This window comes from Alphaproteobacteria bacterium (assembly GCA_017308135.1).
In the GTDB taxonomy this organism is placed as follows: Bacteria; Pseudomonadota; Alphaproteobacteria; order CACIAM-22H2; family CACIAM-22H2; genus Tagaea.
Window position 1 is genome coordinate 57392 of sequence record JAFKFM010000015.1, and the last position, 56158, is coordinate 113549.

General features: G+C 65.7%; 59 protein-coding genes (2 of these 59 cut by a window edge). 31 read left to right on the forward strand and 28 right to left on the reverse strand.

Going from position 1 to position 56158, the window contains the following annotated elements:
• A protein-coding gene (locus tag J0H39_24495) for a glutathione S-transferase family protein (GenBank protein ID MBN9499921.1) crosses the window boundary here: on the forward strand, positions 1 to 334 show its 3' portion. 287 nt of this gene lie to the left of the window's left edge; 334 of the gene's 621 nt are visible here — the last part of the coding sequence; its start codon lies beyond the left edge, outside the window; the stop codon is at positions 332 to 334.
• A 149-nt stretch (positions 335 to 483) separates the two neighbouring features.
• Complete coding sequence (locus J0H39_24500) at positions 484 to 1680, forward strand: pentapeptide repeat-containing protein (protein ID MBN9499922.1); 1197 nt, start codon at positions 484 to 486, stop codon at positions 1678 to 1680.
• On the opposite strand, the gene J0H39_24505 is transcribed toward J0H39_24500, so the two are convergent.
• The 4 genes from J0H39_24505 to J0H39_24520 are packed head-to-tail and all read right to left on the reverse strand — an operon-like array spanning position 1677 to position 4389.
• Positions 1677 to 2774, reverse strand: coding sequence for a hypothetical protein (locus tag J0H39_24505; protein MBN9499923.1), 1098 nt, complete (start codon positions 2772 to 2774; stop codon positions 1677 to 1679). The genes J0H39_24500 and J0H39_24505 overlap by 4 nt on opposite strands.
• A 51-nt stretch (positions 2775 to 2825) precedes the next feature.
• Positions 2826 to 3158, reverse strand: a complete 333-nt coding sequence (locus tag J0H39_24510) for a YnfA family protein (GenBank protein MBN9499924.1) — start codon at positions 3156 to 3158, stop codon at positions 2826 to 2828.
• On the reverse strand, positions 3155 to 3859 hold the full coding sequence (locus tag J0H39_24515; GenBank protein ID MBN9499925.1) for an alpha/beta fold hydrolase: 705 nt from the start codon (positions 3857 to 3859) through the stop codon (positions 3155 to 3157). The genes J0H39_24510 and J0H39_24515 overlap by 4 nt, the downstream gene beginning before the upstream one ends.
• Complete coding sequence (locus tag J0H39_24520; GenBank protein MBN9499926.1) at positions 3856 to 4389, reverse strand: hydrolase; 534 nt, start codon at positions 4387 to 4389, stop codon at positions 3856 to 3858. Before J0H39_24520 ends, J0H39_24515 begins: the two co-directional genes overlap by 4 nt.
• A 208-nt stretch (positions 4390 to 4597) precedes the next feature.
• Between J0H39_24520 and J0H39_24525 the strand changes: the two genes are divergently transcribed.
• The 11 genes from J0H39_24525 to J0H39_24575 all read left to right on the forward strand — a co-directional run bounded on the left by J0H39_24525 (position 4598) and on the right by J0H39_24575 (position 15419).
• Positions 4598 to 6157 (forward strand): DEAD/DEAH box helicase, encoded by a 1560-nt coding sequence (locus J0H39_24525; protein ID MBN9499927.1) that lies wholly within the window; start codon positions 4598 to 4600, stop codon positions 6155 to 6157.
• Positions 6158 to 6183: 26 nt separating this feature from the next.
• Positions 6184 to 6417 (forward strand): Lrp/AsnC ligand binding domain-containing protein, encoded by a 234-nt coding sequence (locus tag J0H39_24530; protein ID MBN9499928.1) that lies wholly within the window; start codon positions 6184 to 6186, stop codon positions 6415 to 6417.
• Between the two features lie 88 nt (positions 6418 to 6505).
• Positions 6506 to 7594 carry a PQQ-dependent sugar dehydrogenase gene (locus J0H39_24535; protein MBN9499929.1) on the forward strand — a complete coding sequence of 363 codons (1089 nt, stop codon included), beginning with the start codon at positions 6506 to 6508 and terminating at the stop codon, positions 7592 to 7594.
• Positions 7595 to 7663: 69 nt separating this feature from the next.
• Positions 7664 to 8446 (forward strand): SDR family oxidoreductase, encoded by a 783-nt coding sequence (locus J0H39_24540; protein MBN9499930.1) that lies wholly within the window; start codon positions 7664 to 7666, stop codon positions 8444 to 8446.
• Positions 8446 to 8934, forward strand: a complete 489-nt coding sequence (locus tag J0H39_24545) for a MarR family transcriptional regulator (GenBank protein ID MBN9499931.1) — start codon at positions 8446 to 8448, stop codon at positions 8932 to 8934. Before J0H39_24540 ends, J0H39_24545 begins: the two co-directional genes overlap by 1 nt.
• Positions 8934 to 9755, forward strand: coding sequence for an enoyl-CoA hydratase family protein (locus tag J0H39_24550; protein ID MBN9499932.1), 822 nt, complete (start codon positions 8934 to 8936; stop codon positions 9753 to 9755). The genes J0H39_24545 and J0H39_24550 overlap by 1 nt, the downstream gene beginning before the upstream one ends.
• Positions 9755 to 10909, forward strand: a complete 1155-nt coding sequence (locus tag J0H39_24555; GenBank protein ID MBN9499933.1) for an acyl-CoA dehydrogenase family protein — start codon at positions 9755 to 9757, stop codon at positions 10907 to 10909. Before J0H39_24550 ends, J0H39_24555 begins: the two co-directional genes overlap by 1 nt.
• On the forward strand, positions 10906 to 12351 hold the full coding sequence (locus tag J0H39_24560; GenBank protein ID MBN9499934.1) for an NADH:flavin oxidoreductase: 1446 nt from the start codon (positions 10906 to 10908) through the stop codon (positions 12349 to 12351). Before J0H39_24555 ends, J0H39_24560 begins: the two co-directional genes overlap by 4 nt.
• A gap of 7 nt (positions 12352 to 12358) precedes the next feature.
• Positions 12359 to 13987 (forward strand): AMP-binding protein, encoded by a 1629-nt coding sequence (locus tag J0H39_24565; GenBank protein ID MBN9499935.1) that lies wholly within the window; start codon positions 12359 to 12361, stop codon positions 13985 to 13987.
• Positions 13988 to 14402: 415 nt separating this feature from the next.
• A complete protein-coding gene (locus J0H39_24570; protein ID MBN9499936.1) occupies positions 14403 to 15173 on the forward strand; it encodes an enoyl-CoA hydratase/isomerase family protein in 771 nt (256 codons plus the stop codon).
• A 21-nt stretch (positions 15174 to 15194) separates the two neighbouring features.
• Complete coding sequence (locus J0H39_24575) at positions 15195 to 15419, forward strand: hypothetical protein (GenBank protein ID MBN9499937.1); 225 nt, start codon at positions 15195 to 15197, stop codon at positions 15417 to 15419.
• A 16-nt stretch (positions 15420 to 15435) separates the two neighbouring features.
• Here the strand turns inward: J0H39_24575 and J0H39_24580 are convergent, their stop codons facing one another.
• The 6 genes from J0H39_24580 to uraH form a co-directional block, all read right to left on the reverse strand.
• Positions 15436 to 15936, reverse strand: coding sequence for a sel1 repeat family protein (locus J0H39_24580; protein MBN9499938.1), 501 nt, complete (start codon positions 15934 to 15936; stop codon positions 15436 to 15438).
• Positions 15933 to 16841 (reverse strand): DMT family transporter, encoded by a 909-nt coding sequence (locus J0H39_24585; GenBank protein ID MBN9499939.1) that lies wholly within the window; start codon positions 16839 to 16841, stop codon positions 15933 to 15935. Before J0H39_24585 ends, J0H39_24580 begins: the two co-directional genes overlap by 4 nt.
• A 42-nt stretch (positions 16842 to 16883) precedes the next feature.
• Positions 16884 to 17513: a GTP cyclohydrolase I FolE gene (gene folE, locus J0H39_24590; GenBank protein ID MBN9499940.1), complete on the reverse strand. Its 630-nt coding sequence runs from the start codon at positions 17511 to 17513 to the stop codon at positions 16884 to 16886.
• A gap of 189 nt (positions 17514 to 17702) precedes the next feature.
• On the reverse strand, positions 17703 to 19736 hold the full coding sequence (locus J0H39_24595; GenBank protein ID MBN9499941.1) for a PhoX family phosphatase: 2034 nt from the start codon (positions 19734 to 19736) through the stop codon (positions 17703 to 17705).
• A 106-nt stretch (positions 19737 to 19842) separates the two neighbouring features.
• Positions 19843 to 20751: a urate hydroxylase PuuD gene (locus J0H39_24600; GenBank protein MBN9499942.1), complete on the reverse strand. Its 909-nt coding sequence runs from the start codon at positions 20749 to 20751 to the stop codon at positions 19843 to 19845.
• Between the two features lie 8 nt (positions 20752 to 20759).
• Complete coding sequence (uraH, locus tag J0H39_24605) at positions 20760 to 21113, reverse strand: hydroxyisourate hydrolase (GenBank protein MBN9499943.1); 354 nt, start codon at positions 21111 to 21113, stop codon at positions 20760 to 20762.
• Positions 21114 to 21337: 224 nt separating this feature from the next.
• Between uraH and J0H39_24610 the strand changes: the two genes are divergently transcribed.
• From J0H39_24610 to J0H39_24620, 3 genes are read left to right on the forward strand one after another with little or no spacing between them, the layout of a single operon-like run.
• Positions 21338 to 22138, forward strand: coding sequence for an ABC transporter ATP-binding protein (locus J0H39_24610; protein MBN9499944.1), 801 nt, complete (start codon positions 21338 to 21340; stop codon positions 22136 to 22138).
• The gene (locus J0H39_24615) at positions 22135 to 23130 is read left to right on the forward strand and encodes a methyltransferase domain-containing protein (GenBank protein ID MBN9499945.1); all 996 of its coding nucleotides are present in this window, start codon (positions 22135 to 22137) and stop codon (positions 23128 to 23130) included. Before J0H39_24610 ends, J0H39_24615 begins: the two co-directional genes overlap by 4 nt.
• Positions 23127 to 24179, forward strand: coding sequence for a PAS domain-containing sensor histidine kinase (locus J0H39_24620; protein ID MBN9499946.1), 1053 nt, complete (start codon positions 23127 to 23129; stop codon positions 24177 to 24179). The genes J0H39_24615 and J0H39_24620 overlap by 4 nt, the downstream gene beginning before the upstream one ends.
• Before the next feature lie 2 nt (positions 24180 to 24181).
• Here J0H39_24620 and J0H39_24625 read toward each other — a convergent pair whose 3' ends face one another.
• Genes J0H39_24625 through J0H39_24660 form a run of 8 tightly spaced genes read right to left on the reverse strand, consistent with a single transcriptional unit; the run spans position 24182 to position 30434 of the window.
• Positions 24182 to 25423, reverse strand: a complete 1242-nt coding sequence (locus J0H39_24625; protein ID MBN9499947.1) for a Zn-dependent hydrolase — start codon at positions 25421 to 25423, stop codon at positions 24182 to 24184.
• A 50-nt stretch (positions 25424 to 25473) separates the two neighbouring features.
• On the reverse strand, positions 25474 to 26100 hold the full coding sequence (gene ureG, locus J0H39_24630; protein MBN9499948.1) for an urease accessory protein UreG: 627 nt from the start codon (positions 26098 to 26100) through the stop codon (positions 25474 to 25476).
• Positions 26097 to 26753 (reverse strand): urease accessory protein UreF, encoded by a 657-nt coding sequence (locus J0H39_24635; GenBank protein ID MBN9499949.1) that lies wholly within the window; start codon positions 26751 to 26753, stop codon positions 26097 to 26099. The genes ureG and J0H39_24635 overlap by 4 nt, the downstream gene beginning before the upstream one ends.
• Positions 26743 to 27177, reverse strand: coding sequence for a Urease accessory protein UreE (locus J0H39_24640; GenBank protein ID MBN9499950.1), 435 nt, complete (start codon positions 27175 to 27177; stop codon positions 26743 to 26745). Before J0H39_24640 ends, J0H39_24635 begins: the two co-directional genes overlap by 11 nt.
• Position 27178: 1 nt before the next feature.
• Positions 27179 to 28888: an urease subunit alpha gene (gene ureC, locus J0H39_24645; protein ID MBN9499951.1), complete on the reverse strand. Its 1710-nt coding sequence runs from the start codon at positions 28886 to 28888 to the stop codon at positions 27179 to 27181.
• A gap of 1 nt (position 28889) precedes the next feature.
• Complete coding sequence (locus J0H39_24650; GenBank protein ID MBN9499952.1) at positions 28890 to 29234, reverse strand: urease subunit beta; 345 nt, start codon at positions 29232 to 29234, stop codon at positions 28890 to 28892.
• A gap of 11 nt (positions 29235 to 29245) precedes the next feature.
• On the reverse strand, positions 29246 to 29548 hold the full coding sequence (locus J0H39_24655) for an urease subunit gamma (GenBank protein ID MBN9499953.1): 303 nt from the start codon (positions 29546 to 29548) through the stop codon (positions 29246 to 29248).
• 28 nt (positions 29549 to 29576) lie between these two features.
• Positions 29577 to 30434, reverse strand: coding sequence for an urease accessory protein UreD (locus J0H39_24660; protein MBN9499954.1), 858 nt, complete (start codon positions 30432 to 30434; stop codon positions 29577 to 29579).
• Between the two features lie 38 nt (positions 30435 to 30472).
• On the opposite strand from J0H39_24660, the gene J0H39_24665 reads away from it, so the two are divergent.
• On the forward strand, positions 30473 to 31243 hold the full coding sequence (locus tag J0H39_24665; GenBank protein ID MBN9499955.1) for an SDR family oxidoreductase: 771 nt from the start codon (positions 30473 to 30475) through the stop codon (positions 31241 to 31243).
• Positions 31244 to 31255: 12 nt separating this feature from the next.
• On the opposite strand, the gene J0H39_24670 is transcribed toward J0H39_24665, so the two are convergent.
• The 7 genes from J0H39_24670 to J0H39_24700 form a co-directional block, all read right to left on the reverse strand.
• Positions 31256 to 31762 carry a GNAT family N-acetyltransferase gene (locus tag J0H39_24670; GenBank protein ID MBN9499956.1) on the reverse strand — a complete coding sequence of 169 codons (507 nt, stop codon included), beginning with the start codon at positions 31760 to 31762 and terminating at the stop codon, positions 31256 to 31258.
• Positions 31763 to 31774: 12 nt separating this feature from the next.
• Positions 31775 to 32218 carry a polymer-forming cytoskeletal protein gene (locus tag J0H39_24675; protein MBN9499957.1) on the reverse strand — a complete coding sequence of 148 codons (444 nt, stop codon included), beginning with the start codon at positions 32216 to 32218 and terminating at the stop codon, positions 31775 to 31777.
• Complete coding sequence (locus J0H39_24680; GenBank protein MBN9499958.1) at positions 32199 to 33512, reverse strand: peptidoglycan DD-metalloendopeptidase family protein; 1314 nt, start codon at positions 33510 to 33512, stop codon at positions 32199 to 32201. Before J0H39_24680 ends, J0H39_24675 begins: the two co-directional genes overlap by 20 nt.
• Positions 33513 to 33755: 243 nt before the next feature.
• Positions 33756 to 34562, reverse strand: coding sequence for an ABC transporter permease subunit (locus tag J0H39_24685; GenBank protein ID MBN9499959.1), 807 nt, complete (start codon positions 34560 to 34562; stop codon positions 33756 to 33758).
• Positions 34563 to 34567: 5 nt separating this feature from the next.
• The gene (locus J0H39_24690; GenBank protein ID MBN9499960.1) at positions 34568 to 35419 is read right to left on the reverse strand and encodes an ABC transporter permease; all 852 of its coding nucleotides are present in this window, start codon (positions 35417 to 35419) and stop codon (positions 34568 to 34570) included.
• On the reverse strand, positions 35416 to 36366 hold the full coding sequence (locus tag J0H39_24695; GenBank protein MBN9499961.1) for an ABC transporter ATP-binding protein: 951 nt from the start codon (positions 36364 to 36366) through the stop codon (positions 35416 to 35418). Before J0H39_24695 ends, J0H39_24690 begins: the two co-directional genes overlap by 4 nt.
• A 7-nt stretch (positions 36367 to 36373) precedes the next feature.
• The gene (locus J0H39_24700) at positions 36374 to 37477 is read right to left on the reverse strand and encodes a polyamine ABC transporter substrate-binding protein (protein ID MBN9499962.1); all 1104 of its coding nucleotides are present in this window, start codon (positions 37475 to 37477) and stop codon (positions 36374 to 36376) included.
• A gap of 173 nt (positions 37478 to 37650) precedes the next feature.
• On the opposite strand from J0H39_24700, the gene atzF reads away from it, so the two are divergent.
• Genes atzF through J0H39_24740 form a run of 8 tightly spaced genes read left to right on the forward strand, consistent with a single transcriptional unit; the run spans position 37651 to position 45556 of the window.
• Complete coding sequence (atzF, locus tag J0H39_24705; protein ID MBN9499963.1) at positions 37651 to 39441, forward strand: allophanate hydrolase; 1791 nt, start codon at positions 37651 to 37653, stop codon at positions 39439 to 39441.
• Positions 39438 to 40628, forward strand: a complete 1191-nt coding sequence (locus J0H39_24710; GenBank protein ID MBN9499964.1) for an amidase — start codon at positions 39438 to 39440, stop codon at positions 40626 to 40628. The genes atzF and J0H39_24710 overlap by 4 nt, the downstream gene beginning before the upstream one ends.
• Positions 40621 to 41562 (forward strand): allantoinase PuuE, encoded by a 942-nt coding sequence (gene puuE, locus J0H39_24715; GenBank protein MBN9499965.1) that lies wholly within the window; start codon positions 40621 to 40623, stop codon positions 41560 to 41562. The genes J0H39_24710 and puuE overlap by 8 nt, the downstream gene beginning before the upstream one ends.
• A 21-nt stretch (positions 41563 to 41583) precedes the next feature.
• Entirely contained in the window at positions 41584 to 42219 is a 636-nt protein-coding gene (locus J0H39_24720) for an NAAT family transporter (protein MBN9499966.1), read from the forward strand.
• Between the two features lie 15 nt (positions 42220 to 42234).
• Positions 42235 to 43794 (forward strand): gamma-glutamyltransferase, encoded by a 1560-nt coding sequence (locus J0H39_24725; protein ID MBN9499967.1) that lies wholly within the window; start codon positions 42235 to 42237, stop codon positions 43792 to 43794.
• A 12-nt stretch (positions 43795 to 43806) separates the two neighbouring features.
• Entirely contained in the window at positions 43807 to 44355 is a 549-nt protein-coding gene (locus tag J0H39_24730; protein ID MBN9499968.1) for an NUDIX hydrolase, read from the forward strand.
• Positions 44352 to 45116, forward strand: a complete 765-nt coding sequence (locus J0H39_24735; protein ID MBN9499969.1) for a cysteine hydrolase family protein — start codon at positions 44352 to 44354, stop codon at positions 45114 to 45116. The genes J0H39_24730 and J0H39_24735 overlap by 4 nt, the downstream gene beginning before the upstream one ends.
• Positions 45113 to 45556: a cupin domain-containing protein gene (locus J0H39_24740; GenBank protein ID MBN9499970.1), complete on the forward strand. Its 444-nt coding sequence runs from the start codon at positions 45113 to 45115 to the stop codon at positions 45554 to 45556. Before J0H39_24735 ends, J0H39_24740 begins: the two co-directional genes overlap by 4 nt.
• On the opposite strand, the gene J0H39_24745 is transcribed toward J0H39_24740, so the two are convergent.
• Positions 45553 to 46689 carry an MFS transporter gene (locus J0H39_24745; protein MBN9499971.1) on the reverse strand — a complete coding sequence of 379 codons (1137 nt, stop codon included), beginning with the start codon at positions 46687 to 46689 and terminating at the stop codon, positions 45553 to 45555. The genes J0H39_24740 and J0H39_24745 overlap by 4 nt on opposite strands.
• Positions 46690 to 46733: 44 nt before the next feature.
• Positions 46734 to 48131 (reverse strand): amidase, encoded by a 1398-nt coding sequence (locus tag J0H39_24750; protein MBN9499972.1) that lies wholly within the window; start codon positions 48129 to 48131, stop codon positions 46734 to 46736.
• An 80-nt stretch (positions 48132 to 48211) separates the two neighbouring features.
• Between J0H39_24750 and J0H39_24755 the strand changes: the two genes are divergently transcribed.
• From J0H39_24755 to J0H39_24780, 6 genes are all read left to right on the forward strand, one after another.
• The gene (locus J0H39_24755) at positions 48212 to 49711 is read left to right on the forward strand and encodes a M81 family metallopeptidase (GenBank protein MBN9499973.1); all 1500 of its coding nucleotides are present in this window, start codon (positions 48212 to 48214) and stop codon (positions 49709 to 49711) included.
• 124 nt (positions 49712 to 49835) lie between these two features.
• The gene (locus J0H39_24760) at positions 49836 to 51422 is read left to right on the forward strand and encodes an ABC transporter substrate-binding protein (protein ID MBN9499974.1); all 1587 of its coding nucleotides are present in this window, start codon (positions 49836 to 49838) and stop codon (positions 51420 to 51422) included.
• A 28-nt stretch (positions 51423 to 51450) separates the two neighbouring features.
• Positions 51451 to 52392, forward strand: coding sequence for an ABC transporter permease (locus J0H39_24765; protein MBN9499975.1), 942 nt, complete (start codon positions 51451 to 51453; stop codon positions 52390 to 52392).
• A gap of 4 nt (positions 52393 to 52396) precedes the next feature.
• Positions 52397 to 53272 carry an ABC transporter permease gene (locus tag J0H39_24770; GenBank protein ID MBN9499976.1) on the forward strand — a complete coding sequence of 292 codons (876 nt, stop codon included), beginning with the start codon at positions 52397 to 52399 and terminating at the stop codon, positions 53270 to 53272.
• Positions 53269 to 54249, forward strand: a complete 981-nt coding sequence (locus J0H39_24775) for an ABC transporter ATP-binding protein (GenBank protein ID MBN9499977.1) — start codon at positions 53269 to 53271, stop codon at positions 54247 to 54249. Before J0H39_24770 ends, J0H39_24775 begins: the two co-directional genes overlap by 4 nt.
• On the forward strand, positions 54246 to 55214 hold the full coding sequence (locus tag J0H39_24780) for a dipeptide ABC transporter ATP-binding protein (protein ID MBN9499978.1): 969 nt from the start codon (positions 54246 to 54248) through the stop codon (positions 55212 to 55214). The genes J0H39_24775 and J0H39_24780 overlap by 4 nt, the downstream gene beginning before the upstream one ends.
• On the opposite strand, the gene J0H39_24785 is transcribed toward J0H39_24780, so the two are convergent.
• Positions 55211 to 56158, reverse strand: the 3' portion of a protein-coding gene (locus tag J0H39_24785) for an amidase (GenBank protein MBN9499979.1). It continues 357 nt past the right edge of the window; only the last 948 of its 1305 coding nucleotides appear in the window; its start codon lies off the right edge, out of view — the gene reads right to left on this strand; its stop codon occupies positions 55211 to 55213. The genes J0H39_24780 and J0H39_24785 overlap by 4 nt on opposite strands.

The following is a 56158-nucleotide window of genomic DNA, read 5'->3' on the forward strand; positions in this document are numbered from 1 at the left end:
GATGGATTGGCAGGCTTGCACGGTGGCCCCTGCCGCGACCACCGTGCTCTATCAAACCCTGCGCGCGAAGCCGGAGGAAAAGAACCCGGCCGCCCTCGCCGCCGCGTCCCAAGCGTCGCGTGATGCCGCCGGGTTGCTCGACACCCAGTTGGCCGGCAAGGCCTATGTCGTCGGCGATGCGTTCACGCTCGCCGATATCGCGCTCGGCCAATGGGTGTGGCGCTATGTCAACCTGGTCGAGCAGCGCCCCAACCAGCCGCATCTAATGGCGTGGTACGCGCGGCTGCAGGACCGGGCGGCGTATCATAGGATTGTCATGACGAAGCTGGTTTGACGGCCGGTCTAGCGATACGAACCAAATTATTGATTTATAATGATTTTTATCATTTTCGGCTTCGCGTCACTGTGACGGCCGTTACAGCAGAAATTTTCCCGTTGCGCTGCAAATAGAGTGAAAATTGCCCGAACACGCCGCGGGTATTCATGTCGAACGAAAACGAACGCGATCTCGAAGATATCCGCCAATTCCTGACGTCCGCGAAAAACATCCAGCGCGGCGCACCGCTGGATTTGACCCGCAAAGATCTGTCCGGCGCCAATCTGGTCGGCCGCGAATTGACCGGGGCCCGCATGGCGGGCGTCAAGCTCGTCAACGCAAGGCTCGCCCGCGCGTCGCTGCTCGAGGCCGATCTGTTCGGCGCCGATCTCGCTGGGGCCGATCTGCAAGCCGCCGATATGCGCCGCGCGACCTTGCGCGGCGTCACGCTGAAAGGCGCCAATCTCAACGGCGCCAATCTGGCGGGGGCCGATTTTCGCGGCGGCGTGATGATGGATGCCAGCGGCAATGGCGGCGGCTTCGGGCTGGAGGTCAGCGATCTTTCCGATTGCCTGATGGAATACGCGAACGCGGAACGCGCGCAGCTCGCGGGTGTCGATCTGTCGGGGGCGAGCCTTGCGGGCGCCAATCTCGAAGGTGCCTTCCTGTTCGGCGCCAATCTCGGCGGGGCCAATCTCGCCCATGCCAAACTGCGCGGCGCGGATCTGGGCGACGCGAAGCTTGCCGGTGCCACGCTGGTCGGGGCCGATCTCGCCGGAGCCAATCTCGCCAACGCGCGTGTCGGCAACACCAATCTCGCCGGCGCCAATATGGAAGGCGCCAAGCTCGACGGCGTCGATCCGGCGGGGCTGATGCTCGACGCGAGCGGCGCCTTGGTCGCGCGTAGCAAATTCGCGCCCGCCATCGCGCGCGAGATCGAAGCGCATGCGGAATGGCTCGACAGCCGGGGCCGTGCCGGCCGTGCGGCGAATTTCGACGGCGCCAATCTGGCACTCTACGATCTGGCGAAACTCGATCTGTCGGGCGCCAGTTTCCGGGGCGCCAAGCTCGCGGGCGCATCGCTCGAAGGGGCAACGCTGCTGCTGGCGAATTTCGCGGGGGCCGATCTGTTCCGCGCGAATCTCACGCGCGCCACGCTGCATGGCGCGCGCTTCCAGGAAGCGCATCTGCGCGACGCGCGGCTGACCGGCGCCCATGTCGGCGAAGTGCCGATCAACGACGCCAGCGGCAAACCGACGGGCCGCAAGCTGCGCACGAGTTTCGCCCGCGCGCGGGTGCGCGGCGCCGATTTCAAAGGCGTCGACATCCGCCAATGCGACACCGAAGAACTGGTGAAGGATTAACCGCGCTGGGCGACGAAATCGGCGTGCTGCAAGCCGCCATAGAACGGCTCGCCCGCCTCCAGGAAGGCGTTGACCTTCGCGTTGAAACAGAAATGCGACATGCCGTGCTTGTCGACGACTTTCAGCTTCTGGCGGCGGAACTTGCCGTCTTGCCCTTGCGGACCTGTTAGATACATCGTCGCGCGCGCGACTTTCGTGCCAAGCACGTCGAGCCCGGTTAGCTTGGCGAGGTGATTGTCGACCAGCTTCACGAAGGCTTCGGTGTCGAGCGGCGGCACCCCTTCCCCGCCGGTGCGCGTGAAGTCGCCGACCAGGATTTGCCCGGCGCGGCAATTCTGGATCAGGCGCGCCACCGCGATCGTCACGTCGCCGACGATGTATTCGGCGAAGCCCAATTCGTCGCGCGACGGGCGATAATAGGTGTAGTGGCTCCCCACGCTCAGGCTGCCGCGCAGTTCCGGCACCGCGTCGGCGACCTTCGTCGTGCGCTTGATCGCGAGGTAATAGATCGACAGCAGCACGTTGAAGGCGAACAACGCCGCGTCGGCCTCCACGCCCTTGCGCGCATTCCAGACGTAATATCCGTCGCCGGTGGTCGAGCGTTCCATCGTGAACGGAAAGCCGAGCTTCGCCGCCGCCTCGCCCGCCAAATTGATCGCGAAATCGAGCGTGGCGAGCTGGGCCGCCTGAATCTCCGGCCGGTTCTTCGAGAAAGCGACGATATCGAGCAGCAGCACGGCGCGCGCCTCGCTGTGCTGCACGCAAAGCGGCATGAATTCTCGGTCGATCAAGGCGGGCGCGATCTCGCCCGTCATGTCGCCGACCGGGCGCGGCAAACGCAATTCGATCGGCTGCACGGCGAGGAACCGTGCGACCTCGTCGAACGCGCCGTCGCCCATATGCCGCTCGCCCGAGAACACGCGGCGCGGCGGATCCTCCAGCGTAAACAGCCGAATTTTCGGCACGGTTAGGATTTCCAGGCCGCGCGGCGTTTCGCGCCAGCCGACCAGCGCGTGACTGCCCAGCCGCCAGAGCGAGCGGAAAGCGCGGCGGATTTGCTGGGCGATTTCGTCGTCGGATGCGGGCGAAGACAAGGCGGGCCTCGAAAGTTCCGCCCCAGCAATGCCCATATCGGGCGCGTTATTTCAAGCCCCGGCGCGTGGGCCGAACAAAATCAGCGCCGCGCCGACGAAACACAGCGCCGCCCCGATCAAATCCCAGCGGTCGGGCATACGGCCTTCGACACCCCACAGCCAGAGCAGCGACGCGCCGATATAGACGCCGCCATAGGCCGCGTAGGCGCGCCCCGCCGCTTCGGCGGGGCTCAATGTCAGCAGCCAAGCGAAGGCCGCGAGCGACACGGCACCGCCGATCAGCCAAAGCGGCGACGCCCCGCCGCGCATCCAAATCCAGAAGGCGAAACAGCCGGCGATCTCCGCCAGTGCGGCACCGGCATAGATGGCAAGCGTTGCGATCATTCCGCCAGCAGCCAGCGGCGCATCGCGGCGGAAGTTTCCTCGGGCTTTTCCATCGTCGCGAGATGGCCGCAATCCTCCAGCACGACCAGCTGCGCCGCCGGAATATCGGCCGCCATCTCGCGGCTCATCTCCAACGGCGTGGCCTGATCCTCGCGCCCGCACAGCACCAGCGCATGGCATTGGATCAGCGGCAATTGGGGGCGCGAGTCCGGCCGCTCCATGATCGCCGCTTGCTGGCGGCAGAACGCGTCCGAGCCCACGCGCAGAGTCATCGCCTGCACCGCATCGATGATGCCGGGATCGCGCGCCGAAGATTTGGGGCTGACCCAATTATGGATCAGCTGCGGCGTCACCCCTTTGAACTTGCCGCGCTTGGCGTGCGACACGAACATCTTGCGGTTCCGGTTCTGCGCGGGCGTATCGGCGCGCGCGGAAGTATCGAGCAACGCCACACGCAGCACGCGCTCGCTGGCGCGGCGCAAAATCTCGAACGTCAGATAGCCGCCCATCGACAAACCGGCGAGCGCGAATTTCGCGGGCGCGTTGGCCAACACGTGATCCGCCATGCCGGCGAGCGTGTCGTGCCGCGTGAGATCGGCGACGTGGCAATCGGCGATATCCGACAGCGCGTCGATCTGTTTTTGCCAGAGCGCTTGATCGCACAGCAGACCGGGCAGAAGAACGAGGGGGATCTTGTTCATTTGATCAACGCCGAAAGTTCTTTGAATTGCGGCGTGCCCGCCGCGTGCAGCCATTCGAAGATCGTCATCTCGACATTGACGATCGACACGCCTTCGGCGCGCAGGCGAAGCGCCGCGAGTTCCTTGTCCGCGAGCTTGCGCGACGAAATCGCGTCCCACACGACCGCGACGTCGTAGCCTTTGGCTTTGAAGCCGAGGGCCGATTGCAGGACGCAGACATGCGCCTCGATTCCGCAAATCACGAGTTGGCGGCGATTTTGGGCCTCGATCGCGCGGGCAATGCCTTCGTCATCCGCGCACGAGAACGTCATCTTGGCGCATACCGGGCCTGCGTCCTTCAACGCCGCCACGGTCGGCCCCAGACCCTTCGGATATTGTTCCGAAACCAGCACGGGAACCGCCAAGCGCTTGGCGGCGGTCACCAATTTGGCGCATCCGCCGGTCACGCGGTCGGGTTCGGCCATCGCCGGCAGCAGGCGTTCCTGCACGTCGACGACCAGCAATTGGGCTTTGGCAGCGTCCATAATCATGCGTAACCCTTAGCCGGAACCTTGACTTTTCGCCATAAATCCATAGTTTCCTACCGTTCTGCGGGGTTTTACCGCGACTGCGAAAAGGCGCCGTACCTTGCGCCTTCCCTCTGGGGTCCCGATCGGCGGGACCCGCCGCCCGGGATGCCACCGGGAGGTCGCGCTGCCAAAGACGAATGCGGCGCCAACCGAAACGAAGACCGGAGTAATGACTTTCGAAGATTTGGGGCTCTCCGAGCCCGTTCTGAACGCGATCAAAGATGCGGGGTATACGACCCCGACACCCATCCAAGAAAAAGCGATTCCCTACGTCCAGATGGGCCGCGACGTTCTGGGCTGCGCCCAGACCGGCACGGGAAAAACGGCAAGCTTCGTGCTGCCGATGATCGACGCGCTGAGCCAAGGCCGCGCCAAGGCGCGCATGCCGCGCTCGCTGATCCTGGAACCGACGCGCGAACTCGCCGCGCAGGTCGCCGAGAATTTCGACAAATACGGCAAGTATCTGAAGCTGACGAAGGCGCTGCTGATCGGCGGCGTGTCGATGGACGAACAGCAGAAGGCGCTGGAACGCGGCGTCGACGTGCTGATCGCCACGCCGGGCCGCTTGCTCGACCTGTTCGATCGCGGCCGCATCCTGATGCACGACACCAAGCTGCTGGTGATCGACGAAGCCGACCGCATGCTCGACATGGGTTTCATCCCCGACGTCGAGCGCATCGTGTCGCTGCTGCCCCCCTTGCGCCAGACGCTGTTCTTCTCCGCGACCATGGCGCCGGAAATCAAGCGCCTGGCCGACAAGTTCCTCAACAATCCGAAGGAAGTCGCGGTCTCGGCCCCGGCCGCCACGGCCGATACGGTGACGCAAGGCATCGTCACGGTCGCCGAACGCGAGAAGCGCGAAACGCTGCGCCGCTTGATCGGCGCGCAGCAGATCAAGAACGCGCTCGTGTTCTGCAACCGCAAGCGCGACGTCGACATCCTGTGGAAATCACTCAAGCGCCACGGCTTCAACGTGGGCGCGTTGCACGGCGACATGGACCAGACGACGCGCATGGAAACGCTCGACGGGTTCAAGCGCGAAGAGATCCAGATCCTCGTCTGCTCCGACGTGGCCGCGCGCGGCCTCGACATCGGCGGCTTGTCGCACGTGTTCAATTTCGACGTGCCGATCAACGCCGAGGATTACGTCCACCGCATCGGCCGCACGGGCCGCGCGGGGCGCTCGGGCATCGCCTATACGATCGCCACGCGCGACGATTCCAAATTCGTGCGCGCGATCGAATCGCTGATCAAGAAGCCGATCCCGCCGATCGTGCTGGAAGGCTTCGAAGCGCCGACCGGCGGCGACGCCGAAGGCGACAGCCCGCGCCCGGAACGCGAGTCCCGTTCGCGCGGCGGGCGTGGCGGTCGCGATCGCGGCGGCCGTTCGCGTCGTCCCAGTCGCGACGAAACCCCGGCACCGGAAGCGACGGGCGAATTGCCCCTCGCGGTCGAAGCGCCGGTTGTTGTCGCGGAGACGGTCATGGCCGAACCCGCCGCAGTGGTCGACTTCGTACCGCCGGCCCCGGTGCACGCGCCGGCCCCGCGTCCGCGCCAGCCGCGCCGCCAGGAACGCCAATCGCATCAGGAGCGCGTCCATCACGAACGCACGCCCGGCGATAGCGTCGGCAACGAGCGCCATGCCCCGCTGCCGGAAGGCCTGGGGCGCGGCTTCGACGACGGCGGGGTCCCCGCCTTCCTGTTGCGCGGACGGCGCGCGGCGGGTTAACTGATCGGCGAGGGAGTGCTTCGCCCATGCAGACGATCTTCATCATGGTGAAATGCGAACTCGGTCACGCTTACGACGTGGCCGAGCGCGCGATGGAGACCGAACAGGTCTCCGAGGTCTATTCGATCTCGGGCCAGTACGATCTGCATCTGAAATGCTACTTGCCGGACGACATGGATCCCGGCCATTTCGTGATGGGCATCCAGAAAATTCCCGGCGTGAAGGACACGTTCACGCTGATCACGTTCAAGGCCTTTTAGGGCAAGGCCTTCTAGGTCAAGGCGTTCCAACGCCCTTGAACTGAACGGCGCGTCGCCCCACCCTTCCTTCGGAACGGTGGAGGCGTAAATGCGTTTTCTATTTGTAATTTTGGCAATGTTTGCCGCGCCTATCGCGGCGCAAGCGCAGGATTATCGCGTCGAAACGCTGGCGCGCGGGCTCGAAAATCCCTGGGCCGTCGCCTTCCTGCCGAACGGCGACGCGCTGATCACCGAACGCCCCGGCCGTTTGCGGCTCTACACGAACGGCGCGTTGCGCGCCGAGCCCGTCGTGGGCCTGCCGCAAGTCTATGCCAGCGGCCAAGGCGGCTTGCTCGATGTGGCACTCGCGCCGGATTTCGCGACGACCGGCGAAATCTATCTGACGATGGCCGCACAGACCGAGGGCGGTGCCCTCACCCGCCTCGTGCGCGCGCGCTACGCCGATGGGCGTTTGAATAATGTCGCGACTTTGCTCGACGCCACACCGGCGGGATCGGGCGGGCGACATTTCGGCTCGCGCCTCGCCTTCGGCACGGACGGATTCCTCTACTTGACGACGGGCGATCGCGGAAACGATCCGCGCGCGCAACGCACCGACGATCTGGCGGGCAAGGTGCTGCGCCTCGCGCGCGACGGCAAGCCCGCGCCCGGCAATCCGTTCCTCGATCGCAACGGCTATCGGCCGGAGATCTTTTCCTATGGCCATCGCAACCCGCAGGGCCTCGCCTTCGATGGTGCCACGTTGTGGAGCGTCGAGCACGGGCCGCAAGGCGGCGACGAAATCAACATCGTCAAGCCCGGCCTCAATTACGGCTGGCCGGTCGTGACGCATGGCCGCCAATACGGCTCGGGGACGCAAATCGGCGAAGGTACCTCTAAGCCCGGCATGGAAGACCCCGTGCATATCTGGGGCCCGACCTCGCCCGCGACGTCGGGACTCGCGATCTATCGCGGCGACGCCTTCCCCGCGTGGCGCGGCGATTTGCTGGTCGGCATGCTGCGCGAAGGGGCGATCCGCCGCGTGACGATCCGCGACGGGCGCGTCACGGGCGAACAGAAACTCGCCGAGGGCGCGGCCGGGCGTATTCGCGATGTGCGTGTCGGGCCCGACGGTTACGTCTATTTCGTCAGCGATTCGCGCGACGGCGTTCTGGCGCGGCTGGTGCCCGCGCGCTGACGTGCCTTGCGCTTCCCCGGCCAGATACTTTAGACTTAAAGTATCTCGCCTGGGGAGGCCGGATTGTCGATTGAAACCACCGTTGATACCGACGCCCATCGTCCGCTCGCGGGCTGCCACGCGCTCGTCACGGGTGCGTCGCGCGGCATCGGTGCTGCCATCGCCCGCGCCCTTCACGCCGACGGCGCGCGCCTGACGCTGATCGCGCGCAACGTCACGCATTTGGCCCCGCTCGCGGCCGAGCTTGGCGCTGAAGCCCTCGCCTGCGACGTGACCGATGCGAAAGCGCTGGGCCACGCTTTCGCCACCGCCGCCGGGCACCAGCATGTCGATATTCTGGTGAACAACGCGGGCCACGCCGAAACCGCCCCCTTCGGGCGCACGGATCCCGAGATGTGGGCGCGGATGCTCAATCTCAACCTCACCGCCGCATATACCGCGTGCCGACTCGCGATCCCGGCGATGGCCGCCGATGGCTGGGGCCGCGTGATCAACGTCGCCTCCACCGCCGGTCTCAAAGGCTACGCCTACACCTCCGCCTACACCGCCGCGAAACACGGGCTGGTCGGGCTCACCAAAGCGCTCGCGGCCGAATACGCGCGCAGCGGCGTGACCGTGAACGCCGTGTGCCCCGGCTACACCGACACGCCGATGCTGGCCGATGCGGCCGCCCGCGTCGCCGCCAAAACCGGCAAGGCGGATAGCGACATTAAAACCGGCTTCGCCGCCGCGAACCCGATGGGCCGTTTGATCAAGCCCGAGGAAGTCGCCGCGTGCGTCGCGTGGCTGGCGCGCGACGAAGCCGCGTCGGTGACGGGCGCTGCCATTCCGATCGCCGCAGGGGAAATCTGATGGATCGCGAACGCGGACACGAGGATTCGGACCATCTGCAACTGCGCGCCTGGCTGCGCTTGCTCACCTGCGCGAACTTGATCGAATCGCGCGTGCGCGGCGGGTTGCGCGAAACCTGGAACATCACGCTGCCGCGCTTCGATCTTCTGTCGCAGTTGCACCGCGCGGGCGACGACGGTTTGACGATGGGCGATTTGTCGCGCGCCATGATGGTGTCGGCGGGCAACGTCACCGGCCTCGTCGAAGCCTTGGTCGGCGAAGGTCTCGTGCGCCGCACGATTTCCGCCGCCGATCGCCGCCAATCGCGCGTGCGTCTCACCCCCGCCGGCAAACGCGGCTTTGAAGCAATGCTGCCCGAACACGAACGCTGGATCGACGAAGCCTTCGCCGGCCTCGACCGCAGCGACCTCAAACGCCTGCTCGAATTGCTGGCGAAGCTCAAACAATCCGCCAAAGCCGCCGAGCGCGGCGGCAAGGAAGCCGCATAATGCTGACCCGCTACGACGCCGCGCGCTTCGCGCCCAAGCATTTCGGCTGGTCGGTGGACGGCAAGGTTGCACACATCGTGCTGAACCGGCCGGAGAAGAAGAATCCGCTAACGTTCGAGAGCTACGCCGAGCTGCGCGATCTGTTCCGCGACCTTTGCTATGTCGACCAGATCAAGGCCGTGATCATCACGGGGGCCGGCGGCAATTTCTGCTCGGGCGGCGACGTGCATGAAATCATCGGCCCGCTTGTCGGCATGGAAATGCCCGATCTGCTGCGCTTCACGCGCATGACAGGCGATCTGGTCAAGGCGATCCGCGCCTGTCCGCAAGTCGTGATCGCGGGTATCGACGGCATTTGCGCCGGCGCCGGGGCCGCCATCGCGATGGCGGTGGACTTACGCATCGGCACGCCCAACGCCAAGGTCGCGTATCTGTTCACGCGCGTCGGCCTCGCGGGCTGCGACATGGGCGCTTGCGCCATCCTGCCGCGCATCATCGGCCAGGGGCGCGCCGCCGAGTTGCTGTTCACCGGCCGCTCGATGTCGGCCGAGGAAGGCGAGCGCTGGGGCTTCTTCAACAAGCTCGTGCCGCCCGCCGAACTCGAAAATTCCGCGAAAGTCTGGGCGCGCGATCTGGCGAACGGCCCGACCTTTGCCCATTCGATGACCAAGAAGGCCATCGACCACGAATGGAATATGGGCGTCGATCAGGCGATCGAAGCCGAGGCGCAAGCCCAGGCGATCTGCATGGAAACGAAGGATTTCGAGCGCGCCTATCGCGCCTTCGTCGCCAAGCAGAAGCCGGTCTTCGAGGGCAGTTGATGGCCGACCGTTCGTTCCTGCCCTGGCCGTTTTTCGAGGCGAAGCATCGCGACTTCGCCGCGCGCCTGTCGGCTTTCGGCAAAGCGAAGGTCGAACCGCTGGCGCATGACGAACACGACGCCGACGCGACGACCAAGAATTTCGTTTCGATGCTCGCGGCGGAGAAATTCCTCGACGCCGCCGTGCCCGACGGATCGCACGACGTGCGCACGTTGTGCCTCGCGCGCGAAACCCTCGCCTATCATTCCGGCCTCGCCGATTTCGCCTTCGCGATGCAAGGCTTGGGCACGGGCTCCATCGTGTTGTTCGGGAGCCCCGAACAGAAAGCCAAGTGGCTGCCGGCCGTGCGGGCGGGCAAAAGCCTGGGCGCCTTCGCGATGTCGGAGCCCGAAGGCGGATCGGACGTCGCGGCACTGCGCACCACCGCCACGAAAGACGGCGACGGGTGGCGCTTGAATGGCCGCAAGACCTGGATTTCCAACGGCGGCATCGCGGGGCAATACGTCGTCTTCGCGCGCAGCGGCGAAGCGCCGGGCGCCAAGGGCCTGTCGGCCTTCGTCGTGCCGGCCGATGCACCGGGCTTGATCGTCGAAGCGCGGATCGACGTGTCGGCCCCGCACCCGCTGGCGACATTGCGTTTCGAGAATTGCCGCGTCGGCGCCGACGCGCTGCTGGGCAAACCCGGCGACGGCTTCAAAATCGCGATGTCGACGCTGGACGTGTTCCGCTCCACCGTCGGCGCGGCGGCTTTGGGTTTCGCGCGCCGCGCGCTCGACGAAGCGATCGCGTTCTCGAAATCGCGCAAAGTTTTCGGCGCAATGCTGTCCGACATGCAGTTGACGCAAGCGGCATTGGCCGAGGCGGCGACCGAGATCGACGCGGCCGCGTTGCTGATCTATCGCGCCGCTTGGACGAAGGATAGCGGTGCGCCGCGCATCACGCGCGAAGCGTCGATGGCGAAGTTTTTCGCGACCGAGATGGCGCAGCGCGTCGTCGATCGCGCCGTGCAGCTTCATGGCGGCCAGGGCGTGGTCGCGGGCGCCACGGTCGAACGGCTCTACCGCGAAGTGCGCGCGCTGCGCATCTACGAAGGTGCGAGCGAAATCCAGAAGCTCGTCATCGCCAGTCAGATTTTGTCGGAGCCGCAGCCGTGAAAATTCTCGAACCGATCCGCATCGGCACGGCGACCGCCCCCAATCGCATCGCGGTGCCCGCGATGGTCACGCGCCTGTCGGGCGAGGACGGGTTCGTCAATCAAGGCATTATCGACCGCTATGTGCGCTACGCCGAAGGCCATGTCGGCCTGATCGTCGTCGAGGCGACGGCGATCCACGAGTCCAAATCCGGCCCGCTGCTGCGCCTGTCGCGCGACGATTTCGTCGCCGGTCATCGCGAAATGGTGAAGCAGGTCAAGGATGCCGGCCCGTCGATGATCGTGCCGCAGATCATCCATTTCATGAAGGTCGCGCGCTCGGGCTGGCGCCAGACGATCGACATGCTCTCGCCCGCCGATATCGACAAGATCGTCGAGGATTTCGGCATGGCCGCGTTGCGCGCGCGCGAAGCCGGTTACGACGGCGTCGAACTCCATTCCGCGCACGCCTATACGCTGTCGTCGTTCCTGTCGCGCCGCAACCTGCGCCGCGACGAGTATGACGGCCGCACGCTGGAAGGCCGGTTGCATATGTTCGGCCGCGTAATGACCGAAGTGCGCAAGCGCGTGGGCAAGGATTGGCCCGTGGGCGTGCGCTTCTTGGCGGAAGAAGCGATCAAGGACGGCTACGCGCTGCCCGACTCCCAGCGCATCGCGTTGCGCATGGCGCAATTGGGTGTCGACTACATCTCGCTGTCGATCGGCGGCAAATTCGAGGACGCGGTCCATAAGGAAGGCGAAGCGCTCTACCCCTACACCGGCTATTCGGGCGATCGCTGCATGCCCGGCGAGCAATACCCGCCGATGCCGCACACGCATCTCGCCGCGTCGATCAAGGAATTCATCAACGCGAACGGCTTCGATGTGCCGGTGATTTCCGCGGGCAAGATCAGCGAGCCTGCCGACGCCGAGCGGCTTCTGCAGGACGGAAAGGCCGACATGATCGGCATGGCCCGGCAATTGCTGGCGGACCCCGATTGGGTGCGCAAGGTCGCATCCGGCCGCGAAGGGGCGATCGTGCGCTGCATCTACTGCAACGTCTGCAAACAGCTCGACGAGAAGTTCAAACTCGTCGCCTGTTTCCTATGGCCCAAGGGCGTCGAGCAGGCGCCGCACGAAGACATGAGCACGCAAGCCCCCGCTTGGCCCGATGGCGATGCGGGCCTGACCGCGAAATTCGAAAACGGTGCCGTCAAGCTCGCGTGGAAACGCGCGGGCGGCGCCGTCACCGGCTACGACATCTATCGCGTCGAAGCCGACGGCACGCCGCGTATCGTCGAAGCCGTAAAGGGCACCAAATTCGTCGATCGCATGGTGCTCGGCGGCCTCGCCTACGCCTATCACGTCAAAGCCTACGACGCGTCGGGCCATACCTCGCCGCCATCGCAAACCATCCGCATCGAATTGCCGATCCCCGCTTACGACGAGACCGCCCATGCCTGAGCGCATTCTGCCGTTCACCGCCCATGTCGACAGCTTCGCGCGGGACAATCTGCCGCCGCTCGGCGAATGGCCGGAGATGTTTTTCGCGCTGCCGGAGTTCTATTACCCGCAGCGCTGCAACGCGGGCGTGGAACTCCTCGACAAGGCTGTCGCGCGCGGCTGGGGCGGTCGCGCCTGCATCCGCTTCGGCAAGGATGTGTGGACCTATGCCGATCTGCTGACCCGCGCCAACGCCATCGCGCGCGTGCTGACCGAGGATGCGGGGCTGAAGCCCGGCAACCGCGTGCTGCTGCGCTCGGCCAATAATCCGATGATGGTCGCGTGCTGGTTCGCGATCATCAAGGCGGGCGGCATTGCGGTCACGACGATGCCGCTGCTGCGTTCGCGCGAGCTCGTCCAGATCATCGACAAGGCGAAGATCGCGCTGTCGCTGTGCGATGCGCGCCTGGCCGAGGATATGGAGAAGGCTAAGGACGCGGCCGCCACCTGCAAGGACATTCTCTATTTCAACACCGATGCGGCGGACGGCATCGAAGCGCGCATGGCGAAGAAGCCGCAAGGCTTCGACAATTGCCCGACGTCGCTGACCGATGTGGCGCTGATCGCGTTCACCTCGGGCACCACCGGCAACGCGAAGGGCACGATGCATTTCCATCGCGATATCCTCGCGATCTGCGATGCCTTCCCGCGTTATATTTTGCAGCCCAACGCCGACGATATTTTCACGGGCTCGCCGCCGCTCGCCTTCACCTTCGGCTTGGGCGGGCTCGTCACCTTCCCGATGCGCTTTGGCGCATCGACCGCGTTGGTCGAGAAAGGCTCGCCCGACGTTCTGCCGCAGATCGTGCAGGACCATAAGGCGACGATCCTGTTCACTGCCCCCACCGCCTATCGCGTGATGGCGGACAACGCGCCCAAAGCGGCCTTCGCGAGCCTGACCAAGGCCGTGTCGGCGGGCGAATTCCTGCCCAAGCCGATCTTCGAGGCATGGCACGATTTCACCGGCATCAAATTGTTCGACGGTCTGGGGGCGACCGAGATGCTGCACATCTTCGTCTCCGCGCGCCAGGAAGACATCATTCCCGGCGCCACCGGCAAGGCGATCCCCGGCTATACCGCTTGCATCCTCGACGACGACGGCAACGAATTGCCGCCGGGCGAAGTCGGGCGCCTCGCCATTCGCGGCGCCACGGGCTGCCGCTATCTCGCCGATCCCGAACGCCAGAAGGCCTATGTGCAGAAGGGCTGGAACCTGACCGGCGACGCCTATCGCATGGATGAAAACGGGTACTTCTGGTACCAGGCGCGCACCGACGACATGATCGTGACGGCGGGCTACAACGTCTCGGGCCCCGAGGTCGAAGGCGCGTTGCTCGAACACGCCAAGGTCAAGGAATGCGCCGTCGTGGCCGCACCGGATCGCGATCGCGGCATGGTCGTCAAAGCCTATGTCGTGCTGCGCGACATGAAGGATGCCGGACCCGATACGGTCAAAGCGCTACAGGACCATGTGAAGGCGACGATCGCGCCCTACAAATATCCGCGCGCGGTCGAATTCGTCGATGCGTTGCCGCGCACCGAGACGGGCAAGGTCCAGCGCTTCAAGCTGCGCCAGCAGGCCGCCGGCAAAATTTGACGATTTCACGCGGCCGTCATCCTGGGCCTGTGGAAAACCTTGACCGCGAGTCTTCGGCTGATTCACACTTTGCGCGTCGATGGCCTTCCGTTTCGAGTCGCGGGGTAGCCGCGGTTCCGGAAGGCAAGGCGGGCGCGCCTTACGCGCCCTTCCGGTGACCAACGACAGGTGGCGCGGGAACGCCGCCGGTCGCCGCCACGAAAGGAGGTGATCCGTGAAACAAGGATCGTTCAACGCTGGCCACACGCCGGCAAGTGCCGCTTCGGATGGGGCCAAAGCCCATGTCCGCAGCGCCATTATCTCCATAGTGGCGCGGGTGCCGGAACGCCGCTAACGCGGCGCCGCACGATCGGTATTCGATCCGTCCCCGCCGGGTCCCGCCCGGCGGGGATATTTTTTGCTAAAATCGCCCGCCATGACCGACGCCCTTCTTCTGATCGACGAACCCGCCCCGCATGTCCGCCGGCTGACGCTGAACCGGCCGGAGGCGCGCAACGCCCTGTCCTCCCCGCTTCTCGTGGCGCTCGCCGAAGCGCTGGAGGCCGCGAGCGACGACGCCAATATCCGCGCAATCGTGCTGACCGGCGGCGCCAAGGTTTTCGCGGCGGGGGCCGACATCAAGGAACTCGCCACGCGCGACACGGTGACCGGCTTGCTCGACGCGCGCACGGCGCTGTGGGGGCGCATCCGGCGCTTCGCGAAGCCGATGGTCGCGGCGATCGACGGCTATGCGCTGGGCGGCGGTTTGGAGCTCGCCATGCACGCCGATATCGCCATCGCGGGCCCTGCGGCGCAATTCGGTCTGCCGGAGATCAATCTCGGTTTCATCCCCGGCGGCGGCGGCACGCAGCGTTTGGCGCGCATCGCCGGCCAGCAACTCGCGATGAAGCTGATCCTGACCGGCGAATTTGTCGACGCGAAAACGGCCCTCGCCGCCGGACTCGTTGCCGAGATCGCCGAGGACGCCCAATTGCGCGCGGTCGAAATCGCGGCGAAGATCGCGCAGAAGGCGCCGCTCGCGGCGCGCCTCGCCAAGGAATTGGTGCTGGCCGCGCGCGACACGCCGCTCGAAACCGGTCTCGCCTACGAACGCAAGGCGATCGCCGCGTTGTGGGGCACGGAAGATTTCAAGGAAGGTGTCGGCGCCTTCCTCGAAAAGCGCAAAGCGAATTTCGCCGGCAAATAAAACCAGATGGGAGCGACCGCCATGAAACGCCTGGGAATTGTATTTGCCGCCGCCTTGCTTACTTTCGTAAGCGCCGGCGCCTTCGCGCAAACCACGCCGAACCGGTCGAACCAAGGCGGCGAAGCGCGCGGCGCCGAGCGCGCGGGCCAAGTCCGCGACCAGAATCAGCAACGCCGCGACGCGGCCGAAACCAAGGGCAAGGGCGCCGAGAAGCGCGCGGCGAACGCGAAGAAAGACAAGAAGTAGACCCGGGCGCCGCGCGTCAACGGCGCGGCCCCGAGCCTTCCATCAATTGGCGGCGCGCACGCTCGGCTTCGTCGGGCGTCAAACGCCGCGCGATGGTCGCGGCGATTTCGCGCGCTTGGCGGCGATCGTCGCCGTCCAAGCTTTGCGCGGCGCGGATCGCCTCGATATAGGCGGCGACCGAATTGCGCGCGACGCCAAGACCTGCATCGAGCATCAGCGCGTAGTTGAGCTTGGCATGCGCATGGCCCGCGGCGGCCGCGCGCGCGAACCATTGCGCCGCAAGCACGGCATCGGCGGGCACGCCTTCGCCCTGGCGATAGAGATTGCCGAGCGAGAATTGCGCGCCGACATGCCCGCGCTCGGCCGGCCCCAGCCAGAAGAACCACGCCGATTCCGGATCGCCGGCGAAATAAGCGTCGAGCCCGCGTTCGAACGCAGCCCTGTCGTCGGCCGGAATTTGCGCGGCGGCGGGCGTCGCGATCAGCAGCGCCAAGGCCGCGAACGCCGCGCGGATCATTTTCCCGCGCGCGCCACCGCGCGCTCGCGATAGAAAACGTAAAGCCCCGCCGCCACGACGATGGCGGCGCCAAGCAGCGTCCATCCGTCGGGCACATGGCCGAAGAACAACGCGCCCATCGCCCCCGCCCAAACGATCTGCGTATAGGTGAAGGGCGCCAGAATCGCCGGCTGGGCGCGCGCATAGGCCTCGCCCATCAGGTAATGGCCGGCGGCGCCGAACACGCCCATCGTCATAAGGATTAGCCAGCCCTTCAAATCGGGCGTGACCCAGACGAACGGCACGAGCATGGAGAACACCAGCGTGCCGGTCAGCCCGGCATAAAGCAGCTGCACGCGCGAGGAATCGGTCCGCGCGAGCGAGCGCGTCGCCAAATGGTAGACCGAGTTCATCAACGCCATGCCCAGGCACAGCAAGGCGGCCCAATGCATGTCGCCGGTCGGCCGGATGACGATCAACACGCCCGCGAAGCCGACGGCGACGGCGGCCCAGCGGCGCGGGCCGACTTTCTGGCCCAGCACGAAATGCGCGATCGCGACGATCGTCAGCGGCGTGATGAACGAGATCGCCTGCGCATCGACCAACGGCAGATATTTGATCGACGAGAAGAACAGCAGCGTGACCACGCACAGCATGAAGCCGCGCGCGATATTGAGGCCAGGCCGGGCGCTGGCGAAGGCCTGGATCGGGCCCTTCCGAAGCAGGATCGGCGTCAGCAGCAGGAAGTGGAAAAGATAGCGGCCCCAAACGATCTGAAAGGGATCGAAAATCTGGGTCGCGTACTTCGCCGTCGCGTCCAGCAGCGCGAAGGAGATCGTCATCGCGACGATCAGTCCGATCGCGGTCAGATTCCGGCGTGCCTGGGAGATGGCGGCCGACGCGCCGTCCGACGTTGGGGTGCTCATGGGCGGCCAGAATAGCCGCCCCGTCGCGATATGTCGCGTGCGTCAGCCGCGCCCGACCATGGCCATGAATTCACGCCGCGTGGACGCGTTGGTGCGAAAAGCGCCGAGCATCCGGCTCGTCACCATCGACACGCCCGCCTTGTGCACGCCGCGCGTCGTCATGCACTGATGCTGGGCTTCGATCAGTACGGCGACACCCTTGGGCTGGAGCACGTCCTGCACCGCATTGGCGATCTGGGCCGTCAGCTTCTCCTGGATCTGAAGCCGCTTGGCGTAGATATCCAGCACGCGCGCGAGCTTGGAAATGCCCACGACGCGCTTGTTCGGCAGATAGGCGATATGCGCCTTGCCGACGATCGGCACCATATGGTGCTCGCAATGGCTTTCGAAGGACACGTCGCGCAGCAGCACCATTTCGTCGTAGCCGTCGGTTTCTTCGAAGGTGCGCTGCAAGATGTCGATCGGATCGCTGTCGTAGCCCTGGAAAAATTCCTCGTAGGCGCGCACGACGCGCGACGGCGTATCGATCAAGCCTTCGCGCGCCGGGTCGTCGCCGGTCCAGCGCAGTAGCGTGCGCACCGCCGCTTCGGCTTCGGCGCGCGTGGGTTTGTCGCTGGCGATCCGCGTCGTCTCGGTCGAGGAATTGTCGTCGGATCGCAACAGCGTCTCCATGGTGTCTCTCCGCATTCGGGTCGTTATCGAACCTCTTAAATGTCGGCCGCCGTCGCGCCGTTTCAAGATGCGGTAAAAATTCTCCCAAACCGCTGATCCGAGCGCGAAATCCGGCGTAGCGCGGTATCGAGAAACGAAAACGGCGCCGGGTTTCCCCGGCGCCGTTCCGTATTGACGGATTGCAGCCGATCAGCCGCCGATCACGCCGCCATCGCGCTTGGTGATCATGACCACCGACGGGCGCGCCGGCATATTGGCCTGGAAATCGGGCCAACGCGTCGGCATGTCGTCGAAGGTCGGGTGGCGACCGAACGGCGCGTATTCCTTGGCGCCGTCGGTCGCCGGGTGCTGCACCGCGACGGTCATCGCGCGGCCGTCGGAAGTGAAGTTCATCCCACAAATTTCCGCGCCGATCGGCGCGCGGAAGAACATTTTCGACGTGCCGCGCAGCGCACCCGACGTCTCGACCGCCCACACGCCGTCGGCCGTCCCCGACGCGGCCTTCCAGGCGGTCCCTTGGTCGGTGCCGACCCACAACCGCCCGGCCGGATCGATCGACATATTGTCGGGGCACGCGAACCACCCGTTCGCGGTCGTCGCCGGATTGTACATCGCCTTCTGTTCCGGCTTGGCGGGGTTGCCGCACACGACGAGCAAGTCCCAACGGAAGCGCGTGGCGGTGTGATCGTCGCCCGCTTCGGTGATCTCGACCACTTGGCCCCAGTTGTTTTCGGCGCGCGGGTTCACCGCATCGACCTGATCGGCCTTGCGGTTCGAGTTGTTGGTGAGCGTCAGATAGACTTTGCCGGTCCGCTTGTTGGGCTCGAAATCCTCCGGACGATCCATCTTGGTCGCGCCGAGCAAGTCGCCCGCGCGCCGCGCTTCGATCAGCACGTCGGCCTGGCTCGCGAAGCCGTTGGCTTCGGTGAGCGGGCCTTGCCCGTGCACCAGCGCCAGCCATTCGCCCGAACCGTCGGCATTGAACTTCGCGACGTAAAGCGTGCCCGCATCCAGCAGGTCGCGGTTCGCCGAACGGTCGTTCGGATTGAAGCGGCCGGCGGTGACGAATTTGAACGCGTACTCGAAACGCTCGTCGTCGCCCGAATACAGCACCACGCGGCCGTCGCGCGCGACGATCGTTTCCGCGCCTTCGTGCTTCGTCCGGCCCAAAGCCGTACGCTTGACCGGCGTGGAGGCCGGATCATAGGGATCGATCTCGACGACCCAGCCGTGACGGTTGGGTTCGTTCGGCTCCTTCGCCAGATCGAAGCGGTCGTAATGGGCCGCCCAATTGTACCAGCCGCCCGGCACGCCGTAGCGGCGGTGATTCGCGGTTTCCTTGTGGCCGTCGGCCAGCTTGCCGCCGAAATAGCCGTGGAAGTTCTCCTCGGCCGTGAGATAGGTGCCCCAGGGCGTCATGCCGCCGGCGCAGTTATTGATCGTGCCGTTGACCGCGCGGCCCGACGGATCGGCGGCGGTCTTCAGCCGATCGTGACCGGCGGCGGGACCCGAGATGCGCATCGACGTGTTGATATCGATCCGCCGGTTATGGCGGCCGCCGCGCACATAGCTCCATTTGCCGTTGGCGCCCTTCGCGATCTCCACGATCGACGCGCCGTGCGCCGCCATTTCCACGTCGACGAATTCCTTGGTCATCTTCGTGGCGTCGACCCGGCCCGTCGCCGGATTGGAGACGCCGCGGAACATGATTTCCGGGCTCGTGTATTCGTGGTTCACGCACATGATCGCAGCACTCGACGTATCGGCCGCGCCGGGCATCGGCGCAAGGCCGATATAGTCGCAGTTGTAGCCGAATTGCAGCGCCTGCGCGGCGCCGGTCTGCCGCTCCGGATCGAAGGCGGGCGAATTGGTGAATAGCGGATCGCCCCAACGGATCACGATGTCGGCGTCGTAGCCGGGCGAGACGTGATGGCGCTCATCCACGCCGTGGCTGATTTCGTCGAACGCGAAGGTCGCGCCGGGCAGACCGGCGGCGACGGATTGCGCTTTCGCCAGCTGCGGCGCGACGGTTGCGATCGCCGTGCCGGCGAGCAAACCGCCGAGCACCGAGCGGCGGCCCATGCGCTGCGCGAACACGTCGCCGATCGTCGGGTTCGCCGACGGGTTGACCGGAATGTCTTCCGAAATTTCGTACAACTCGCCGAAGGTCAAACCGGCGTTTTCCGGCTTGGCGGCGAGGGTGGCGTAATCCTTTTGGGACATCGAGCTCTCCCGGCGGAAAGCGTCGCGGGAATCGCGACGCGCTGCCGGGGAGTCCTAACGGCGCCGCGTGACGCCGGGATTACACCATCGTGACGCCTGGACGACGCTAACCGCGCACCACGTAGAACAGCACGACCATCCCGACCGCGGCGGCCGGCAACAGCCAGACCGCCTCGCGCGCCCCGCCCTTGTTGCGCATGTTGAAGAAGTGGCGCACGGCGATGCCGCAGACGGCCACGCCCGCCAGGATCGCCCAGTTCCATTCATGGCCCCAGGTCGACGCCCAGTTCTTCGACAGCATGATGAACACGATCGGCAGCGTGAAATAGTTGTTATGCAGCGAGCGGAATTTCGCCTGCTTGGCGTATTTGCCTTCGGGCTTGGTGCCCGCCGCCGTCGCCTCGACCAATTCGCGCTGGTTGGGAATGATGATCATCCACACATTCGCGGTCATGATCGTGCCGATGACGGCGCCCACATGGATATAGGCGGCGTGCGCGGTCATGATATGCGACAGCACATACGCCACCAGCACGAGACCCGCGAAGGTCGCGGCCATCGCACCGCCGGGATTGCCCTCGGCCCAAGCGCTCTTCCACAGCAGATCGTAGACGGTCCAGCTGATCGCGATGGTGGCGAGCGACACGGCGATCGCCGCGCCGATGCCGTAGGGTGCAAGCGCTTCGATCGTCAGGAAATCGCCGGTCGAGCCCACGTAGTAAAGCAGCGCCAGCAGCAGAATGCCCGAGATCCAGGTGAAAGCCGCTTCCCATTTGAACCAATGCAGTTCCTTGGGCAGCGTGGGCGGCGCCACGGCGAATTTCTCGACGCGATAAAAACCGCCGCCATGGACGAGCCACACCTCGCCTTCGACGCGATCCTTGGGCGTCTCCAGCGGGCGGAAATGCGATTCAAGCCAGTTGAAATAGAACGACGCGCCGATCCAGGCGATGCCGGTGATGACATGCGTCCAGCGGACGAGAATATCGAGCCATTCGAGCAGCAGCGGATCCATGGCGTTTCTCAAGACCCCCGGTAGGTGGACATGCTCCACGGCGTGGCCAGCAGCGGCACGTGGTATTTGCCGTTCGGCTCCGCGATGCCGAAGGCGATCGGCACGACGTCCAGGAACGGCGGGTCGGGCAATTGCACACCCTTCGCGCGGTAGTACGCGGCAAGCTCGAATTGGAATTCGTAGCGCCCGACTTGAAACTCCGCCCCCGGCAGCAGCGGCTTGTTGCTGCGCCCGTCGGCGTCGGTCACGCCGTCCACCAGCACGATTTCCGTATTGCCGGTCTTGCGGATCAGCTTGAACTTGAGCCCTTCGGCCGGCTTGCCGTGATAGGTGTCGAGCACATGGGTGGACAAATGGCCCATCGATTTCCTCGCTTAGGGATTGGGCAGCAAGCTAATGCCGCGCCGCAAAATCCACAAGTAAGCTCGATTTTGCCTAGGTTTAGCCCGACCTGCCCAAACGTTGAGCAACATCCTTGATTTCGCGGCTGGGACTCCGGCATCGTGACCCGGACCGGTCGATCCCGACCGGCACAGCCCTTGCTCCTTGGGGAGGAAAGTTTCCCTCGCCAGCGGAGATAAACCCCGTGACCGCAGCCGACACCTTCATCGATATCGACAAGGTCGACCTCGTTTACCGCACCAAGGACGGGGATACGCTTGCCCTCAACCAGGCGGACCTCAAAATCCGTCAGGGTGAATTCGTCGCGGTCGTCGGGCCGTCGGGCTGCGGGAAATCGACGCTGCTGAAGCTCGTCTCGGGCCTGCATCTGGCCAGCAAGGGCAACGTCATCGTCGGCGGCCAGGAAGTGACCGGCCCGCTGAAGATTTGCGGCATGGCGTTCCAGAACTCGATCATGCTGCCCTGGCGCACGCTGATGGACAACGTGCTGCTGCCGCTGGAAATCGTCGAGCCGCACGCCAAGACCTTCCGCCGCGACAAGGAAAAGCACATCGCCGCCGCGAAGGAATTGCTCGCGACCGTCGGCCTCAAAGGCTTCGAAGACAAGTTCCCCTGGCAGCTTTCGGGCGGCATGCAGCAGCGCGGCTCGCTGTGCCGCGCGCTGATCCATTCGCCGCAGATGCTGTTGCTGGACGAACCCTTCGCGGCGCTGGACGCGTTCACGCGCGAGGAATTGTGGGACGTCGTGCAGACGCTGTGGATCAAGAAGCGCCCCACCGTCATGCTCATCACCCACGATCTGCGAGAGGCCGTGTATCTGGCCGATCGCGTGTTCATGATGAGCGCGCGTCCGGGCAAGATCATCTCGATCACCGAAAGCAATTTCGCGCGCCCGCGCAAACTCGAGGACACGTTCAAGCCGGAATTCGTCGACATCGTGCACAAGCTGCGCGACGAGATTTCGGCCGTGCGCGCGTCGAAGTGACCGGGGGCGGGAGCAAGCCGCCCCCGCCCTTCACGCTCCAGCGCGCGCTGGCCGGGTTCTATCCGGCCGCCGCGTTCCTCGCCGGTCTCGAACTCGACCTGTTCGCCGCCCTCGCGCGCGGGCCCTTGCGCGCTAACGAACTCGCGCGCGCGATCGACGCGAAAGACGAAACGCGCCTCGCCGCCTTGTGCGACGCGCTCTGCGTCTACGGTTTCCTCGTGCGCGACGGCGAACGCCGCTACGCGCTGACTGCGGAATCCGCCGCCTATCTCGTGCCCGAGGCGCCCGGCTATATCGGGCCGATCGCGCCGGTCTATGGGCGCTTTTTTCGGGGCGGCCTCGATTTCGCGCGTGCGGTACGCGAGGCGACGCCCTCCGGCGCGCAGGATTCGTCGGAAGACGCGTTTCTGCGCGGCATCCACAAAACCGCCCTCGCCGTCGGGCGCGATATCGCCAAACGCTTCGATCTTTCCGGCGCCAAACACTTGATCGATGCGGGTTGCGGCGGGGCCGGTGTCGCCATCGCGCTGTGCAAGGCTTTGCCGGGCCTGACCGCGACGGCGAGCGATCTCGTCCCCGCCTTGCCGGTGGCGCGCGAATTTGTCGCGGCGGCGGGACTCGCGGATCGTATCGTCATCGACGAAGGCGATGTGCTGAAGGGCCCACCCCCCGGCGGCCCGGCCGATATCGTCGTCGCGCGGGCTTTGTTACAGGTTTTGGGACCGGCGGAAGCCGAAACGGCGCTCGTCAATCTCGCCCGAGCGGTCGCGCCCGGCGGGTTGCTGATCGTCGCCGGTGCGGTTCTTCACGACGACGGGCTTGCGCCGGACGACATGGTGGGCTTCAACTTGTCCCTGATGACACTGTTCGAACACGGCCGCGCCTATACCCAATCGAAACACGAAGCCTGGTTCGCGAAAGCGGGAATGGGCGCGCCGGCGCGCATCGTGTTGCCGTCGGGCGGCTCGCTGCTGTGGGCGCGCAAGCCATGACCGCGCAGCTCAAGTCGACGATCGACGCGCTTGCCGAACGCCTGACCGAGCCGGTCGTGCGGCTCGACGCACACCGGCGCATCGTGTTCGCCAACGCCGCCTTCGTGCGCGTGTTCGGCACCGCACCGGGCAGCATCGCCGCACTCGCCGCCGACGATACGGCCAAAGCGTCGCTGATCGCGGCGTTGTCGGCCGCCAACGAAGCCGAATTGCCGCTGACGGACGCGCAAGGCGAATTGATCCTCGTCTCGATCGATTCGATGCGCTGCGGCGACGGACATGTCGCCGTGCTGCGCCCGCAGACGACGCAAGCCTCGCGCGCGACGGATTACTTCCTCGCCGCCGCGAGCCACGAAATGCGCACGCCGCTCAACGCCATACTCGGCTTCGCGCAGATGATCGCGCGCGGCGTGGGCGGCCCCGCCACCGACAAGCAGCGCGAATACGCGGAATCGATCGAGACCGGCGCCAAGCTGCTGATGGGCATTTTCGAGGAATTGCTGGAAGTCGCGCGCGGCGACGATACGGCCGAGCGGCTCAACGAAGCCGCCCTGGATCTCGGCTCGCTCGCGCGCGGGCAGCTCGATCTCGTCCGCCCGCAAGCCGAGGACGCGCAGGTGGCGCTCGCCATGCAGCACCCACCCGAGCCGATCGCGATTTCGGCCGACGCGCGCAAGCTGTCGCAATGCGTGCTGAACATGCTCGCCAACGCGATCAATTTCGCGCCCCAAGGCAGCACGGTGACGCTGGGTCTGGGCCGCGCGCAAGACGGCGACGTGGTGCTGTGGGTCGCGGATCAAGGGCCGGGCATACCGCCCACCGATATCCGCAGCCTCGACGAGAAGTTCCTGCGTGCGGTGCCGGGCGATCTCATCCGCCGCACGCCGGGCGCGGGGCTGGGCCTCGCCATTGTGCGCCGCTATGCCGAACTGCATGGCGGGCGGCTGGATATCGGTACGGGGGCCGGCGGTGGTGCATGCGTCACGCTGCGCCTGCCCGCCAATCGCCTGCTCGGTGCCGCCCCCGCGAAACGCGCCGGGATCGTTTAGCCTTACTCGTTCGCGAGCGCTTCGAGCGACGCGACCAGCACGCGCGCCCCGGCCGCGAGATCGGACGGCGTGGCCGCTTCCGCTTCGTTGTGGCTGATGCCGCGCTCGCACGGCACGAAGATCATGCCCGCGGGGCAGAAGGGTGCGACATGCATCGCGTCGTGCCCGGCGCCCGAAGGCATGTCCATGTTCGGTAAGCCCAGCGCGGTGGCCTTGTCGCGCACCAGATCGACGATGCGCTTGTCGAACACCGTCGGCGCCACGTCGGTGATGCGCTGCACGGCCACGCCGCACGGGCCCACGGCCGCTTTCGCCACCGCTTCGATGCCCGAACCCAAACGCGCGAGTACGGCCGCATCCGGATGGCGGAAGTCGATCGTGAAATGCACATGGCCCGGCACGGTGTTGGGCGAGCCCGGGCGGCATTCGAAACGGCCGACGGTGAAGCGCACGATGTCGGCCGGGTCGTGCATGTGGCGCTCCAGCGCCGAGACGATGGCGACGGCGCTTTTCAGCGCGTCCTTGCGCACGCGCAAAGGCGTGGTGCCCGCATGGGCTTCCTCGCCGACGATATCCAGCGTGTAGCGCTGCGAACCTTGAATGCCCGTCACGACGCCAATCGTCTTGGCGCCCGCTTCCAAGCGCGGCCCCTGTTCGATATGCGCTTCGATATAGGCGTGGAAATTCCGGTCGAACCCGTCGATCTGGCGCACCGGCGCTTCGGCCAGCGTCTTGGCGAGCGCATCGCGCAGCACCACGCCGTCGCGGTCGGTCACGCCCAACATCTTTTCGAGATCGTCGTGCCCCGACCAGACGGACGAGCCCATCGCGCCGGGCTGGAAACGGCTGCCTTCCTCGTTCATCCAGGCGACGACCTGGACCGGGCGCTTGGTGCGGATACCCGCGTCGTCGAGCGCTTCCAGCGCTTCGAAACCGGCGAGCACGCCGTAGATGCCGTCGTATTTGCCGCCGGTGGGCTGGCTGTCCATGTGGGAGCCGGTGACGACCGGCGCGGCGTCGTTCTCCGTGCCCGCCCGGCGGATATAGAGATTGCCGATCGGATCGCCGAACAGATCGTAGCCGCGCGCCTGCGCCCAGCCGCCGATCAAGCGGCGCGCGGCAGCGTCCTCCGCCGACAGCGCCTGACGGTTCACCCCGCCCTTGGACAGGCCGCCCAGCTTGGCCATGTCGACATGGCGTTGCCACAGGCGGGTTTCGTCGATACGGGATGCGGCGTCGGACATTCGGGGGCTCCTATCTCAAGCCGTTCCTTTGCGGCATTCCGCGCGGGTTTTCAAGCCGCGCGCGCGGGCAGGCCGCCGGCCTTGGCGATGAAATCGACGATCTCGGTCACACCCTTCCCGGCGCGGATATTGGTGAAATAGAAGGGCCGGGTTCCCCGCATCTTCTTGGCGTCGCGGTCCATCACCTCGAGCGACGCGCCCACATAAGGCGCCAGATCGATCTTGTTGATGACCAGCAAATCCGAGCGCGTGATGCCCGGCCCGCCCTTGCGCGGGATTTTGTCGCCCGCTGACACGTCGATCACGTAGATCGTGAGGTCCGCAAGTTCGGGCGAGAAGGTGGCCGCGAGATTGTCGCCGCCGCTTTCGACGAACAGAAGTTCGAGGCCGGGGAATTTGCGCGTCATCTCCGCGACCGCCGCGAGATTGGCGGACGCATCCTCGCGGATCGCCGTATGCGGGCAGCCGCCGGTTTCCACGCCCGCGATCCGGTCGGGATCGAGCGCGCCGGAGCGCGTCAGGAACAGCGCGTCTTCCTTCGTGTAGATGTCGTTGGTGATCGCGGCGACGTCCCAACGCTGGCGCATCGTCTTGCACAGCGCGTCGACCAACGCCGTCTTGCCCGACCCCACCGGCCCGCCGATCCCGACGCGCAAAGGTCCCGTGTGTTTGTTCATGATCTGAATAACCGTGTGTATTGGGTTTCGTGGCGGAAGGAGAGTATGTCGAGCGCGGATGCGGCCGAGCCCGCATCGTCGAGGTCGCGATCCAACGCCGCATCGCGCGCGGCTTCGATCGCGTCTTCGAGCCCCGAGATCGCCGCAAGCCCGTCGCTCTGCCCCAGCGGAATGGCGCGCACGGCGGCCGAGACCATATTCGCGGCGAAGGCGTGAAGATAGGCGCCGAGCGCCTCCGGCAACGGAATGCCGGCTTGCGCGGCGGCACGCGCGACGGCAACGGGATAGATTTGCGGATCGCCGTCGAAACCCGGCCACGCCTTGGCGACGGCGGAGGCGAAGCTCGTCCCCTGCTGCGTGGCTTCCAAGGCGAGTTCCCCTGTCCCGCGCATCGCGGCGGCGCGTTGCGCGATGTCGGCGAAAGCTTGCGTATCTTCGGCCAATGTCGCGCGCCACGCATGGACGAAGAACACTGCATCGGCGCGCGCCGGCCCATATTCTAGCAAATCGCTTATCCACGCGATCAGATCGGCCGCCCCGGTCACGCGCTTGTCCTCGATCGCGGCTTCCAGCCCATGGCTATAGGCGAAGGCGCCGACGGGAAACGCCGGCGACAGCCACGCGATCAGCCGCAACAAAGCGTCAGTGCGCATGATAGGCGCCATGCTCGGGCGCGAAGCTTTCATTCGCGCGGAAGACTTTGGCGCCGAGACCGTTCAGCATCGCCTCGATCACATGGTCGTAGGCGATGCGCAAACGCCCGTCGTCGAGCACTTGCACCGCGAGATGGCGGTTGCCGAGATGCCAGGCGAGCTTCGCCGTGTGTGCTGCATCGCGCCCCGCGATATCGAGAACGTCTTCCGCCGCCGCCCGCACTTCGACGAACTTGCCGTCGTCCAACGCCAGCCCGTCGCCTTCGTGCAGATGGGTCGCGTGGACGAGATCGAGCAAGAATTCCCCGCCCGCATCGTCCACCAGCAACTGGCGGCGCAGATGGCGCTTGTCATGCGCCAGCGTGACCGACCCCGCTTTCAAGCCGCGATCCCAATCCTGTTCGACCGCCAAAGCCCGGCGCATGTCAGAACAGGAAATAGCGCTGGGCGAGCGGCAACACGTCGGCCGGTTCGCAGACCAGCGCCTTGCCGTCGGCGCGCACTTCGTAGGTCTCGGGATCGACCTCCATTTTCGGCAGCGCGTTGTTGAGGACCATATCCTTCTTGCCGATCTTGCGGATGCCCTTCACCGGCAGCACGGCGCGGTCGAGCTTGAGCTTCTTCGCGATGCCGTCCTTGTAGGCGGCTTGCGACACGAAGGTGAGGCACGACGACGCCAGCGCGCGGCCGAACGCGCCGAACATCGGGCGGTAATGCACGGGCTGCGGCGTGGGGATCGAGGCGTTGGGATCGCCCATCGGGGCCGCCGCGATCTGCCCGCATTTCAAGATCATCTCGGGCTTGGCGCCGAAAAACGCCGGCTGCCAAATCACGAGATCGGCGTATTTGCCCTTCTCGATCGAGCCGACATACTTGGCGATGCCCTGCGCCAACGCGGGATTGATCGTGTATTTCGCCACATAGCGCTTGACGCGGAAATTGTCGTTCTCGCCCTTCTCCTCCGGCAGGCGCCCGCGCTGGACCTTCATCTTATGCGCGGTCTGCCACGTGCGGGTGATCGTCTCGCCGATGCGGCCCATCGCTTGGCTGTCGGAGCTCATCATCGAGATGGCGCCCATATCGTGCAGGATATCCTCGGCCGCGATCGTCTCGCGCCTTATGCGGCTTTCGGCGAAGGCCACGTCTTCCGGAATGCGCCCATCGAGGTGATGGCACACCATCAACATGTCGAGATGCTCGTCGATCGTGTTGCGCGTGAACGGCCGCGTCGGATTGGTCGAGGACGGCAACACGTTGGGCAGGCCGCAGACCTTGACGATGTCGGGCGCGTGGCCGCCGCCCGCCCCTTCCGTGTGGAAGGAGTGGATGTTGCGGCCCTTGAACGCGGCGATCGTATCTTCGACGAAGCCACTTTCGTTCAGCGTATCGGTGTGGATCGCGACTTGAATGTCGTATTTCTCCGCGACCGACAGGCAAACGTCGATGGCGCTGGGCGTCGTGCCCCAATCTTCGTGCAGCTTCAGCGCACATGCGCCCGCCTTGATCATCTCGACCAGCGGGGCCTGCGCCGAGGCGTTGCCCTTGCCGAAGAACCCCAAATTGATTGGCAAGCCTTCGGCGGCTTCGAGCATGCGGTGCATGTGCCACGGACCCGGCGTGCAGGTCGTGGCCGACGTGCCCGCCGCCGGTCCCGTACCGCCGCCCATCATCGTGGTGATGCCCGAATAGAGCGCGTCGTCGACCTGCTGCGGGCAAATGAAATGGATATGCGAGTCGATGCCGCCGGCGGTAACGATGCGCCCCTCGCCCGCGATCACTTCGGTACCGGGACCGACGATGATATCGACACCCGGCTGAACATCGGGATTACCGGCCTTGCCCAGCGCGGCGATCTTGCCGTCCTTGATGCCGATGTCGCATTTGACGATGCCCCACCAATCGAGCACCAGCGCGTTGGTGATGACGGTATCGACCGCGCCGCCCGCGCGCGTCACCTGGCTTTGGCCCATGCCGTCGCGAATGACCTTGCCGCCGCCGAATTTCACTTCCTCGCCGTAAACGGTCAGGTCCTTCTCGACCTCGATGAACAATTCGGTATCGGCCAAGCGCACGCGATCGCCCGTGGTGGGCCCGTACATGCCGGCATAGGAGGAACGGGGAATACGATAGCTCATGTCACTTCCCCTTTTTCTTCGCGGGCTTGGGCGCCGAGGGTTTCAGCTTGCCGTTCACTTCGGCGCGGAAGCCGAACACTTTGCGCGCACCGGCATAGGCGACGAGCGTCACGCGCCGCGTCTGCCCCGGCTCGAAGCGCACGGCCGTGCCGGCGGGAATGTTCAGCCGCGCGCCATAGGCTTTGTCGCGCGGGAAGGACAGCGCCGGATTGGTTTCGTAGAAATGATAATGCGAGCCGACCTGGATCGGCCGGTCGCCGGTATTGGCGACGTCGATCTCCACCGTCTTGCGGCCGGCGTTGAGTTCGATCTCGCCTTCGCGCAGCAGGAATTCGCCCGGTTTCATGTCGGCGCCCCTCAGCGGATCGGGTTGTGGACGGTCACGAGCTTCGTGCCGTCGGGGAAGGTCGCTTCGACCTGGATGTCGTGAATCATCTCGGCGATGCCGTCCATCACCTGCGCGCGGGTGATGACCTTGGCGCCGTCGCGCATCAGATCGGCGACCGAGCGGCCGTCGCGCGCGCCCTCGACCACGAAATCGGTGACGAGGGCGATCGCCTCGGGATGATTGAGCTTCACGCCCCGTTCGAGACGGCGGCGCGCGACATTCGCGGCCATCGCGATCAGCAATTTGTCTTTCTCACGCGGTGTCAGATTCATGGCGGACTCTCCCGAACCGGTCCCAGCATCAAACGTGCCACAAACGGGGCAATTGCCCCGGCAAATTCCAGATTTTGGAGCGTAGCGCACACCACGCCCGCGCGTAATCGCGCCGCAGCCTGGCGGGCTCGGAATCGAGCAGGCGCGCGACCATCAATCCCGCGACCACGCCTGCCCCGGCCTCCGGTGCGGCTTCCAAGGCTTCGCGGGCGATGTCGCGGGCCGCTTCGGGGTCCGGGCAGGCGCAAACCAGCGTCGCCGAAGCCCGCGCCCCATTGAACAGAGCGGGCCGCGCGAGGATTTCGTCGTCCAGCCGATCGAGGATCAGCGCGTCATCCCACAGGCGCTTGCCATCGCGGCGGATCGACCAGCGGTCGCGCAGCGCGCCGTTGGTCATGGTCTCGCCGCGCGCGCGCCGGCCGAACACGACGATCTCGCCCGCCAGCAAATCGCTATCGGCGGCGAGATCGATTGCCATTTTCCGGTCGAGCTTGGCGCCGTCGAACAGGATCGTGTCCTGCGACAGCCATTCGAGCCGCGCCCCCGCGCCCACGTTCAGCGCGTTATGCACGCGCGCATAGGGGCCCCAGGCGCGATAGATCTTCTCCGCCGATTGCGCGGTCACGAGGGCGGCGGCTTGGGTGCCGATATCGACCTCGATCGTCAGCGAATCCCCGCCGACGATCCCGCCGCCGGTATTCACCAGTACGGCGACCGGCTGTTTTTCGGCGAGCGGATCGGGAAACAGGATTTTCAGCGGATCGCGCTGTTCGAGGTCGGACAAGCGCACCACGCCGTCCTTGGCGTCGTAGACATAGGCGACGCGCGCCCGGCCTGTGACGGCTGGTCGCACCAGGCCGCGAACGATATCGCCTTCCCCGAGCATGGCCGATACTCTAGCGGGCAAATACGGCGGGGGGAAACATGACCGAAGGGGCATTGCGCGTTTTAGTGACCGCGGGGGCGGCCGGGATCGGCCTTGCGATCGCGCGGGAATTCGCAGGCGCGGGCGCGCGCGTCGCCATCTGCGACGTGGATGCCGCGGCACTCGCCGCCTTCCACGCCGAAATGCCGGGACATCTGGCCTATGCGTGCGACGTGTCGGACGAGGACCAAGTCGCCGACCTGTTCGCCGACGCCGTGCCCGAGTTGGGCCGGCTCGACGTGCTGGTGAACAACGCCGGGATTGCGGGGCCGACGGCTCGCGTCGAGGAAATGGCGCTCGACGATTGGCGTAAAACCCTCGCGGTCAACCTGGACGGTCAGTTCCTGTGCGCGCGCGCCGCGATCCCGCATTTGCGCGCGGCCGGCGGCGGCGCGATCATCAACCTGTCTTCGGCGGCCGGGAAATTCGGTTTCCCGCGCCGAGCACCCTATGCCGCCAGCAAATGGGGCGTCGTCGGCTTCACCAAAAGTCTGGCGATGGAACTCGGGCCCGACGATATCCGCGTCAACGCGATCCTGCCCGGCGCGGTCGACGGGCCGCGCATCCAGCGCGTCATCGCCGCGAAGGCGCAGGCGACCGGCGTTTCGATCGACGAAATGACCGCGCGCTATACGGCGCAAGCCTCGCTCGGCCGGCTGATCGATCCCGCGGATATCGCGCGCATGGCCGTGTTCCTCGCCGGGCCCGGCGGGCGGAACATCTCGGGCCAGGCTTTGTCGGTCGACGGCGATACCCAAAGCTTGATCTGAACGGGGTCTGATTTAAGCGGGATCCCAGCCGAAGCCGATTTCGGCGAGCACGGCGGTTCCGGCGGGCACGTTACGGCGCGCGATCTCGACGGCACCCGTCTTGCGATAGAAATCCTGCGCGCCCGTATTCACGGCGAGCGCCCAGGCCATCAAGCGACGCCCGCCGCGCGCGCGGACCCAGTCGCGCCCTTGGGCAAGCATCGCCGCACCGATCCCGCGCCGCTGGACGTGGCGCAGCAGATAGAGGCTGCGGATTTCGTGATCCCACCCGGCGGGCGCTTCCGTGGCGGGCATAAACAGGCCGAGGGCCGCGAGCGCGCCGCTATCGTCGGGCGCCACAAGGGCGAAATACGGCCCGTCGCCGCCCGCCAGAATCGACGTCCACATGCGCGCGCGGAATTCGACGCGCTCGGGTGCGAGCAGCGCGTCGGGCACATGACCGGCATAGGTCTGCCGCCACGCCTCGACATGCACGCGCGCGAGATCGGCGATATCGGCGGCCGTCGCTTGCCTAATCAAGCCTTGGGCGGATCACTTCTTGTTGTTGACGATATCGACGACCAAGGCGAGCGGCGAATCCCGATCGACCTGCAAGCCGTCGTCCTGGCGCTGGATATGGCCGTCGACCTGGGCTTCGGATTCGACCGTCAGCGTTTCGTAGCGGATATCGCCCACGACCCGCGCCGTGCGGCCCAGTTCGACCGCCTTCGCCTTGATCGGCCCGAACACTTTGCCGAGCACGCGGATGCGCTCGGCCGAAATCTCGCCGCGCACTTCGCCGGTCGCGCCGATGGTCAACGTGTGCGTTTTGACGGTGCCTTCGATGCGGCCGTCGAGCTGGATGTCGCCGTCGCAATTCACGTCGCCCTTCACCGCGAAACCGGCGGCGATGATCGACGGAATCGACGGGCCTTGCGGCTTGGCCGCCGGGGCGCGGCTCGTTTCGACGGGCGCTCTATTCGATTTTCCGAACATTGCGGATAGCCTCCACATAACGGGCGGGATCGACGGTACGGCCGTCGACGATGACTTCGTAATGGACATGCGGGCCGGTGCTGCGGCCGGTGGAGCCGAGCAACCCAACGGTCTGCTGGCGTTCGACGCGCTGGCCCACGCGCACGTCGATCCGCGTGAGATGGCCGTAACGCGTGGCGATGCCGAAATCGTGCTGGATTTCGACCAGATTGCCGTATTCGCCGCTCCAGCTGGCGATGGTGACGCGGCCGGGGGCCGTCGCCATCACGGGCGTGCGCATCGGCGCGGACATGTCTAGGCCCGAATGCATGGCGAGCTGGCCGTTGAACGGATCGCGGCGCACGCCGAAGGGGCTCATCACGCCGTAATCGCGCAGCGGCGCGCCGAAGGGCAAACGGCGCAAGGCCGAACGCATATCGCGCAGGCGTTCGAGATCGGCACCCAGCGAGGCGAGTTGAAGACTGGCGGGGGCGAGCCCGTCGGCGGCGGGCGCGTTCGCGGCCGGCGGCGAGAACGGACCGCCCGCACTCGATCCGCGATTGGCGAGAACGCGTTCGGGCGTGAGGCCGGTCGAGCGCAACACGCGCACGATTTCGTCGATCTGCACGCGCGTGCGCCCGCCGAGTTCGACGAGTGTTGCGTCCTGTGCGCGCGCCGCGTCGCGCTCGCCCGCGCGCAGGCGGGCAAGATCGGTGTTGGCCGCGCGCATTTCCAGCGCCAGACGCTGATCTTCGACCGCCAGGCGCCCGCGCTCGGCCAGCGCTTCGACGCGCAAACGTTCGACCGACGCGGCGCGCTCGGGCGCACCCTCGCCGCGCGCCACGGGGCGCGTCTCGATCTGGCGGAGCTTGTCGAGCAAGCCTTCATGCGTCGTCTGCGCGCGCTCGCGCTCGCTCTCGGCCGAGGCCAGACGCTGCTCGACGTCGCGCATGCGCTCGATCAATTCATTGCGCTGTTCCATCAGCGAGGCGACGGCTTCCGCCGCTTCCGCCCGGCCGCGATCGGCCGCGCGCGTCAGCGCTTCGGCCAATTCCTCCATCCGCGCGCGATGGTCGTCCTGCAACCGCGCGACATCGTTGGCGCGTTGCTCGATCTCGACCAGGGCTTGACGATAGGCATGCGCGCCGATGCCCGCGACGAGGGCGGCCCCCAGCAGCAGCGACGCCGCGAAGCGCTGCGCGATCGGCGAAACGGTCAGCAACCGGACGCGGCCATCCGCGCGCACCAGAACCTCGCGCGGGCGAAACGCCCATGCGTCGATCCTGACGATCCAGTTCCCGAACCCCTTAACCATAAATCCCCGTTCGAGGAATTCGCCTTGTGGAAAACAGTCCGGGAAAGGCCTCTCGAAACCCTTCCGGACGTGGCGATTCGTCGCGAAATCGAGGCCGGATGATGCCGATTCAATCCGACGTGTTCAAGCACGCCGACACCGAAAAAATCGCGGAAAATAAGGGCACAACGTGACTTTCGAGACGCAGCCCAACGCGTTGATTCTAAGCGATTCGCGAAACGCGAATTTGCGATCTGTGGATAACTAAGTGGATAAACCGCGACGCTGTGCGCCACGTCGCGCCGAAACATAGGCAAGCAGTCCGATCGAAATCACCAACACGGTCGCCAGCGCGTTGATCTGCGGCGACAAACCCAACCTGACGCTGGAGTAAACGAGCATCGGCAACGTCGTTGCGCCCGGCCCCGCGACGAAACTCGCGATCACCAGATCGTCGAGCGACAACGTGAATGCGAGAAGCCAACCGGAAGCGATCGCGGGTGCGAGCATCGGCACGGTCACGCGCAGGAACGCGCGCAGCGGATTGGCGCCGAGATCGAGGGCCGCCTCCTCCATCGCCGGGTCGAGGCCGCGCAACCGCGCTTCGACGATCAACGCGACGAACGCCGTGCCGTAAGTCGCGTGCGCCAATGCCACGACCAAGAAGCCGCGCTCGGCGGGCCAGCCGATCCAGCGTTCCAACGCGGAGAAGCTCATCAGCATCGACAGGCCGAGGATCACTTCCGGCAAGACCATGGGAACCAAAAGCAACAACGCGAACAGCGGACGCAACGCGAAGCCACCCAGGCGCGCAAGCGCATAGCCCGCGAGCGTCCCGAATACGCCGGCGATCGTCGCGGCGAATGCGGCGATGCCCAAGCTCAAGCCCGCCGCTTCGATCATGCGTTCGTTGCGCAGCAACTCCGCGTACCAGCGCGTCGAGAACCCGGCCCAAACGGTGACGAGGCGGCTGTCGTTGAAGCTGAACAGGATCAGCAGCAGGATCGGCAGATACAAAAACACGAAACCCGCCGCCAGCGCGGTCGGCAGCCACGACAAGCCGCGCCGCATCCCGCTCATCGCGTCGTCGCCCGCAAGCGATCGGCGATCACGATGGGCAGCGCCAAGGCGGCCGCCAGCAGCGTGGCGATCGCGCAAGCGACCGGCCAATCGCGGTTCTGGAAAAATTCGAGCCACATCACGCGCCCGATCATCGGCGTATCGGGCCCGCCGAGCAGATCGGGGATCACGAATTCGCCGGTTGCGGGAATGAACACCAGCAAGCATCCGGCGGCCACGCCCGGCAGCGACAACGGAAACGTCACGCGCCAAAACGCGCGCGACGGTGTGGCACCCAAATCATGCGCGGCCTCGACCAGCGAGCTTTCGATCCGCTCCAGCGTCGAATAGAGCGGCAGGACCATGAAGGGCAGATAGGCATAGACAATGCCTAAATGAACCGCGAATTCGTTGGCGATCAACTCCAACGGCTCGGACGCCAGTCCCACGCTTTGCAGGGCGGAATTGATGAGGCCCGTCGGGCGCAGCAACGCCATCCACGCGTAGACGCGGATCAGGAACGACGTCCAGAACGGCAGAATGACGAGAAACAGCAGAAAACCGCGCTTATTTTCGGGTGCCCGCGCGATCGCGTAGGCCATGGGATAGCCGATCAGCAGGCAGATCGCGGTCGATGTCGCCGCAATCCGCGCGGCGTTGACGAAGGCGCCTATATATAAGGTGTCGGAGAACACCAGCGCATAATTGGACAACGTCAATGACCACTCGAAAGGCGGGGCGCCTTGCGTGGACTCGCCCAAGCTCACCGCGAACACCAAAGCGAGCGGGGCCGCAACCGTCAAACCAAGCCATAGAAAGACCGGCGCCACGAAACCGGTACGCGCGCGCGCGGCCCAGGCGGCGTTCATCGCGCGATGACCGAACCGGCGTTTTCCGCCCAGCCGAACGCGATCTCCGCGCCGTTCGCGGGGATGGGCGCATCGCCCGCCGCACTCGCGGTCAGCGTGCCGAACGACGTGTCGAGGAATACGAGGCGCCGTTCGCCAAGATATTGGCATTCGCGCACCCGGCCTCTATGCGGGCCTTGGAACAACGATAGTTTTTCGGGGCGCAAGGCGAGCCACCCGCCTTCCGGACGCGCGATCAGATTCACGCGGCCGACGAACTCGGCGACGAATTTGCTCGCCGGGCGCTCATAAAGCTCGGTCGGCGTGGCGATCTGGACGATCTTGCCCTTCTCCATCACGCCCACGCGGTCGGAGATCGCCATCGCTTCGTCTTGGTCGTGGGTCACGAACACGAAGGCGATGCCCAGGCGCGCCTGCAATTCGACGAGTTCGAGGCGCGTTTCCTCGCGCAGCTTGCGATCGAGCGCCGACAACGGTTCGTCGAGCAGCAACACGCGCGGATGGCGGGCCAATGCGCGCGCGATCGCCACGCGCTGACGCTGACCGCCGGAAAGCTGCGACGGTTTGCGCTTGGCGAATTCGCCGAGCTTCACCAATGCGAGCATTTCCGCGACACGCGCGTCGCGCTCGGCGTCGGACATTTCCAGCGTTTCGAGGCCGAATCGCACATTGCGCGCGACGTCGAGATGCGGGAACAGCGCGTAGCTTTGGAACACCGTATTGACGGGCCGCGCCCAGGGCGGCGCCTGGGTCACGTCCTGGCCGTCGAGTTCGATCGTGCCCGCATCGGGCGCTTCGAACCCGCCGATCAGGCGCAGCAAGGTCGTCTTGCCGCAGCCCGACGGCCCGAGCAGGCAGAAAATCTCGCCCTCGCCGATCTCCAGATCGACGCCGTCGACGGCCGCGGGGCCGCCGAACGACTTCGCCACGCCCGTAAGACGGATCATCGCGCGATCAGCGGCCCGATGTGACGCGGCTCCAGGCGCGCGTGCGCGCGCGCTCGTAATCGCGCGCCGCCGGCGTGATCGTGTAAAGGCGGGCGCGCACTTCGTCGGGCATGAACACCGTGGGGTCGGAGCGCATCGGCTCCGGCACCAGCGGGCGCGCGGCCGTCACCGGCGTGGGATAACCGACGAAATCGGCGTTCATCGCGGCGATTTCCGGGCGCAGCATGAAATCGATGAAGCGATGCGCGGCGTCGACGTTGCGCGCATCGGCCGGGATCGCCCAAACGTCGTGCGTGAACAGCGAGCCTTCCTGCGGGATCGCGTATTCGACGCGCACGCCCGCACGCTTGGCTTCGACCGCGCGCGCGGCGGCCTGCTTGATATCGCCCGAATAGCCAAACACGACGCAAGCGTCGCCGTTGGCGAGATCGTTGATGTATTCGGACGAATGCCATTTGCGCACGAAGGGCCGGATGCGCATCAGCATCTCGGTCGCCTTGTTGAGGTCTTCGATCGATTTGGAATCGGGATCGAGGCCCAAATAGCGCAACGCCGCCGGGAACACGTCGGTCGGCGAGTCCAGCACGACGATGCCGCAGGCACGGAAACGCTGCGCGATTTCGGGATCGAAGATCATACGCAGCGAATAGACGGGCGCATCGGCCATCACGCGGCCCACGCGTTCGGCGTTGTAACCGATGCCGGTCGTCGAGGAGAGGTGCGGCACCACGAACTTATTGCCGGGGTCGGCCAGCGCCACATTCGCCAGCACGCGCGCATCGACACCCGCGAGATTGGGAATCTTCGACTTGTCGAGTTCGCGATAGAGCTTGGCCGGAATTTGCAGCGCCACGAAGGGCGAGGCCGACGGCACGACCAGATCGTAGCCCGAGCGGCCCGCGCGCAGCTTGGCGTCCAGCGTTTCGTTCGAATCGTAGGTGTCGTAGCGCACGCGGATGCCGGTTTCGGCGGTGAACTTTTTCAACGCGTCGGGCGCGATGTAGTCGTTCCAGTTATAGACGTTCAGCGTGCCCTGGGCGGCAACCGGGGCGGCCGCGACGAGGCCGAGAAAAACGGCCGCAATTCGGGCGATTTGAATCGTCAAGCGCATCGTTGCGACTCCCTGTTTATGGCGCGTTCGATAGAGCCTTTCCGGCCCGTTCTTGTCAATCTTGCGAAGGGGTTTATCCCGCCGGCCGAAAAACCGGCACGGTTTTGGCTAACACCCGAACTTCCCACGCCCGGCGCCCAAAGCCGGGCACCCATGCTACCGTCAAGGAACCGATGACCGACTCCCTCGATTTCGCCGCTTTGCGCGCGGCCTATGCCAAGGGCGCCTCGCCCGCGGATACCGTGGCCGCAATCTACGACCGCATCGCCGCGCGCGGCGTCGATCCGACCTGGCTGCATGTCGTACCGCGCGCGGAAAGCCTTGCCGCCGCCAAGGCGCTCACCGACAAGCCGCGCGATCTGCCGCTTTGGGGCGTGCCCTTCGCGATCAAGGACAATATCGACCTCGCGGGCGCCACCACCACGGCCGCCTGCCCGGCCTTCGCCTACACGGCCGAGAAATCGGCTTTCGTCGTCGAGAAACTGGTCGCCGCCGGCGCCATCCCGATCGGCAAAACCAATCTCGACCAATTCGCCACCGGCCTGGTCGGCGTGCGCTCGCCCTATGGCGTGCCGGAGAACACGTTCGACAAACGCTACGTGCCCGGCGGCTCGTCCTCGGGCTCTGCCGTGTCGGTCGCCGCCGGCCTCGTGTCGTTTTCGCTCGGCACGGACACGGCCGGATCGGGCCGCGTGCCCGCCGGGTTCAACAATATCGTCGGCCTGAAGCCGACCAAGGGGCTGCTCAGCACCACCGGCTTGGTGCCCGCGTGCCGGTCGCTGGACGTGATCTCGATCTTCGCGCTGACGGTCGCCGACGCGCTGGACGCCACGCGCGTCGCCGCCGGGTTCGACGCGGCCGATCCCTATTCGCGACGCATGGCGGGCACGCTCGACCGGCGCGCGGCACCGAAAAATTTCCGCTTCGGCGTGCCCAAGGCGCCGCTGCTCGAATTCTTCGGCGACGAGCGCGCGGCGAAGATCTACGCCGACGCGCTGCGCCGCTTGGAAAAATTGGGCGGGACGCGCGTCGAGTTCGACTATGCGCCGTTCAAGGCGACGGCCGATCTGCTTTACGACGGCCCGTGGGTCGCCGAGCGTTACGCCGCGATCGAAAAACTGATGCGCGAAAATCCCGACGCGCTGTTCCCGACCACGCGCGCGGTGATTTCCAACGCGTCGAAATACGACGCGGTCGCGACGTTCCGCGCGCTCTACAAGCTCGAAGAATTGCGCCGCGCGGCGGCGGGCGTGTGGAACGATGTCGATGTGCTGGCTTTGCCGACGTCGGGCTCGATCTTCACGCTGGAACAGTTGAAGGCGGAGCCCGTCCTGCGCAACACGCAGCTCGGCTACTACACCAATTTCGTGAACCTGCTCGATCTCTCCGGCCTCGCCATCCCGGCCGGGATGCGCGACGACGGCTTGCCCTCGGGCCTGACGCTGATCGGCCCGGCCTGGGCGGATGCCTCGCTCGCCGCGCTGGGCGAAGCGTTCCACCGCGATACCGGTTTGCCGTTGGGCGCCACCAAGCAACCGCAGCCAGTCGCCCCACCCGCCCCCGCGATTTCGGAGCGTATTGAAATCGCCGTCGTGGGCGCGCATCTCTCCGGCATGGCGTTGCACGGGCAATTGACGGAGCGCAACGCCAAGCTGGTCCGCGCCGGAAAAACGTCGGCGAAGTATCGCCTATTCGCGCTTGCCGGGCAGACGCCGCCCAAACCGGGCTTGAAACGCGGCGAGAACGGCGCTTCGATTGAAATCGAGATCTGGTCGCTCGCCCCCGACGCGTTTGGTACTTTCGTGGCATTGGTGCCGCCGCCGATGGCGATCGGCACGATCGAGCTCGACGACGGAAGCTGGGTGAAGGGTTTCGTGTGCGAACCCGCCGGGTTCGAGGGTGCGACCGACATCACGCATTTGGGCGGCTGGCGCAGTTACATCGCGCGCGGAATGAAGGCATGAATCTGAACGCTTACACACGTTACGAACGCGTCTATATCCAAGGCAATCCGGAAGGCGGACCGTTGCGCGGCCTCGTCTTCGCGGCGAAGGATTTGTTCGACGTCGCCGGCAAGCGCACGGGTGCAGGCAATCCCACCTGGCTGCAAACCCATAATCTGGCGACGGCGACGGCCCCGGCGATCGAAAAGCTGCTCCACGCGGGCGCCACGCTCAGCGGCAAGACGCAGACGATCGAACTCGCCTTCGGCATTTCCGGCCACAACATCCATTACGGCATGCCGCTGAACCCCGCCGCCCCCGATCGCGTGCCGGGCGGCTCGTCTTCGGGTTCGGCGTCGGCGGTCGCGGGCCGCGCCTGCGATTTCGCGCTGGGCACCGACACCGGCGGTTCGGTGCGCGTGCCCGCCAGCTATTGCGGGATTTTCGGCATGCGCCCGACGCACGGCCGGATTTCGACCGAAGGTGTGGTGCCGCTCGCACCGTCTTACGACACGGTCGGCTGGTTCGCGCGCGAGGCGGAACTGCTCGAACGCGTCGGCCGCGTGTTGCTCGACGAAACCGAACCGCCGCCCGAGCCCAATCGCCTGCTGATCGCGGCGGACGCGCAGCGCCTGTGCGATCCCGACGTGACGCAGGCCGTACTCCCATGGATCGGCCGCGCGCGCTCGTTCTTCGAATATGTCTACGACGTCGAAGTCGGCGGTGCGGCCCTCGCCGACTGGACCGCGTGCTATCGCGTGTTGTCAGGCCGCGAAGCCTGGGCCGCGCACGGCGAATGGATCGAGACCGTGAAGCCGAAATTCGGCGCGGATGTCGCGGCCCGCTTCGCCTATGCCAAGACCGTGACGGAGGCGGATTTCGCCAAGGCGCTGCCGATGCGCGAAGCGGCGATCAAGCGCCTGGATGAGTTGCTGCTGCCGGGCACGATCCTGTGCATGCCGACGGCCCCGGTGCCGCCGCCCTTGCGCGATGCCGACGACGCCACGCTCGAACGCGTGCGCATGCGCACCTTCCAATTCACCTGCATCGCGGGGCTTTGCGGCTTGCCGCAGATCAGCGTGCCCGCCGGCTTCGCGGGCGACGCGCCCGTCGGCATTTCGTTCATCGGAGCGCGCGGCTCGGATGCCATGCTGCTCAATTTCGTCCGTATTCTGACGTCTCCCGCCGAGGAACAAAGCAATGGCTAAGGTCCAGCCGAAGAACAAGCCGACGAAAGCGCCCGCCTATCCCCGCGATTTGATCGGCTATGGCCGCAACCCGCCGCACGCGCAGTGGCCCAACCGCGCGAAGATCGCGGTGTCGTTCGTGGTGAACTACGAAGAAGGCGGCGAGCGGTCGATCCTGCACGGCGACAAGGAAAGCGAATCCTATCTGCAGGAAGTCGTCGGCCTGATTCCGCGCCAGAAGAAGCGCGACGAAAGCACGGAGAGCGTCTACGAATACGGCAGCCGCGCCGGGTTCTGGCGCATCCTGCGCGAATTCGAAAAGCGCAAAATGCCGTTCACGTCCTGGGCCGTGGGCATGGCGCTGTTGCGCCATCCCGATGCCGGCCGCGCGATGGCCGAAGGCGGCCACGAAGTCGCGAGCCATGGCTGGCGCTGGTACGATTACCAGAACATGCCGATCGCCGAAGAGCGCAAACATTTCAAACTCGCCATCGACGCGATCGAGAAGACGACGGGGACCAAGCCCGTGGGTTGGTACACCGGCCGCTTCTCGCCCAACACGCTGAAACTCGCGTCCGAATTCGGCATGCTGCATGCGGGCGACGCCTATAACGACGACCTGCCCTATTGGACCGTGCCCGACAAAAAGCCGCTGCTGATGGTCCCCTACACGCTGGACGTCAACGACATGAAGTTCGGCACGGCGCAGGGCTTCAACACCGGCGACGATTGGTTCGCCTATGCGCGCGACGCGTTCGACACGCTTTACGCCGAAGGCGACGAAACGCCGAAGATGATGTCGATCGGCCTGCATCTGCGCCTGATCGGCCGGCCGGGCCGTTTCCGCGCCCTTCAGCGCTTCATGGACCATATCGAGAAGCACGATCGGGTTTGGGTTGCGCGCCGCAAGGATATCGCGCATCACTGGGTCAAGACGCATCCCTATAAGGAGTAGCGTCGCGACCGGGGAGGACGCGTGGGAAATTTCGCCGATTATTCGCGTTTCGTCGTCACGCTGCTGGCGATTTTGACGCCCTTCGCGGCGATCCCGGTCTTCCTCGCGCTGACCGAAGGCCAGCGCCGGGGCTTTCGTGCGCGCACCGCCAATCTCGCGGCGACGACCGTCTTCTGCGTGCTGATCGTTTCCGCCTTCACCGGCGACGTGCTGTTGCGCGTGCTGGGGACGAGCCTCGACGCGTTCCGCGTGGGCGGCGGGATCGTGCTGTTCTTGATGAGCCTGTCGATGCTGAACGCGCAGCTTTCACCCGTGCAGCATTCGCAGGAGGAAGCGGACGAAGCCGGGCAAAAGTCGGCGCTGGGTGTGGTGCCCATCGGCATGCCGCTGCTGGTCGGACCCGGTGCGATCTCCTCCACCATCATCGAGATGAAGCGCAGCCCCGAATGGGCGCATGCCATCGCCATCGTCGCCTGTATCGCCATCGCCTGCGTCGCGGTCTGGGCCGCGTTGCGGCTGGCCGAGCCGATCGGCGCCAAACTCGGGCGCATCGGCCTCAACATCCTCAACCGCATTTTCGGGCTGCTGCTGGCGGCGATCGCGGTCCAGATCGTCACTGCCGGGCTGCTCGGCCTGTTCCCGGCGCTAGCCGGCTAGGTTAAGCTCGTTGCCATGATCCGCCTTCCGCCCTATTCGACCCAGAATTTCACCATCCGCAAACCGATGACCGGGACCGCCGTCGGCGGCATCGTGTCCGGCCAAGCCAAAGCCGCCATGGAAGTCGGCGCCGCCGTGCTCGACGAAGGCGGCAACGCGATCGACGCGGCGGTCGCCGCGGGCTTCGCGCTCGCGGCCGTCGAGCCGTGGAACTCCGGCCTTGGCGGGATCGGCTTTCTGCTTTATCGCGCCGCCGATACCGGCAAGACCGTCGCGATCGATTTCGGGCCGCAAGCGCCCGCCAAGCTCGACCCCGCGCATTTCCCGCTGACGGGGCGCACCGCCGGCGACCTGTTCGGCTGGCCGGAAGTCGAAGGCAATCGCAACGTCCACGGGCCGCTCTCCTTCGCCATTCCGGGCCAGGTCGACGGGCTTGGCCTCGCCCATGCCACCTTCGGGACGATGGATTGGGCGATGCTGCTGGAACGCGCCGCGCGCCTGGCCGATCGCGGTTTGCCGATCGATTATTGGACGACGCTGAAGATCGCCTCGGCCGCGAGCGAGCTCGCGCTCTATCCCTCGTCGCGCGCGACTTATATGCCGGGCGGCCTGCCGCCCGTGCCCGATTACGGCAAGGTCACGAAGTACCTGCCCAACGAGCGTCTGGCGCTGACGATCCGCCGCCTGCAATTGAAGGGTGCCCGCGATTTCTACGACGGCGCGCTGGCGTCGGACATCGCTTACGACGTGCAAGAAGTCGGCGGCGTGATGAATCGCGAAGATCTGGCCGGTTATCGCGCCAAGATCGTCGAGCCGACGCGCGTTTCCTATCGTGGTGCTTTGGTCGAGACCGCCCCGATCGGTACGGCGGGCCCGACGCTCGCGCGGGTGCTGGAACTTCTCGGGCCCCATGTCTTCCGCCATTACGGCCCGGATGCCGCCAGCTTCGTCGCCTATGCCGACGCGTTGCGCACCGCCTATGCCGAGCGGCTCGCCGAACCGGCGGCGCCAACCAGCACCACGCATCTCAACGTCGTCGATCGCCACGGCAATATGGTGGCGCTGACGCAGACGCTGCTATCGACCTACGGAAGCCGCTTGGTCCTGCCCGCGACCGGCATTCTGATGAATAATGGCGTGATGTGGTTTGACCCGCGCCCCGGTCGCGCGAATTCGATCGCGCCGGGCAAGCGGCCGCTGACCAATATGTGCCCGACCATTGTGTCGCGCGACGGCAAGGGCTGGTTCACGCTCGGCGCCTCCGGCGGGCGGCGCATCCTGCCCTCGGTCGCGCAGGTGTTGAGCTTCCTGGTCGATCACAACATGGATCTCGACCGCGCCTTCCATCATCCGCGCATCGACGTGTCCGGCGGGCCGGAGATCGACTACGACCCCGCGCTGCCGGTCGATGTGCGCGCGGCCCTCACGCAACGTTTCCAGGCGAACGCGCTGGAAGCCGCCGTGTTCCCGTCGAACTACGCTTGCCCGTCGGCGGTAATGATCGATCCGCAGACCGGCGGACGTACCGGCCTTGCCGACGTGATGAGCCCGTGGTCGGCTGCGATTTCCACATAAAGAAGCAGAACCATGATCGACAAACCTTGGAAGGTCCTCGCCGCGCGCGAGGTCTATACGCATTCGCCTTGGATACGCGTCGTCGACGAGCGCATCGAACTGCCCGACGGCCGCGTGGTGCCGAGTTTCCACAAGGTCTACCTGCCCGATCATTCGATCCTGTTCCCGATCACCGAAGACGGCCGCGTGATCGCCACGCGGTCCTATCGCCATGGCGTGGGGACGGTCGTGTGGGGATTTCCCGGCGGCGGAATCGACGCGGGCGAAACGCCCGAACAGGCCGCCGCGCGCGAACTGCGCGAGGAAACCGGCTATCAAGCCGCCGCGCTCAAATCGCTGGGCGGTTACGTGACCGGCGCCAATGTACGCGGCGCCAAATCGCATCTTTTCCTCGCCACCGGCTGCCGCAAAACGACCGAGGCGAATTCGGGCGATTTGGAGGAAACGGAACTTCATCTTCTATCCCGTGAAAAGGTCCGGGATTTGCTTATGAGCGACGGTTTCCACGTTTTGGCGCATGCGGCGATCACGGCGCGCGCCCTTCTGGAGTGGCCGGAATGAAGAATCCCCTGGGCTCCGCGCCCAACAACCGCTGGCGCGTCGATGCCAAGACCGTCTCGACCTTGCGCGAGGCGCCAAAGGCGAAGCCCCTGTCTTTCGCGGCGATGCCGCAAACTCTGACGGTCGACGCGACGCGCAGCGCGATGATCGTCATCGATATGCAGAACGATTTCTGCCACCCGGACGGTTGGCTGGCGCATATCGGCGTCGACGTGACGCCGGCGCGCAAACCGATCAAGCCGCTCGCCAAGCTGCTGCCCGCGTTGCGCAAGGCGGGGATGCCGGTCATCTGGGTCAATTGGGGCAACCGGCCGGATCTCCTCAATCTCAGCCCGTCGCTGCTGCATGTCTACAAGCCGACGGGAAAAGGGATCGGCCTCGCCGACGAATTGCCCAAGAAGAAGGGCAAGGTCCTCGTCAAGGATTCCTGGGCCGCCGCCGTGGTCGACGAATTGCCGATCAAATCGAACGACATCAAGATCGACAAATTCCGCATGAGCGGATTTTGGGACACGCCGCTCGACTCGATCCTGCGAAACTTGCGCGTCGACACGCTGTTCTTCGGCGGCGTGAACGCCGACCAATGCGTGTTGTGCACGCTGCAGGACGCCAATTTCCTCGGCTACGATTGCGTGATGGTGGAGGATTGCTCGGCCACCACCTCGCCGCAATTCTGCTGGGACGCGACGATCTACAACGTGCGCCAATGCTTCGGCTTCACGGCCAATTCCGCGTCGCTGCTGAAAGGTTTGACGAAATGAAAGCGCCCGTCGCCTTCAAGCGCCCCATCGCTTTCAAAAAAATCACCGAATGCCCGGCGTATCGCATCTCGCCGAACGACACGAATTATTTCGCGCTGGTCTTCGATCCGGCGGGCGACGACGTCGATCTGGTTGCGGTTGTCGAAATCTTCACGCCCGGCGGCAAGACGCCGCCCAATTCGCATTCGCGCGCGCACGAGATGTTCTTCGTGCTGGAAGGCGAAGGCAAGGCATTCTGCGACGGCGCGTCGCTGGATTTGAAAAAGGGCGATGCGATGATGCTGCGCCCGGGCTCGAACCACGAAGTGCACAACACCGGCACGGGCAAGCTCTACACGCTGACCGTGATGGTCCCGAATCAGGAATTCGCCGAACTGATCCGCAACGGCCAGCGCGTGGAACTCGACGCCGAGGATCGGCGCGTGATCGCGGGAATCTAAACGCGCGTCATCCGGATCAGCCAGACGAACAGAAAGATCGATACGAACATCAAGACCGCGCACAGCCCCATGACGGCGCTGGAGCCGCCCAGGCTGCTCGCCCCCGCCATCACGAAGGGCGCCGCCGAGAACAGATAGTTCAGCGGCAGATTGAGCTTGCCCATGATCTCGGCATAGCCGTCGCGGCCGAACACGACCAGCGGACCGACGACGCGCACGATGGTCATCGTGCCGGAGCCCAATCCGAAACCGATCACGCCCGCCGCGAAAGCCATTACGCCGCCGCCGAAAATCACCGGCAAGGCGCAGCCGATCGCCATGATCGTGGCGCTGGCGAGGCCCAGCATGAGGATCGGCAATCGGTCGCCGAACGCCGTCTCGGCCATACGCGCGACCATTTGCGCGGGCCCGAATAGCGAGCCGACGACGACGGCGAGGGCGAGTTCCAATCCATAGCCTTGGCCCACCGAAACGATCTGGACGGGAAAGCCCCACGAAACGAAACCCGCCCCGGCGAAAGCCGCGAACATCAGCCAGAACGCCTTGCGGCGCATATCGGGGGCGATCATCGGCCGCGCGCCCTCGCCCGCCGGACCGCCGATGGCGGGCTGCGGTTTGACGCGAATCGCCCAATGCACGGGCACGCAGAAAGCGAATTGCAGGGCCGCCAGCGCCAGACACGATCCGCGCCAGCCGATGATCGGTTCCATCGCCGCGAGCAGCGGCAAAGCGATCGGCGGGCACAGACTGCCCAGCAACGTCATCAAGCCCAGCGCCTTGCGCGAGGCGTGGGGCATAAGTTGCGCGACGGCCGCGAAGGGCGTTTGAGTCAGCGTCATCGGCATCGAAAAGCCGATCAGCACCCAGGCGAGGACGAAGCCGATCAAACCTTGTGCGAAGGACAGCACCGCCATCCCCGCCCCCAGCAGCACCGAGCCCGCGATCAGGATTTCGCGCGGGCCGATCCGATCGGTACGCCTTCCGATCGCGGGTCCGAGCAGCGAGCCGACCAGCAGCATGATCGTGATGCCGCCGAAGATCATCGCGACCGGCAGCCCGAGATCGGCGGCCATCGGCGCGCTGTAAACGGCGGGCACGAAATAGGACGAGCCCCAGCTCGCGATCTGGGTCATCGAAATCGCGACGACCCCACGCCGCCCATCCAGCGACCAACCGCTCATCTTGGCGGCAAGGCCCAAGGCCGCGCGTTCTCGAACGCACGCGCCGCGCGCAGCACCAAGCGATCGTCATAGGGCCTGCCGACGAATTGCAGCGCCATCGGCAAACCGTCGTCGTGCAAACCGATCGGCACGCTGGCCGCAGGCTGACGCGTCATGTTGAACGGGTAGGTGAAGGGCGACCAATCGATCCAGTAGCTTTGCGTCGCGGGATCGGCGACGTCCTGCCCCGCCTTCACCGCCGTGATCGGCAATTGCGGCGTCAGCAGCAGATCGTAGCGGCGAAGGAAGCGCTGCATCGTTTGAGTCAGCGCATTGCGATAGGCGTCGGCGTCGAGATAATCCTGCGCCGACAGCGACAGACCATGCTCGGTCGACGCGACCAAGCCGGGATCGGACAAATGCCATTTGTCGCGCGGGATGCCGCGCAACGGCTTGGCGAGCGACGCGGTCCACAACGTGTGGAACGCGTGGCGCGCTTCGGCGACGTCGAATTCCGGCTCCGCCGGTTCAACGATCGCGCCGAGCCCGGTCAACACTTTCGCCGCGTCGTCCACCGCACGCGCGATTTGCGGATCGACCGCGACGGTTTTGAAGCGCGGCGAATAGCCAATTTTCAGGCCCTTGATGCCCTTCTCGAGATCGAGCAGCCACGAGCCCGGGTCTTGCGGCAGCGAAAACGGATCGCGATCGTCGGGATGCGCGATGATTTCCATCATCCGCGCGGCATCCTCCACGCCACGCGCCATCGGCCCGATATGCGCGAGCAAACCGGCGGGGCTGGACGGATAGGCCGCGACGCGGCCGAAGCTCGGCTTCAATCCGAAAATGCCGCAGAACCCGGCGGGCATGCGGATCGATCCGCCGCCATCGGTGCCGACATGCAAGGCGCCCATGCCGCAGGCGGCCGCCACCGCCGCCCCGGCGGACGATCCGCCGGCGGTACGGTCCTTGTTCCATGGATTGCGGGTGATGCCGGTCAGCGGCGAATCGCCGATCCCCTTCCAGCCGAACTCCGGCGTCGTCGTCTTGCCGAGCAGTACCGCGTTCGCGGCCTTCAACCGCGCGACGGCCGGTGCGTCTTCGGTCCATGGGCCCTTGGGATCGACATGCTTCGATCCGCGCAAGGTCGGCCAGCCCGCGGTGATCAGCAAATCCTTGATCGTCGCTGGCACGCCATCGAGCGTGCCTTGCGGTTCGCCTTTCGCCCAGCGCGCTTCGGACGCGCGCGCCGAGGCAAGCGCCGAATCCGCATCGACCAGACAAAATGCGGCGAGTTCGCCGTTCCGCGCGGCGATCCGGTCCAGGCACGCTTGCGTTACCTCGACCGGCGAGAACGCTTTACGCGCATAGCCCGCGAGATATTCGCGGACGGACAGAAACGCCAAATCGGACATTACGTCGCCTCCCGGGCTTCGGCTATGCTGGCACGCGGCTTGCGACAAATGAATAGATTCCAACGACGGTCATAGCCCCCATGCGTCTGCTGCTCGCGATGTTCAAACACGAGACCAACACGTTCTCGCCGATCGTGACCGATCTGGCGCGGTTCGAGGCGTGGGGGCTGCAATGGGGCGAGGACGTGGTGAAAGCATACGCGGATACGCGCATGCCGCTGGCCGCCTATATGAAACTCGCCCGCGAACGCGGCGCCGAAATCGTAACGCCCGTCGCGGGCGAAGCGATGCCCGGCGGCAAGGTCACGCGCGACGCCTACGAAAAAGTCGTCGGCGCGATTTTGGACGCACTGGACGACACGATCGACGGCGCGTTGCTCGATCTGCACGGCGCGATGGTGCCCGAACATACCGACGACGGCGAAGGCGAATTGCTGCGCCGAATTCGCGAAAAGCGGCCGGGCTTGCCCATCGCGGTGACCTGCGATCTGCACTGCAACCTTTCCCAAGCGATGGTCGAGAATTGCACCGCGTTGATCGGCTACAAGACCTATCCCCACGTGGACATGTACGAAGTGGCGGAGCGTGTGGGCCGCGTCGTGCTCGACGCGATGGACGGCAAATGTCAGCCGGTCCAAGCCTGGGCGCCCACGCCGCTGCTGTCGCAAACCTTGCGGCAGGGCACGGCCGATCAGCCGATGAAGGCGATGGTCGAACGCGCGGCCGAGTTTGAAGCGCGACCCGGTATTCTCTGCGCGACCGTGTTCGGCGGTTTTGCATTGTCGGATATTCCCATCGCCGGCAGCGCCACGATCGTCGTCGCGGATGGTGACGCGCAGGCCGCGCGCGATGCGGCGCAAGACCTTGCCGATCGCGTCTGGGACCAGCGCAAGGAATTCATCTATGTCCACCGCCCGCTCGGTGGCGCCATCGCGCAAGCGCGCGAGTTGAACGCCGCCCCGATCGTACTGCTCGACCACGCCGACAACGTCGGCTCCGGCGGCACGTCCGACGTGATGAAGGTCATCGCCGCCGTGCTCGCGGCGGGGCTCGACGGCGTCGCCGTCGCCACGGTGTGGGATGCGGATGCGGTGCAAAAGATGTTCGCCGCCGGCAAGGGGGCCACGCTCACGCTCGACCTCGGCGGTAAATCGCCGATGCCGGCGTTGAACTTGGCGCCCAAGCCGCTACGCCTGACCGGCACGGTGCAGAACCTCGCCGACGGGCGCTGGCGCGTCGAAGGGCCGATGTACACCGGCGTGATGGTGGATACCGGCCCGACGGCGGTGTTCCGCACGGCGGGCATGGAGATCGTCGTCTGCTCGCGCCATCACGAGCCCTGGGATACCGGCATCTTCACCGCCAACGGTATCGATCCGGCGCAAAGACGCTACCTGTTGCTGAAATCGCGCATTCACTATCGTGCCGGTTTCGCGCCTTTGGCGCGCGCGACCTTCACGCTGGATGGCGAAGGCGTCACCACATCGGACAACACCAAGCTAAATTACCGGAACTTGAGCCGCCCAATTTACCCGCTCGATCCCGGTCCGTTCACGCCGCCGCGTGCGCGAGACGCTTGATCGCCCTTCGCCACCTTGGCATGCTTTGGGTGCGCTGCGGCATGAATCCGCCGCGGCCCGCAAAGACGACGCGCCGGATAAACCGTCGCGAGATTGAACAGGACCGGCTTTTCAGGAGGCTTCCATGAAAACCACTTTGAAGCGGCTCGCCGCCGCCAGCGCGATCGCGTTGATCGCCGGCTTGACCGGCGGTGTCGGCACGGCGGACGCGCAGCAAAAGGTGCTGCGGTTCATCCCGCACTCGAATCTGCCCGCGATCGATCCCGTCGCGACGACCGGCTACGTGGTGCGCAACCACGGCTATCTCGTCTACGACACGCTGTTCGCGACCGACGAGAATTTCAAAATCCAGCCGCAGATGGTCGACAAATGGACGACCAGCGCCGACGGTCTGCGCTGGGAATTCACTTTGCGCGACGGCATGAAGTTCCATGACGGCACGCCGGTGAAGGGTGCCGACGCCGCCGCTTCGATCCGCCGCTGGACGGCGCGCGATTCCTTCGGCCAGACGCTCGCCGCCTCGGTCGATTCCTACGAGACGGTCAACGATCTGACCTTCGCGATCAAGTTGAAGACGCCCTTCCCGCTGATGATCGACGCGCTCGGCAAATTGTCGAGCCAGGTGCCGTTCATCATGCCCGAGCGCATCGCCAACACCGATCCCGCGACGCCGATCACCGACGCGACGGGCTCGGGCCCGTTCCGTTTCGTGCGCGACCAGTGGGTGCCCGGCCAGCGCGCGGTCTACGAGCGCTTCGCCGACTACAAGCCGCGCAGCGAAGCCCCGTCCTGGGCCGCCGGCGGCAAAGTCGTGAAGGTCGACCGCGTCGAATGGCGCATCATTCCCGACGCGGCGGTCGCTTCGGCGGCGCTGAGCCAAGGCGAAGTCGATTGGTGGGAACAGCCGATCTTCGACCTGCTGCCCCAGCTCGCGCGCAACCGCGACATCGAGATCAAGAACATCGACCCGGTCGGCTCGATCATGATGGCGCGCTTCAACCATCTGCATCCGCCGTTCGACAACCCGGCCGTGCGCCGCGCGGTCATGATGGCCGTGAACCAGGAGGAATATCTCCAGGCCGTCGTCGGCAACAAGGAATACTACAAGGCCTGCAAATCCTTCTTCTCCTGCGGCACGCCGCTGGCGTCGGATGTGGGCATCGAAGGCGCCGCCGGCAATCTCGACCGCGCCAAGGCGCTGCTCGCGGCGTCGGGCTACAAGAACGAAAAGGTCATCATCATCTCGCCGACCGACATTCCGACCAACCACACGCAAAGCCTCGTGACGGAGGATCTGCTGAAGCGGCTGGGCATGAACGTCGAACTCGTGGCGACGGATTGGGGTTCGGTGCTCGCGCGCCGCGCCAATCGCAACGCGCCCGAACAAGGCGGCTGGTCGATCTTCCATACGTGGTGGGTCGGGCCCGATCTGGTGAACCCGGCGCTGCACGCGCCTTTGCGCGGCAACGGTGCTGCCGCGTGGCCGGGCTGGCCGACCGATACGCGTATCGAGGAACTGCGCAACGCCTGGCTCGCCGCCCCGACCCCGGCGGCGCAGATCGAAGTCGCCAAGCAGATCCAAGCGCGCGCCTACGAACAAGCGCCCTACGTCACGACGGGCATGTTCCAGCAGCCGACCGCCTATCGTAAGAACATCTCGGGCGTGCTGATCTCGCCCGTGCCGTTCTTCTGGAACGTCGACAAGCGCTAACGTCACAAGCGGACGACAGGGTCGGTACGTGTTCGCATTCGTCGTCCGCCGTCTTCTGGCCACCATCCCCGTCATGGGGGTGGTGGCCCTTTTCGTTTTCTCGCTGCTCTATTTCTCGCCCGGCGATCCGGCCGCGATCATCGCGGGCGATCTCGCCACGGTCGACGACATCCAGCGCGTGCGTATCGCGCTGGGGCTCGACCAGCCTTTCCATGTGCGCTTCGGCACTTGGCTCTGGGCGATCCTGAACGGCGATCTCGGCACGTCGATCTTTTCCGGCATTCCGGTGTCGACGCTGATCGGCCAGCGCCTGGAAGCGACGATTTCGCTGTCCATAGTCACGTTGATCTTCGCCGTCGCCGTCGCCATCCCGCTGGGCGTCGTCTCGGCGTGGCGCGCGGGCGGCTGGATCGACCGGCTGGTGATGGGCTTCGCCGTGTTCGGCTTTTCGGTCCCCGTCTTCGTGCTCGGCTATCTGCTGATTTTCCTGTTCGCGCTGGAGCTCGACTGGCTGCCGGTGCAGGGCTTCACCTCGATCCGCGAAGGTTTCTGGCCCTTCCTGCGCCAGTTGATCCTGCCGGCCTTGGCGCTGGGCACCATCTATATCGCGCTGATCGCGCGCATGACGCGCGCCGCGATGCTCGACGTGCTGGCGCAGGACTACATCCGCACCGCCAACGCCAAGGGCCTGCGCACCGACAAGGTGCTGCTGGGCCATGCGCTGAAGAACGCGGCCGTGCCCATCGTCACTGTCATCGGTATCGGTGTGGCACTGCTGATCGGCGGCGTGGTGGTGACGGAAAGCGTGTTCGCGATCCCGGGCCTGGGCCGCATGACGGTCGACGCGATCCTGCGCCGCGACTATCCGATCATCCAGGGCGTCATCCTGATGTTCGCCTTCGTCTACGTGCTCATCAATCTGCTGGTCGATCTCAGCTACACGCTGTTCGACCCGCGTATCCGGTATTGATCCGATGGCCCTGACCGCCGTCGGCCCCGCCCCCGCTTCCGCCCTCGCCGGCAAACGCCGCCCGTGGTGGCGGCGCAATCTGTCGATCGTGCTGGGCGGCGGCTTGCTGCTCGCGGCGTTGACGATGGCGCTGCTCGCCCCCTATCTCGGCACGGTCGACCCGACGGCGCTGTCGCCGATCCGCCGTTTCCGTCCGCCGTCGGAAACCTACTGGTTCGGCACCGACCATCTGGGCCGCGACGTCTATAGCCGCGTCGTCTATGGCGCGCGCGCCTCGCTGATGGTCGGCATCGCCGTCGCCGTTCTGGCGGTGGGGGCCGGGTTGTTCTTCGGCCTGATCGCCGGCTTCAACCGCTGGATCGACGCGGTGCTGATGCGCGTGATGGACGGGCTGATGGCGATCCCCGCGGTCCTCCTCGCCATCGCGCTGATGGCGCTGACCCGCGCGAGCCTCGAAAACGTCATCATCGCGATCGCGATCGCCGAAGTGCCGCGCGTCACCCGGCTTGTGCGCGGCGTGGTGCTGACCTTGCGCGAACAGCCCTTCGTCGAAGCGGCGGTCGCCTCCGGCACGTCGACCGTCAAAATCCTCTATCGCCATATCTTGCCCAACACCGTGGCGCCCTTGGTGGTGCAAGCCACTTACATTTGCGCCTCCGCGATCATCACGGAGGCGATCCTATCCTTCATCGGCGCCGGTCTGCCGCCCTCGATCCCGACTTGGGGCAATATCATCGCGGAAGCGCGCGCCGTGTTCTCCGTCCGCCCGCATCTGATCGCCTTCCCGGCGGTATTCCTGTCGCTGACCGTGCTGGCGATCAATCTTTTGGGTGACGGGTTGCGCGATGCGCTCGATCCGCGATTGGCACGCCGCCTATGACGACGACGCCCCTTCTTGAAATCGAAGACCTGCGCACCTGGTTTTTCACCAGTGACGGCGTGGTGCGCGCGGTCGACGGCGTGTCCTATTCGGTCGCCCCCGGCGAAACGCTCGCGGTCGTCGGCGAAAGCGGCTGCGGCAAATCGGTCACGGCGATGTCGGTGCTGCGCCTGCTGCCCTCGCCGCCCGCGCGCATCGTGTCGGGCGCCATCCGCTTCGAAGGCCGCGATCTGCTGACCGCGAGCGAAGCGGAGATGCGCAAGATCCGCGGCAACGAAATCTCGATGATCTTCCAGGAGCCGATGACCAGCCTCAATCCGGTCCTGACGGTCGGCCATCAGATCGCGGAGACGCTGGAACTGCATCAAGGCCTGTCGGCGGCGGACGCGCAGGCGCGCGCGGTCGAGATGCTGGAAATCGTGCGCATCCCCGAGGCCAAGCGCCGGGCGCAGGAATACCCGCACCAGCTTTCCGGCGGCATGCGCCAGCGCGTGATGATCGCGATGGCGCTCGCCTGCAAGCCCAAGCTGCTGATCGCGGACGAGCCGACGACCGCGCTCGACGTGACGATCCAGGCGCAAATCCTCGAATTGATGCTCGAACTGAAGGAACAGGTCGGCGCGGCGATCGTGCTGATCACCCACGATCTGGGCGTGGTCGCGGAAACGGCGCAGCGCGTCGTGGTGATGTATGCGGGCCGCAAGGTGGAGGAAGCGACGGTCGCCGATCTGTTCGCGCGGCCGATGCACCCCTATACGCGCGGGCTGATGGGCTCGATCCCGCGCCTCGCCGGCGGGGCCAAGCGCCTGACCGAAATTCCCGGCATCGTGCCGCGCCTCAATCAACCGATCATCGGCTGCGCCTTCGCCGAGCGTTGCGCCTTCGTCAAGGAACGTTGCCGCAAGGAAGCGCCCGTGTTCGAAGCGAAAGCGCCCGCGCATTTCGCCGCCTGTTTCGAAAGCGCCAATCTGCCATGACCGCGCAACCGATCCTGCAGGTCGTCGACCTCAAGAAGCATTTCCCGATCCGCAAGGGCGTGCTGCAACGCGTCGCCGCGAAGGTTCACGCGGTCGACGGCATTACCTTCCACGTCAATGCGGGCGAAACGCTGGGCTTGGTCGGCGAGAGCGGTTGCGGCAAATCGACCGCCGGCAAGACGATCCTGAAACTGATCGAGCCCGATTCCGGCTCCGTGCGGCTGATGGGCGAACGCATCGACGCGCTGTCGCGGCGCGAAATGTGGCCCCATCGCCGCCAATTGCAGGTCGTCTTCCAGGATCCCTATTCGTCGCTGTCGCCGCGCTTGACCGCCGGCGCCATCGTCGCCGAGCCGCTGGAAAATTTCGGCATCGCGACGGGCAAGGAAGCGCGCGAGCGCGTTGCTTGGCTGTTCGAGAAGGTGGGCTTGCGCGCCGAGCAGATGGCGAAATATCCCTACGAGTTCTCCGGCGGGCAGCGTCAGCGCCTCGGCATTGCGCGCGCGCTGGCCGTGCGGCCCAAGCTGATCGTGGCCGACGAGCCCGTCTCGGCACTCGACGTGTCGGTCCAGGCGCAGGTCGTCAATCTGCTGATGGATCTGCAGGAAGAATTCGGCCTCTCCTACCTGTTCGTCGCCCACGATCTCGCGGTCGTCGAACATATCAGCCATCGCGTGGCGGTCATGTATCTCGGCAAGATCGTCGAGATCGCCGACAAGAAATCGATCTTCGCCGCGCCCAAACATCCCTACACCGAAGCGCTGCTGTCGGCCGCCCCGCAACCCGATCCGACGACCAAGCGCAAGCGCATCATCCTGGCGGGCGACGTGCCTTCGCCGGTCAATCCGCCCTCCGGCTGCCGCTTCCACACGCGCTGCCCTTACGCTGTCGATCGCTGCAAGGCCGAGGAACCGGTCTTGCACGAAGCCGCTTCCGGCCACCAAGTGGCCTGCCATCTGCGTTAATCGCGTAAGGCGGCTTCGACCCAAGCGGCGTGGCGGATCGTTTCCACATCCTCGCCCGACGGCCCGACGAGTTGGACGGCGAGCGGCAAGCCGCCCGCGTTCTTGCCCGCCGGCAGCGCGATGCACGGATTGCCGAGCAGCGTCCAGGCGCGGTTGAACACCGGGTCGCCGGTGCGCGCGAGGCCCTTGGGCGCCGCCCCTGGGGCGGCGGGCGTGAGGATCAAGTCGAAGTCGCGGAACGCATGCGACAGCAGGTTCCGGCACTTGGTCGCGAGCGCCTTTGCGGCCGTTTCCTCGCGAACGCCGATCGTGTCGCCCTTCGCCAGCATGTCGCGGAATTGCGGCGACAGGTTATCGGCGTGGAATTTCCGCTCCTCGACGAAGCCGCGCGACGCTTCCTTGGTCATGATCGCGAGTTGCGCGTCGTTGAGCCCTTCGAACTCCGGCGGCATGTCGTATTGGCCGATCCGGGCGCCTTCCTTGGAAAGCTTGACCACGACGCGCTCGAACAGGCGCTTGGTGTCCTCGTCGGCCTGGTCCCACCAGGGCGTGCGGCAGAAGGCGATGCGCGGCGGCGGGCCCGACGGCGCTTCCGCCAGACCGGGGATCGGCTTGTTGCCGAAAGCGCGGCGGATCAAATCCAGATCGGCGACCGCGCGCGTGAAGAAACCCAGCGTGTCGAGCGTGGGCGAAAGCGGCTTGATGCCCTCCATCGGCGCCCATCCGGACGTGCCCTTATAGCCGACGACGCCGCAGAACGCCGCCGGCCGGATGACCGAGCCCGCCGTCTGCGTGCCGATGGCGATGCTGACTTGCCCGTCGGCGACGGCGGCCGCCGAGCCCGAGGACGAGCCGCCGGGCGTGTGGTCCAGGCCGTGGGGATTGGCCGTCGGGCCGGGCGTGAAATAGGCAAACTCGGTCGTCACCGTCTTGCCCAGCAGGAT

Bases quoted from the DNA above. Each gene is read 5' to 3' on its own strand.
- J0H39_24635 (MBN9499949.1), bottom strand. From the start codon at position 26,753: ATGCGCACTGACGCTTTGTTGCGGCTGATCGCGTGGCTGTCGCCGGCG.
- J0H39_24650 (MBN9499952.1), bottom strand. From the start codon at position 29,234: ATGAAACCGGGCGAATTCCTGCTGCGCGAAGGCGAGATCGAACTCAAC.
- folE (MBN9499940.1), bottom strand. From the start codon at position 17,513: ATGGAGACGCTGTTGCGATCCGACGACAATTCCTCGACCGAGACGACG.
- puuE (MBN9499965.1), top strand. From the start codon at position 40,621: ATGGCTAAGGTCCAGCCGAAGAACAAGCCGACGAAAGCGCCCGCCTAT.
- J0H39_24585 (MBN9499939.1), bottom strand. From the start codon at position 16,841: ATGAGCACCCCAACGTCGGACGGCGCGTCGGCCGCCATCTCCCAGGCA.
- J0H39_24770 (MBN9499976.1), top strand. From the start codon at position 52,397: ATGGCCCTGACCGCCGTCGGCCCCGCCCCCGCTTCCGCCCTCGCCGGC.
- J0H39_24570 (MBN9499936.1), top strand. From the start codon at position 14,403: ATGACCGACGCCCTTCTTCTGATCGACGAACCCGCCCCGCATGTCCGC.
- J0H39_24545 (MBN9499931.1), top strand. From the start codon at position 8,446: ATGGATCGCGAACGCGGACACGAGGATTCGGACCATCTGCAACTGCGC.
- J0H39_24780 (MBN9499978.1), top strand. From the start codon at position 54,246: ATGACCGCGCAACCGATCCTGCAGGTCGTCGACCTCAAGAAGCATTTC.
- J0H39_24675 (MBN9499957.1), bottom strand. From the start codon at position 32,218: ATGTTCGGAAAATCGAATAGAGCGCCCGTCGAAACGAGCCGCGCCCCG.
- J0H39_24550 (MBN9499932.1), top strand. From the start codon at position 8,934: ATGCTGACCCGCTACGACGCCGCGCGCTTCGCGCCCAAGCATTTCGGC.
- J0H39_24710 (MBN9499964.1), top strand. From the start codon at position 39,438: ATGAATCTGAACGCTTACACACGTTACGAACGCGTCTATATCCAAGGC.
- J0H39_24600 (MBN9499942.1), bottom strand. From the start codon at position 20,751: ATGGATCCGCTGCTGCTCGAATGGCTCGATATTCTCGTCCGCTGGACG.
- J0H39_24685 (MBN9499959.1), bottom strand. From the start codon at position 34,562: ATGCGGCGCGGCTTGTCGTGGCTGCCGACCGCGCTGGCGGCGGGTTTC.
- J0H39_24735 (MBN9499969.1), top strand. From the start codon at position 44,352: ATGAAGAATCCCCTGGGCTCCGCGCCCAACAACCGCTGGCGCGTCGAT.
- J0H39_24655 (MBN9499953.1), bottom strand. From the start codon at position 29,548: ATGAATCTGACACCGCGTGAGAAAGACAAATTGCTGATCGCGATGGCC.
- J0H39_24555 (MBN9499933.1), top strand. From the start codon at position 9,755: ATGGCCGACCGTTCGTTCCTGCCCTGGCCGTTTTTCGAGGCGAAGCAT.
- J0H39_24510 (MBN9499924.1), bottom strand. From the start codon at position 3,158: ATGATCGCAACGCTTGCCATCTATGCCGGTGCCGCACTGGCGGAGATC.
- J0H39_24500 (MBN9499922.1), top strand. From the start codon at position 484: ATGTCGAACGAAAACGAACGCGATCTCGAAGATATCCGCCAATTCCTG.
- J0H39_24725 (MBN9499967.1), top strand. From the start codon at position 42,235: ATGATCCGCCTTCCGCCCTATTCGACCCAGAATTTCACCATCCGCAAA.
- J0H39_24730 (MBN9499968.1), top strand. From the start codon at position 43,807: ATGATCGACAAACCTTGGAAGGTCCTCGCCGCGCGCGAGGTCTATACG.
- ureC (MBN9499951.1), bottom strand. From the start codon at position 28,888: ATGAGCTATCGTATTCCCCGTTCCTCCTATGCCGGCATGTACGGGCCC.
- J0H39_24755 (MBN9499973.1), top strand. From the start codon at position 48,212: ATGCGTCTGCTGCTCGCGATGTTCAAACACGAGACCAACACGTTCTCG.
- J0H39_24625 (MBN9499947.1), bottom strand. From the start codon at position 25,423: ATGTCCGACGCCGCATCCCGTATCGACGAAACCCGCCTGTGGCAACGC.
- J0H39_24575 (MBN9499937.1), top strand. From the start codon at position 15,195: ATGAAACGCCTGGGAATTGTATTTGCCGCCGCCTTGCTTACTTTCGTA.
- J0H39_24640 (MBN9499950.1), bottom strand. From the start codon at position 27,177: ATGCGCCGGGCTTTGGCGGTCGAACAGGATTGGGATCGCGGCTTGAAA.
- uraH (MBN9499943.1), bottom strand. From the start codon at position 21,113: ATGGGCCATTTGTCCACCCATGTGCTCGACACCTATCACGGCAAGCCG.
- J0H39_24660 (MBN9499954.1), bottom strand. From the start codon at position 30,434: ATGCTCGGGGAAGGCGATATCGTTCGCGGCCTGGTGCGACCAGCCGTC.
- J0H39_24665 (MBN9499955.1), top strand. From the start codon at position 30,473: ATGACCGAAGGGGCATTGCGCGTTTTAGTGACCGCGGGGGCGGCCGGG.
- J0H39_24535 (MBN9499929.1), top strand. From the start codon at position 6,506: ATGCGTTTTCTATTTGTAATTTTGGCAATGTTTGCCGCGCCTATCGCG.
- J0H39_24740 (MBN9499970.1), top strand. From the start codon at position 45,113: ATGAAAGCGCCCGTCGCCTTCAAGCGCCCCATCGCTTTCAAAAAAATC.
- atzF (MBN9499963.1), top strand. From the start codon at position 37,651: ATGACCGACTCCCTCGATTTCGCCGCTTTGCGCGCGGCCTATGCCAAG.
- J0H39_24760 (MBN9499974.1), top strand. From the start codon at position 49,836: ATGAAAACCACTTTGAAGCGGCTCGCCGCCGCCAGCGCGATCGCGTTG.
- J0H39_24775 (MBN9499977.1), top strand. From the start codon at position 53,269: ATGACGACGACGCCCCTTCTTGAAATCGAAGACCTGCGCACCTGGTTT.
- J0H39_24750 (MBN9499972.1), bottom strand. From the start codon at position 48,131: ATGTCCGATTTGGCGTTTCTGTCCGTCCGCGAATATCTCGCGGGCTAT.
- J0H39_24595 (MBN9499941.1), bottom strand. From the start codon at position 19,736: ATGTCCCAAAAGGATTACGCCACCCTCGCCGCCAAGCCGGAAAACGCC.
- J0H39_24525 (MBN9499927.1), top strand. From the start codon at position 4,598: ATGACTTTCGAAGATTTGGGGCTCTCCGAGCCCGTTCTGAACGCGATC.
- J0H39_24515 (MBN9499925.1), bottom strand. From the start codon at position 3,859: ATGAACAAGATCCCCCTCGTTCTTCTGCCCGGTCTGCTGTGCGATCAA.
- J0H39_24695 (MBN9499961.1), bottom strand. From the start codon at position 36,366: ATGATCCGTCTTACGGGCGTGGCGAAGTCGTTCGGCGGCCCCGCGGCC.
- J0H39_24530 (MBN9499928.1), top strand. From the start codon at position 6,184: ATGCAGACGATCTTCATCATGGTGAAATGCGAACTCGGTCACGCTTAC.
- J0H39_24700 (MBN9499962.1), bottom strand. From the start codon at position 37,477: ATGCGCTTGACGATTCAAATCGCCCGAATTGCGGCCGTTTTTCTCGGC.
- J0H39_24690 (MBN9499960.1), bottom strand. From the start codon at position 35,419: ATGAACGCCGCCTGGGCCGCGCGCGCGCGTACCGGTTTCGTGGCGCCG.
- J0H39_24580 (MBN9499938.1), bottom strand. From the start codon at position 15,936: ATGATCCGCGCGGCGTTCGCGGCCTTGGCGCTGCTGATCGCGACGCCC.
- J0H39_24520 (MBN9499926.1), bottom strand. From the start codon at position 4,389: ATGATTATGGACGCTGCCAAAGCCCAATTGCTGGTCGTCGACGTGCAG.
- J0H39_24680 (MBN9499958.1), bottom strand. From the start codon at position 33,512: ATGGTTAAGGGGTTCGGGAACTGGATCGTCAGGATCGACGCATGGGCG.
- J0H39_24620 (MBN9499946.1), top strand. From the start codon at position 23,127: ATGACCGCGCAGCTCAAGTCGACGATCGACGCGCTTGCCGAACGCCTG.
- ureG (MBN9499948.1), bottom strand. From the start codon at position 26,100: ATGAACAAACACACGGGACCTTTGCGCGTCGGGATCGGCGGGCCGGTG.
- J0H39_24745 (MBN9499971.1), bottom strand. From the start codon at position 46,689: ATGACCCAGATCGCGAGCTGGGGCTCGTCCTATTTCGTGCCCGCCGTT.